We start from the raw sequence: 57,671 nt of genomic DNA, 5'->3' as shown, positions 1-57,671 counted from the left end.
GTATTTCACGGTCGGCTCGCTCGTGGACCTGTGCATCCGGCACGCCGCCATCCGCGTGGACGCCAACGAGGGGATGCGTACATGAGCCCGCGCCTTTCGCTGGCCACCGCGCATGCAAGACGTGGCCGGCTTGCGGCCGCGGCAGTTGCGCTCGGCAGCACGCTCGGCCGCTTGCCGCTGGCCGCAGAAGCGCTGCCGATCGCCGGCGCGTTCGTCTGCTCGCTGGTGCTGTACGGACGGATCGCCGACGTCGCCGTTGAACCGGGCTGGCGCGTGCTGGCCGGCCTCGTGTCCTTTCTCCTGCTGTTCGTCCAGCTTCGCTTGATCGACGATCTCGACGATCTCGAACGCGACCATCCCACCGGGCACGCGCTGTTGGCGCGCCGCGAGGCACGACGCACACGTCTTGTCGCCAGCCTCGCGACATGCGCGCTGCTGCTCGTTGCACTAAACACCGGCATGCGGCACGCGAGCACGGCCGCCGCTGCCGCCACCGCCCTCGCCTTCGCCGCGCCGTTCGTATTCAAGCGGCTGCTCCCGAGCTGCCCGTTGCTGTGCTTTCCCGCATTCGAGGGGGCGCCCTTCGCGGTCTTCATATACGGCTATTTCTGGTGGCGCGACATGGCTGGCCGCGAACTGAGCTTCTATGCCGTGACGTGCGTAGCGGGCTCGATGTGGACCGGCTACGAATTCTGGAAGTTCTCGCGCAAAGTCGGCACCACCGCACTGCAGCCCTATCACCTGTCGGCGCGCGAAATCCGCGTCACGCTGAATCTTCTGCTGATGCTGGCGCTCGGCATCAACGTGTCGCTGTCGCGCCTCGCAGGCCTGTCGCAAACCTATTCGATCTATGCGGCGACGCTGCCACTCGTATGGCTCGTCTGGCTCAACGCGAGTTGGCCGGGCCCCGCGAGCAGGCCGGGCCGGCCACGCTGGGCGGGCACGCGCTTCATCGTCGCCGTCGAGCTCGGACTGCTGGCCGAGGTTCTCCTCAAATGACACGCAACCCTGGATGGTCACCCACGATGGATAAGCACGTTCTCGTCACCGGTGCGCGAGGTCTGTTGGGCGCCGAAGTGATCGCCCGGCTCACGGCAATGGGCTACCCGGTCGTCGCATTCCTGCGCTCCGAAGGACCGGTTGTCCGCAACGACGGCACGCCGCTCGCGGCAACCACGTACGACGGCCACACGCCTGCAGCCGGAACCTTCGCATGTGTGCGGGGCGACGTCGCCGAACCCCAGCTTGGGCTCGACCCGCACACCTACGAGGCGCTGCGCGCGACGACGGGCGCGATCGTCCACTGTGCCGCGCTCACCAGTTTCGGACGCAAGCCCGAAGTCTACGACGCGATCAACTTTCGCGGCACCGAGCGCATCGTCGAGTTCGCGCAGCCTCGCGACGACGCGCCGATACCGCTGCTCTACGTGAGCACCGCCTATGTCTGCGGCGAGCGCCCCGGCGTGTTCAGCGAGGACGATCTGGACCTCGGCCAGCGGCTGGGCAACCCGTATGAGCAGAGCAAGTACCGCGCGGAACAATCGGTGCGAGCGGCGATGCGCAGCGGTCTGCCGGCCGCGGTGCTGCGCCCGTCGATCATCGTCGGCGACTCCGCGAGCGGCGTGATCCGCAAATTCGACACGCTCTACACCGTCGTGCGCCTGACGGCCGCGGGACTCGTGCGCACGATGCCAGGCGACTACGGCGCGACGCTGAACATCGTGCCGATCGACTGGGTCGCCGACTGCGTCGTCGAGGCGCTGGTGAAGTTCCCGCTGGTGCGCGGACGCACGCTGCATCTGACCTCGGGCGCGCCGACCACGCTGCGCGAAATCAACGACGTCTGCGCGGAGTTCCCGTCGTTTCACGTGCCTCGCTATGTGCCGCGGCATGTGTTCGACGCCGCCGCGATGAAGCCGCTCGAGCGGCGCTACTACGACGAGGTCGTGAAGCTGTACGAGTCGTACCTGACGCGCCAGGTGCGCTTCGCCCGCGACGCGACCACCGCGATCATGCCGCCCATGCCTCGCGCGACGGGCAAAACGCTGCTGCGCAGGATCTTCCGTTATGGAATCGCGGCGGGCTACTTCGTGCCGCGCACGGCTTGACGCTCAGGGAGCCTAACCATGTTGATGACCGATCCGATGCTCGCCGAGCTCTGGCAAAAAGCGCGCACCGCGTTGAGCGCCCAGTTCGAACAGCGGGCACCGAGCGCCGTCTTTCTCGAAGGCTCGATCGCCGAAGGTTTCGGCAACGAGCGCTCCGATGTCGACTTCGTCGCGATCGTCGATAGCGGGCTGGAGCCGGCCACGATGCCGTACATCCTGTTTATCGACGGCCGCCGCATCGAAGTCAGGTTGCTGAGTCCGGCGCGCCTGCGCCGCGAGCTCGCGCAGGTTCGCGCAGCGCTCGGCAAAGGGCGTCGCGCGGTCGCGCGGCTGTCGTGGAATCTGCTCGAACGGTGCCAGCGCTTCATCGGTGCGCTGCCGATCGACAACCCGGCATTGATCGAAACGCTGCAAGCGGAGCTTGGCCGCGACGCGCTCTGCGAGGCGGTGGCGCTGTGGTTCGAGGATTTCGCGCGCCAGACCGGCCGCTATGCGGTCGCGATGTTCGCGCTCGGCGAGCCCGACTACGCCCGCGCCTGGATCAGAACCGCCGCGTTTCATGCGGCGAAGAGTCATGTGGCGCGGCTCGGCGAGTGCTACATGAGCCCGAAATGGCTGTCGCTGCAACTCGAACGCGCGGCTATCGACGCGGGTCTCGCCGGCCGTCTGTGGAACCTGCTGCACGCGCCGCGCGAACATGGCGCCGAAAGCTCGTTCCTCGCGGCGGGGGTCGCGCTGCTCCGCGAGTTTGGCGTCGGCGGTGTGAGCCTCGCGGCGGAGAACGTGCTGATCGGCCCAGGCAAGGACGCGACGACCTGGCAGATCGGCGAACGGGTCCATGTGCTGCGAGGCAGCGACGTTTTTGCGCTCGACGACGAAGCCGCCCAGGCCTGGCGTGCGATCACCTTCGACACCCCATGCACGGCCATCGCCAGCCGTGGCGACGCGCAGGCGGCGAGCCGGCAGCGCGCGCTGATCGCGGACTTCAGCCGGCTGGGTCTCGTCAGCCTGCGCTGGAAGGGCAGCGGAGAAATCCACGCACGACAGCAGGCGACTTCGACGCCGGTGTCCCGTGCGCCGTTGATCTCGATCGATGGCGCACGCCTCGCGGCCGGCCGCGCGAGCGGTGCCCAGTTGCTGCCGATGCCCGCCGGGCGCTTCGCCGAAGCGGGCCTCGAGATGGTCTGGGCCAACATCGGCCTCGAAAATGCGCGCGAGGACGCCCAGGGCGCACTGCGGCGCGGCCAATGGAAGGTGCTCGAGTACGCGCTGCAACGGATGATGCAAACCGCCTGCATGGTCACCCTCGGCGCGCACGGCGTGACGCCGCAGTCGACGATGGAAGAAGCGACGCTCGACGCGATCCGGCTGCTGCCTCTCGATGCGGCGCTGATCGACGGCATCCGCGAACTCGAACAGTGCTCGATCGGATCGGCACCGGATGCCGAGCGTTACGTCGCGCTCGCCGATGAGCTCGCGCAGCGTCTGCGCAACCTCGGCGGCGACCCGCAGTTTCCGGCGAGCTTCGATACGGCATGGGGCTGGCGCGGCACGATCCACGCCGCCTACGACTGGATCAACCTCGGTGCGCATCTGCACGCGCGCTTTCCGCAGACCGCTCACGGCGGGCGCGGTACCGCCGAGGAAGCAAGAGACCTGCTCGCTTCGTCGAGCACCTGAGCAACGGGGACCTCAATGAATTTCGACACCATTGCGCGCGCATGCGGCGAATGCGAAGCGGGCAAGAGCTACGCACAGCACGAGAGCTTCGACGCAAGCAGCAGCGCCGGCCCAACAGCATCGCCACGTTTGATTCTCACCGCGGCAAGTCCCGCCGAAGCCATCGAGCGGCTCGCCGGCAACAAGGGACGATCGCTCCATCGGCTGGCGAACCTCGGTGTAGCGGTGCCGCACTGGGCGATCCTCGGCACCGACTGCTTTGCGGAGTTCCGCCGCGACGGCGGCCTCGATCAAACCATCGCCACGCTGCTCAGCGACTTCACGCCCGCCAACGCCGCCGCGATCGCGAGCAGGATCTGCGAGGCCGTGCTGACGTGCGACATCAGCGCCGCGTTGCGCGCCGACATTGCACGCGCGCACGATGCGATCGGAGACGGACCGCTCGCGGTGCGTTCGTCAGGTGTCGAAGAAGACAGCGCGAGCTTCTCGTTCGCAGGCCAGTTCGACACGTTCCTCGATGTACGCGGGCTCGACTCGACACTCGAACACGTGCGCCGGTGCTGGGCCTCCGCGTATTCCGAGCGCTCGCTGCGCTACCGGCATCAGCACGGACTCGACATGGCCGGCGCCGACATGGCTGTGATCCTGCAGCGCCTCGTTCAGGCGGACACGAGCGGCGTCGTGTTCACGATCAACCCCGCCAACGGCAAGCGCGACGAGCTGGTGCTGAGCGCCGTCTACGGGCTCGGCGAAGGACTCGTGTCGGGCGCCGTCGACGCTGACACGGTCACCGTGGACCGCCACACCGGGCACCACAAGCAGGTAGTGATCGGTGAAAAACGCGAGCGTCATGACGGCCGCCACATCCGCGAGGTTCCAGCCGCGCTGCGCGATGCTGCGGCCCTTTCCAACGACGAGATCGAGCGCGTCGTGGCGGCGGCCCGCACGCTCGAAAACAAGTTCGGCGAGCCGCTCGATATCGAATGGTGTATCGCGGAGCACCAGTTGTGGATTCTGCAGGCGCGCCCGGTGACCACGCCGGTCGCACCGGCCCCATCGCGGAGCGGCGAATTCCAGCTGTGGGACAACTCCAACATCGTCGAGAACTATCCCGGCGTGACCACGCAGCTGACCTTCACCTTCGCGCAGCACGTCTACGCACAGGTGTTCCGCGAGTTCTGCCGGCTGCTCGCGATTCCGCACAAGCAGCGGCGCGAGATGGACGGCTTCCTCGGCTCGACGCTCGCGTTCCTGAACGGGCGCGTGTACTACAACCTGCTGCACTGGTACAAGCTGTCCGGGCTCGCGCCGTTCCAGGACCTCGGACGCAAGATGATGGAAGTCCAGATGGGCGTCGACGAGCCGCTCGATCTGGCGAGCTTCGCCGAGCTGATCGCGCCGTACAAGGCCGGCTCGCGCGCTGGGCTCGCCTGCATCCGCGCCGTGAGCGGCACGAAGTTCGCGTGGCACTTCGCGCGGCTGGAGCGCAACGTCGAGCGCTTCCGCGCGTTCTTCTATCCGGTCTACGACGAGTTCAACGCGCTCGACTATCGCTCGCATCCCGCCGATGCCGTCTATGCGCACTACTGCCGCTTCGAGCAGGCGCTGCTGGCACGCTGGGGCATGATGATCGTGCTCGAATCGGCGATCGGTCTCAGTTACGGCGTGCTCAGGCGCGTGATCAAGCGGTGGATTGCCGATGCGCCCGACTGGCTCGAAGTGGCGGTGATCGGCGGCATGGACGACATCGAGTCGATCGAGCCGGTCCGCAGGCTGGCCGCGCTGGCGGAAGCCGTGCGGTCGAAGCCGCGGGTCGAAGCGCTGATCCGCAACACGCCGTCAGCCGATGCGTATGCGGCGCTGCGCGAATGCGGCGCGCCCGAGATCGTCGCCGACGTCGAGCGCTACCTTGCCGACTTCGCGTACCGCAGCAACAACGAGCTGAAGCTCGAAGAACCCGATCTGCGCGAAGACCCGGGCGTGCTGTTCGATATGTTGAAGGCCTCGCTCGCGCATGGCGCCGCGACGATCGATCGCAGCGCCACCGAAGCGCGCATCGACGCGGTGTTGCGTGAGCGGCTGGGTCCGCTGCAGCGCTGGATTTTTGCCCGCGCACGCGGCCGTGTGCGCGCCGCGATCCGGGCGCGCGAGACCGTGCGCTTTTGCCGTTCGCGCGCGTTCGGGGTCGCGCGCCGGATGTTCCGCGCGATCGGCGAGGGTCTCGCCGCCGACGGCGTGCTGGCCACAGGCCGCGACATCTTCCATCTGCGTCTCGACGAGATTCGCGGCTGCTTCGAAGGCACCGTGTCCCACCGCGAACTGCGCCCGCTCATCGAGCAGCGCAAGCGCGACGACGCGAGCTATCGCGCGATGGATGACCTGCCGCCACGCTTCGTCACGCATGGCCCCGTAGCGGCCTGGCTCAGCAAGCCGGCGAACCTCGCCGCGCTGCACGCGGCGCCCGCCCATGCGGCCGGCGCGACGCTGCGCGGCACGCCCTGCTCGCCGGGCTTCGCCGAAGGGCGCGCGAAGGTCGTGCGCGAAGCGAACGAATTCGACGGCGGCATCCTCGTCACCTATCGGACCGACCCCGGCTGGGTCCCGGTATTCGCGTCGGCGACCGGCCTGCTGATCGAGCGCGGCAGTCCGCTGACCCATGCCGCGATCGTCGCACGCGAAATCGGCATCCCGACCGTCGTGCAGATTCCGGGCCTCACCACGCGCGTGCAGTCGGGCATGCAACTCAAGGTCGATGGCCATAGCGGCGTGATCGAACTGCCCGAGCCGACCTGAAACGAATCCCCACCCCCTTGACTGACCACTGCAACCGCCCCTGAAGGAAACTGCCATGTACCGCCTGCTCAACGATCGTCGCGACCTGCCGCATCTGTGGCTCTACATCGAGTGCGCGCTGATATTCATCCCCGCCGCGGCCGTGCTGTATTGGCTCGGCCACTTTCCCTGGTGGGCGGGCGTGGCCTATGTGCTGGTCTGGAATATGTTCGGCGACCGCTTCACGATGAGCTACCACTGCACGCTGCATCGGCGGCTCTTCAGGAAGAAGTACCGCGCGCTCGAAATCCTGCTCGACTGGGTGCTGTGCCCGTTCTTCGGCCAGACGCCGGGCACGTTCTATGTCCATCACATGGGCATGCATCACATCGACGACAACCTGCCACGCGACCTGAGCTCGACGATGCGGTTTCAGCGCGATAGCGTCATCGGCTTTCTGCATTACTACTTGCGCTTCGCCGCGCTGGTGCCGGTCGAGCTCAGCGTCTATCTGTGGCGCTCGCGCAATACGAAGCTGATGCGGCAACTGCTCGTCGGTGAGATCGCGTTCTACGCGGCGATCGGCGCGGCCGCGTACTGGAACCTGCGGGCGACGCTGGTCGTGTTCGTGTTTCCGTTCGTGTTCGTGCGGCTGATGATGATGATCGGCAACTGGGTCCAGCACGCGTTCATCGACCCCGATCATCCGGACAACCCGTACACGAGCAGCACCAATACGATCGACTCGCGTTTCAATGCGCGCGTCTTCAACGCCGGTTATCACATCTATCACCACGTCCGCAAAGGCACGCACTTCAGCGAGCTCACGAAGGAGTTCGCCGCGAACCTCGAGAAGTACGGTCACGAGGATGCGGTCGTGTTCGATGGAATCGACATCGCGCAGATCTGGCTGCTGCTGGTCACGCGCCAGCACCGCAAGCTCGCCAGGCATTTCGTGCGCTTGCCGGGCGCGCCGGTGCGCAGCGACGACGAGGTGATCGCGCTCTTGCGTCGCCGTCTGCAGCCGATCCGCGACTGGTCGCCCGCTGCTTCGCTCGATCACGGAATCTCGACCAGGTAAGCGGGGAGCCGTCACCATGAACCTGACGCTAGTCGATGCCGTTTCAGCGCTGCCGCGCGGCGACGCTCGAGGCCTTCGCTTTGTCTCCTCGCACGGCGACGAGCACTACTATCCGTACGACGCGCTCGAGCGCGAGGCACGCCAGCGTGCGCAAAAGCTCGTGGCACTGGGCCTGAACAAGGGCGACCGTATCGCGCTCGTGATCCTGGACCCGGAAGCGTTCATCCTGAGCTTCCTCGGCGCGTCGTTCGCCGGTCTGGTGCCGGTTCCGATCTTTCCGCGCGGAAGCCTGAACTTCAGAACCCGCGAACGCTACGCCGAAACCGTCAGTCACATCGTGCGCTCGGCAGGCGCGCGGATGCTGCTGACGTCGAACTCGACACGCGAGACCATCGAGGACGTGCTGGCCGCCGACACCGGCCTCGAACGCATCGTGACCGTCGAAGCGCTGCTCGACGGCGAGCCGCCCGCCTGCGATTTGCCCACGCTGCATCCCGATGACCTGTGCTTTCTGCAATACACGTCGGGCAGCACGTCGCTGCCGAAAGGCGTGATGGTCACGCATCGCAATCTGATCGCGAATGCAACAGCGTTCCTCGGACCGCGCGGCATCGATCTGCACGAGCAGGATGTCTATGTGAGCTGGCTGCCGCTGCACCACGACATGGGACTCATCAGCGTGCTGGGCGCGCTGATCTGCGACTTGCCGAGCGTGCTGCTAGCAACCGAAGCATTCGTGCGCCGGCCTGGCCTGTGGATGGAGGCGATCACGAAGTACCGCGGCACGATCAGCTTCGCGCCGAACTTCGCGTACGCGCTCGCCGCGCGCCGTACCCGCGACCAGGACCTCGAAGGCCTCGACCTGAGTCGGCTGCGCGTGGCCGGCTGCGGCGCCGAGCCGATCAACGCGCAAGCGCTGCGCCAGTTCTCCGCGCGCTTCGAGCCCGCCGGCTTTCGCGCCGAAGCATTGCTGCCGTGCTACGGGATGGCCGAGGCAACGCTCGCGATCACGTTTCACGACCACGGCCAGCCGATCGTCACCGACGTCGTCTATGCGGCACCGCTGGGGCTCGGTCGAGCGATACCGGCCGCGCGTGATACCAGCTTGCGCACGATCGAACTGGTCGGCTGCGGCCATTGCTTTCCCGGACACGAGCTGCGGATCGTCGACGAATCCGGGCGGGCGTTGCCCGAACGCTGCGTCGGCGAGATCGTCACGCGCGGGCCCAGCATCACCGTGGGCTACTACGGCCTCACCGAAGCGAGCGCCGACGCGTACCGCGACGGCTGGCTGCAGACCGGCGATCTCGGCTACGTCGCGGGCGACCAGCTCTATATCTGCGGCCGCAGCAAGGACCTGATCGTGATTCACGGCTCGAACCTCTATCCGCAGGACATCGAATGGGCGGTGGCCGAGTTGCCGAGCGTGCAAAGCCGCGGCGTGATCGCGTTCAGCGTGATGCGCGACGGCGACGAGACGCTGGTCGTCTGCGCCGAGGGCAAGCCCGCGGAGGCCACGGCGCTGCGCCGTGCGATCGCGCAGAAGGTCGCCGAATGCGCGGGCTTGCAGGTCGGTCACGTCGCGATCGTGCAGGCGGGCAGCTTGCCGCGAACTTCGAGCGGCAAGGTGCAGCGCCGCCGGACCAAGGCGCAGTTCGAAGCCGGCGAGCTGGAGGAACACTCGTGAGCATGCGCTGGCGCGAGATCATGCTGACGGTGTCGGGCGCGCTCGCGCTCGCCGCCTGTCACCCGAAAGAAGCCGAGGTGACGCTGCCGCGCCCGGTCATCGCGGTGGTCGTGCATCGGGACAGCAAGCCCGTGCTCGCGACGCTGCCGGGCGAAGTCAACGCACGCTATGCGACGCCGCTGTCGTTTCGCGTCGCCGGCAAGCTGGTCGAGCGGAAGGTGCGGCTCGGCGATACGGTCACGGCCGGCCAGGTGCTCGCGCGGCTCGATGCCGACGACGCGCAGCGCAGCCTCGCGAGCGCGCAGGCCCAATTGATGGCGGCGCAGCATCGGCTCACCTTCGCCGAGCAGCAACTCGATCGCGACCGGGCTCAGGCGCAGGAACAGCTGATCTCGACGGCGCAGCTGGAGCAGACCCAGGATGCGTATGTGGCGGCCGCCGCGCAGCGCGATCAGGCGGTACAGCAGTTCGCGCTGCTGAAGAATCAGACCCAATACACGGTACTCACCGCGGACCATGCCGGCGTCGTCACCGCCGAAGACGCCGATACCGGGCAGAACGTCGCGGCGGGACAGCCGGTCTACCACCTCGCGTGGTCTGGCGAGGTCGATATCCTCTGCGACGTGCCCGAGAGCCTGCTGAACGCGCTGGCGGTCGGCAGCGCGGCCAGCGTGTCGCTGCCGGCCGTCACGGACCGACGCTTCACCGCGCACGTCCGGGAGCTGTCGCCGGCAGCAGACCCCGGCAGCCGCACCTATCGCGCGAAACTGACGCTCGATGCGCCAGGCCCCGAAGTCCGCCTCGGCATGACGGCCACCATCACCTTCGCCGACGCGTCCGGCGAGGCGCAAGCGGACGACCCGATCACGCTGCCCGCCAGCGCGCTCTTTCACGACGGCAACGCGCCGGCCGTCTGGGTCGTGCGGCCCGGCGACGAGGCGCTGGAACTGCGCCGGGTCCAGGTGGGCCGCTATGACGACCGCACGATCTCCGTCGCGCGAGGCCTCACGGACGGCGAGCGCGTCGTGCTGCAAGGCGTGCACACAGTCAGCGCCGGCGAAACCGTGCGCGCGGTCGCGCCGTTGCATCCCGAGGACTTCGCGTCATGAGAGCGCTGTTTGGCCAGGGGCCCGACGGAGCGGGCGGCCCCGGTGAACCGGGTGGACCGCGGCGGCCAGCAGCGGACGACACCGGCCGCTTCAATCTGTCCGCGTGGGCGATCCGCAACCAGGCGCTTGTCTTTTTCGCCGTCGTGCTCGCGACGCTGTTCGGCGTGCTCGCCTATTCCCGGCTCGGACAATCCGAGGACCCGCCGTTCACGTTCCGCGCGATGGTGATCCGCACCTTCTGGCCCGGCGCGACCGCGCGCCAGGTCGAGGAGCAGGTGACCGACAGGATCGGCCGCAAGCTGCAGGAAACGCCGCATCTCGACTATCTGCGCAGCTACTCCCGTCCCGGCGAATCGCTGATCGTCTTCACGATGAAAGACTCCGCGCCGGTGAGCGAGGTGCGCGACACGTGGTACGAGGTGCGCAAGAAAATCGGCGACATCGCGGATACGCTGCCGCCCGGCGTGCGCGGGCCGTACTTCGACGACGAATTCGGCGACGTCTACACGAACATCTATGCGCTAGCCGGCGACGGCTTCTCGCCGGCCCAACTGCACGACTATGCGGACGAACTGCGCGGCGTGCTGCTGCGTGTGCCCGGCGTCGCGAAAGTCGACTATTTCGGCGACCCCGACGAGCACATCACGATCGAGATTCCCAACGCGCAATTGACGCGGCTCAGCATCACGCCGCAACAGCTCGCGCGGGCGATCAACGCGCAAAACGCGGTCACGCCGAGCGGCACGCTCACCACCGCTTTCGATCGCGTGTTCGTGCGTCCGAGCGGCCAGTTCACCGACCTGACGGCGATGAGCGACACGCTGATCGACATCAATCACCGCCTCGTTCGTCTTGGCGACATTGCGACGATCAAGCGCGGCTACGACGATCCGCCGGTCTCGCAGGTTCGCACCAACGGCCGCCCGGTGCTCGCCATCGGCATCACGATGCAGACTGGCGGCGATGTGATTCAGCTCGGCAAGCTGCTCGACGCGAAGACGGCCGAATTGCGCGCGCGTCTGCCCGCGGGGCTCGAACTCGTCCAGGTGTCGAGCATGCCGCACGCGGTCTCGCACTCGGTCAACGGCTTTCTGCGCGCCGCCGCCGAAGCGATCGTGATCGTGCTGGCCGTGAGCCTTATCTCATTGGGCTGGCGCGCCGGCGTGGTGGTGGCGATTTCGATCCCGGTCGTGCTCGCGGTCACCGCGCTATGCATGAATGGGTTCGATATCGGCCTGCACAAGATCTCGCTCGGCACGCTGGTCCTCGCACTGGGGCTGCTCGTCGACGATGCGATCATCGCGGTCGAGATGATGGCAGTGAAGCTCGAACAGGGATGGGGCCGCGCGAGGGCCGCGGCGTTCGCCTACAGCAGCACCGCGTTTCCGATGCTGACGGGAACCCTGGTCACGGTGGCGGGATTCCTGCCGATCGCGCTGGCGAAATCGGCCACTGGCGAATACACGCGCTCGATCTTTCAGGTGTCCGCGATTGCGCTGGTTGCTTCGTGGTTCGCGGCGGTCGTGCTGATTCCGTTGCTCGGCTATCACCTGCTGCCCGAACGCAAGGACATCGCGCGCGAGACGCCGCCTCGGCGCGCGCTTCGCAAGCTGCGCCGGCGCGACGACGCGCAGACGCGCCGCGCCCCGCTGGCGGCGCCGCGCGCGCCCCGCTTTCATGACCGCCTGCGCGACTGCATCGCGTGGTGCGTGAAGCGCCGCCTCGTCGTGATTGGCGTCACGGCTGCGCTGTTCGTGGTTGCGTTGGCCGGCTTCGCGCTCGTGCCGCAACAGTTCTTCCCGAGCTCCGAGCGTCCCGAGCTGCTCGTCGACCTGCGGCTGCCCGAAAGTGCGTCGTTCGAAGCGACGCTGCGCGAAGCCGCGCGCCTCGAAAAGACGCTAGCCGGCCGGCCCGAGATCGATCATCTGGTCGATTTCGTCGGCACGGGCGCGCCGCGCTTCTATCTGCCGCTCGACGTCCAGATGCCCCAGCCGAACTTCGCGCAGCTCGTGATCACCGCCAGGTCCGTCGACGACCGCGAAAAGCTCGAACGCTGGCTCGCGAGCACGCTGCAAAACAGCTTTCCCGCCGTGCGTGCGCGTGTTTCGCCGCTGCAGACGGGACCCTCGGTCGGCTATCCGGTGCAGTTTCGCGTCAGCGGAAACGACCTCGCCACCGTGCGGGAAATCGCGGAAAAAGTCGCGGCGACGATGAAGGCCGATGCCCGCACGACGGGCGTGCATTTCGACTGGGACGAACCCGGCGAACGCTCGGTGCGCTTCGAGATCGACCAGCAGAAGGCGCGTGAGCTCGGTGTCACGTCGGAAGACGTGGCGAGCTTCCTCGCGATGACGCTATCGGGCTATACGTTCACGCAGTACCGGGTGCGCGACCGGTTGATCAGCGTCGACCTGCGCGCGCCCCAGCGTGAGCGGGTCGATCCCGCCGAGATCGTGAACCTCGCGATGCCGACGCCGAACGGCCCGGTTCCGCTCGGTACGCTCGCACACCTGCACAACGAGCTCGAATACGGGGTGATCTGGGACCGCGATCGTCAACCGACGATCACGGTCCAGGCCGACGTGCGCGGCAACGCGCTGGAGCTCGACGTGACCCAGGCGATCGATCGGACGCTTGCGCCGCTGCGCGCGTCGCTGCCGATCGGCTATCGGATCGAGACCGGCGGCGCGGGCGAGATCAGCGGCAAGGCGCAGGCGTCGGTGATCGCGCAGCTGCCGCTGATGCTCGTGGTGGTGCTGACGCTGCTGATGATTCAACTGCGCAGCTTCGCGCGCGTGCTGATGGTCGTGCTCACCGCGCCGCTGGGGCTGATCGGCGTGGTCGCCGCACTGCTGCTGTTCGGCAAGCCGTTCGGCTTCGTCGCGATGCTCGGCGTCATTGCGATGTCCGGAATCATCATGCGCAACTCGGTGATTCTCGTCGATCAGATCGAACGCAATATCGCCGCGGGCCAGGGGCGCTTCGATGCGATCGTAAGCGCCACGGTCCGGCGCTTCCGCCCGATCATGCTGACCGCCGCGGCCGCCGTGCTCGCGCTGATCCCGCTGCTGCAATCGGCCTTCTTCGGACCGATGGCGACCGCACTGATGGGCGGCATCACGGGCGCGACCGTGCTGACGCTGTTCTTCGTTCCCGCGCTCTATGCGACCGCGTTCAAGGTGCGGCACTTCGAACGCGGTGTGCGAACCGCGTCCTCGACAATCGAATACACGTGGAGCTGATCGTGGGCACAGACTGCAACTCCGTCGACGGGCCGGCGAGCGCGCCGCATTTCACTTTCGCGCCGCGTCGAGCGCGAGCGGTGGCGACCCATCGCTGGCGCGCGGCGTTCGGCGCGGCCGCAGCGATCGCGCTTGGCGCATGCTCGTTCGGTCCGAGCGGCGAGCCGCCGGCGATGCCCTCGCCCGCCCATTACGGCACCGAGCCGCAGCCCGCGCAAACCGTCGAGGCGCTCGGTGTCGCGCAACGCTTCACTACCGGCGCGCAGCCGGTGCCGCAATGGTGGCGGCTGTTCGGCTCGACGGCGTTGAATGATCTCGTCGAAGAAGGCCTGCGCAACAGCCCGACGCTCGCCGCCGCGGACAAGCACCTGGCCGCCGCGCACGAACAACTGCGCGCGCAGATCGGCGCCACGCTGCTGCCGTCGGTCGATCTGGTCGCGCAGGCCTCGCGCGGACGCGATCTCGGCATTCCGGTTCCCGGCGCGCCGAATACGCTGCTTTACAACGAGTTCATCGGCGTGGTCCAGGCGCAATACACGTTCGATCTGTTCGGCGCGGTGCGCAAGGCCAACGCGGCGCGCTCCGCGCGGGTCGACATCGATGCGTATCAACGCGAAGCCGCGCGCCGCGCGCTGGCCACCAACATCGTCACGGCGACGATCGAGGCGGCGATGCTGCGCGCCGAGATCGATGCGACCGAGCGCCTGATCGTGCTGGCGGGCGATCAGGCTCACGATACCGAACGGCATTACCAGCTCGGGTCGCTGACGCGCGGCGACGTGTCGAATGCGCGGCAAAGCATCGCCGCGCTCCAGGTCAGCGTGGCCGATCTGCGGCAACGGCTGACCGTGACCCGCCACGCGCTTGCGGTGCTGCTCGGCCGCACGCCCGACGCGGCGCCGCCCGAGCCCGATCTGGCGAGCCTGCATTTGCCGCAGGACGTGCCCGTCGTGCTGCCATCGGACCTGTTGCGCTCACGGCCCGATATCGCGGCCGCCGAGGCGGCGCTGAAAGCCGCCGCGAACGATGTCGGCGTCGCCACCGCACAACTCTTTCCGAGCCTGACGCTGAACGCCTCGATGGGACAAGGCGGGTTCAGCTGGCCGCTCGCGCTGTCGGGCGCCGGCGCGATCTGGAGTATCGCCACGACGATGTCGCAAGCGCTGTTTCATGGCGGCGCGCTCATCGCGCAGCGGCGCGCGGCCATCGACACCTATGAGGCCGCCGTGTTCGAGTACAAGCAGACCGTGCTGGCCGCGTTCGAAAACGTCGCCGACACGCTTGCGTCGCTCGAACACGACGCGCAGGCGCTCGAAGCCGCGAGCGGCGCTGCCCGCGACGCACGCGAGACGTTCGACGATGCCACGTCGCGTCACCGGCTCGGCGCGCTGCCCGCTGCCTCCGCTCGCGGCGGCGAGCAGCAGTACGAAGCAGCGAGGCTGGAAGAAATCCGCCTGGTCGGCCGGCGCCTGGCCGATACGGCGACGCTGTTTCAGGCGATGGGCGAGTTGCCGCCGGGCAACACCCAGACACCCGAGCATCTGGCCGGCAAGTGATCCGCGCGCCGCGCCCGACGGCGCGCGCTTGCGTTCAAGCCTGCGGGTTGCCGCGGAACGCCGACAAGATAAGTCAGACCGAGCGGCGAGCCCTGCACCGGCAGCGTGCCGATGTCCCAATCGAAGCTCTGCTGATCCGGAATACTCGCGACCATCTCACGCAATTCGTCGGGGTTGTAGATGCGCAGCATCGACACGATGCCGTCGAACAGACACAGCAGCGGGATCGCCGGCAGCACATAGGTGAGCGCTAGCCGCGACCAGCGAAACGGTCGGATCAGCGGAGTCAGCGCGAGCATCATCAGCGGCATCACCAGGATGAACACGATACCGAGCAGCCGGTGATCCGCACCCTCGACGACGACGATCGCGCGGCGTTTCGTCACAGCGTCGGCGAGGATCGCGCGCGCATCGTCCGGGCGGAAATGGTGGAACGAGTTGAACATCGTGCGCACGCCGTCGAATCTCGATGGCACGTTCATCGCGTCCACCGGTTCGCTCACATACGTGACACAGTCGGTCGACCCGGCTGAGATCCGCTCGTACGCAGCGCGATTGGGATAGAAGTCCGTCAACTGCACCATCACGCGGCCGGACAGCGCGAGCAACGGTGCAAGCGTCTGCCATGGCCCGCCGCCGCCCGAGCACAGATCGACGATCCGGTCGCTGCCAACCCGGCGCATGGCCTCGCGCAGCTTGCCCGCGATCACGTTGAAGCCCTTGTGGGAATTGGCCAGAAAGTGCAGCCAGTCCGTCCCGCCGTCACGGAGGGCGCGTGGGCACCACGGCTGGTCTTCGATTTCGAGCAGATGCAGGCGTCGCATGATTACGCGGGCAACCGAGGTAACTGAAAACCACGCCGCTCGGTCAGCCTTCGCGAGCGGCAACTTACTACCGAAGTTAAACGAGCCAACGCGCGGGCTTCTTTAACGGCATCAATCGACTATACGCCGAGCCGCCCCGCGCCGGCGACGCTCGCCGTTCACATCCCGCATAATGACGACGGATTAGGACTTACCCGCATCAGCCGCCGGACGGCGGCCGGGAGATGAACGATGCAAAACGACAGACCGCCGCCGCGGCGGGTGACATATGAGAAAGGGATCCGGATCGGTGGCTCAGGCTGGTTCGGACGGTTGCTGACCGTCGCCCTGAGCGCGATCCTGTTCGTGGTGGCCGCGACGCTGTCGATCGTGCTGTTCGCCGTGCTGTTCGCGGTCGGCACGGTCGTGGTCGGCTATCTGTGGTGGAAGATGCGCAAGTTGCGCCGGCAGGCGGCCGCGTATGGCGACGACGGCCGCACCGTCGACATGGAGGTCGTTCACAGGGACACGCCCGACGACGACGGCCGCACCATCGACATGGAGGTGGTCCACAAGGACCCGCCCCGCGACGATTCCGCGCCGCGCTGACGATCTGCTCCGCGCCTGTTTCAAGCCGCAAGGGCCGTTTCGACCGCGCTCACGTAGTTGCGAAAGCCGGCCTGCTGTAGCGCCTCGAGCAGCCGCAGCAGTTCATGTCGTGTGGCGTCCGTGAGCGGCGCCCGAAGCGCGAGCGCAAGCGCACGGCCACGCGCCGCGAAAAGCTCGGACCACGGCAACGGTTCGCGCTGCGTATAGGCCTCGAGTGCTTCCACGTAGTGCAGCATGCCGGCCGGATCGCCCGCCCCCAGCATCGCTTCGATGGCGTCGCGGTAAAACCACAGGTGATTGTGGCCGACCGCGCCAAGGCGCAACAGCGCCTCGCCTTCAGCCAGTAGCCGCGTCCGCTCGTCTTTGTCGTCAACCGCGCGGCTCAGCGCGCTCAAGGTCTTTGGTCCGGAAAACTGACTGCCCACCTCGCGTGAGATGGCGAGTGCTTCGCGCAGCGCCGACACCGCTTCGCTGCTGCATCCCTGGTCCAGTAACAGGCGTCCCTGCATCTCCAGGTTCTGCGCCTGGAAGCGGCGCGCACCCAGTTGCCGGATCACGCGCAGTTCCTGCGCCAGATGCTTGCTGGCCGCCTGCACGTCGCCCAATTCCTGGCACGCGAACACCCCCAGCGTCTCCCCCAGCAATTGCGCGCGAGGTTGCCCGATCAACTCGGCGGTGCGGGCGGCGGCGATGGCGTCCTCGCGAGCCGGACCCGCGTCGTTCAGATAGATGCGGCTGAAGCCCTGCATCGACAGATTGGCGACCTCGATGCGGCCGAAGCCGTGCTCCCGGCTCATCGCCACGCATTCGCTGAAATGATGGAACGCGGTGCGCATGCGTCCCTGCGCATACGCCGCATCCGCCAGGCCGCCGAGCGCGCGAGCCTCCGCCTCGGGCAGATGGAGGCGGCGCGCATAGGCGAGACCGCGCTCGTGTTCGGCGCAGCAGGCGTCGATCTTGCCGAGCGGAAACAGGATGTTGCCGCGCAAATAATGGAGGCTTGCCAGCTCGGCCAGCCGGTTGTCCCGCTCCGCGATTCGTTGCGCTTGCGCCAGCAGACCGAGTGCTTCGTCGAGACCCTCGCTGACCCGCAGACCTTCCGCGAGCCCGAGCTGGCAGTCGCATCGGGCGGTGTCGTCGGTGGCGGCGGCGAGTGCGGTGCGGTACGTCGCGATCGATCCCGCAATGTCGCCCAGGTCGCGCTGAAGCTCGCCCTTGCAGCAGCTCAGTGCATGGCGGTCCGCGTCCGACCGCGCGATCTCGATGCCCCGCTCGGCCAGCCGCAGCGCGGCTTCGAAACGATGGGCGGCGCGCTCAGCCACCGCCGCGCCCAGGTAGGCGTGCGGCGCATGCGGGTCTTCGGCGCGATCGAGATGCTGGGCGTGCAACGTGGCATCGCTCTGTGCGAACCATTCGGCCGCGCGCAAATGAAGTTCACGGCGGCGCGCGCGCAACAACGTCGAATAGGCGCTCTCCTGGATCAACGCGTGCGCGAACAGGAAGTCCTCGCCTTCCGGCAGCACCAGTGCGTTGACGAGCAGTCCGGCGCAGACATAGCCAGGATCGTCGACCAGTTCTCGCAGCAGTGCCAGGTCGAAGCGCTGGCCGATCACGGCGGCCGCCTGGAACGCCAGGCGGTCGCGAGGCGCGAGCCGGTCCATCCGCGCGAGCACCAGACTGCGGATCGACGCGGGCACGTTGCTGCCGCTGCCTTCTTCGGCGTTGCGCAGCAGTTGTTCGAGAAACAGCGGATTGCCGCCCGCGCGCTCGATGCAGGCGAGCGCGACACGCTGCGTCGCATCGATGAAATTGCCCGCCAGGCTCAGCGCCTCGTCCTTGCGCAGCGGTCCGAGATCGATCGTGGCGAACGGCGTGTCGCGGCAACGTGCGCGCCAGCCTGCATCGATCGGATCGCCTTCCACGCGCGAAGTCGTCACCAGCAGGCCCGTACCGTTGGCAATGCCCGACGCGAACGCCGACAGGTAGCCGATGACTTCGGCATCGGCCCAATGCAGGTCCTCGACGACGATGAGCGTCGCCGCGTGCGCGCACACGTCCTCGGTCAGCCTCGCGGCGAGCGCCTGCTTGCCGCGCTTGCGCGCGCCGTGGTCCATGGCCTCGTAAATGGTTTGCCATTCGGCGCTCTGCGGGAGGTCGAGGAAGTCGTGCAGAAATACGATCTGCTCGGCCTTGACGATGCCTTCGGCCGCGACCTGCGCGGCGGCGGCCTGCCGTGCCTCACTCGATGCACCGGCCGGCAAGCCGAGCAGGCTGCCGATGATGGTTCGCACCGGGTCCTGGCCCTTGCCGACGCCGAAATCGAGCACGAGGCTTCGATGCAGCGTGAAGCCCTGGGCCTGCGCATGGCGCCGCATCTCGTCGACGAGCCGGGTCTTGCCGATGCCGGCTTCGCCTCGCACATGCACGACGTGCCCCGCGCGCTTTGCCATGCACGCATGCAGGATGCCGTGAAACTGTTCGAGCTCGGCTTCGCGTCCGACGAAATGGCTGTGGCTCGTCCTGACCGGCTCGCTGCCGAGCGCGACGAGGCGCCATGGCCGCACCGGCGTGTCGATGCCCTTGAAGCGCCGCTCGCCGATTGCCTCGCAACTGGCGACGTCGCCCAGCGTGCGCGCCGCGTCGTCGGATAGCCAGGTTTCGCCCGCTGGCGCGGCAGCCACGAGCCGAGCGGCGAGGTTCACCGGATCGCCATGCACGGTGTAGTCCTGCGCGTCGGCGCGGCCCAGCGCGCCCGCGATGACCTCGCCGCTCGCAATGCCGATGTGCGCCTGCAACGCCCGTCCGGTCTGGGTGGCCAGTCGCGCCACGCCGTCGTGAATGTCGAGTGCGGCACGCGCGGCGCGCAGCGTGTCCGTCTCGTGCGAGCGGGGTGCGCCGAACAGCGCCATCACCGCGTCGCCGATGTGCTTGTCGATCGTGCCGCCATAGGCGAGCACGATCCCGTCGACCAGCGCCGTATAGCGTCCGATCAGCGCGCGCAGGTCTTCGGGATCGAGCGAGCGCGACAGCATCGTGTACCCGCACAGATCGGCGAACAGAATCGTGACCTGCCTGCGCTCGTCCGCGGGCACTTCGTGGTCGTCGGCCGTGGCGGGCGACAGCGGCGCCGCTGTCGGTAGCGATGCCGTCGCCGCGGCCAGAATGCGCTTACGGTGGCCGAGCGACTGTACGCCAAGCTCTTTCAGGTCCGCGTCGGTCAGCTGCCCGAGCAGCGACGTGTCGATGTCGTTTGCCGCGAACGCGTGGGCGTACTGCTCGAGCCCGAGGCTCCGCAGCCATTTCTCGATGTCCATGTTCGTCGCCCTGCCTCCGATGCGTGGTCCCGCGGGCAAAAACTCAGACGAATAACGCGCGTGACGGCCGCCGGCGCGAACGGCCCTGAGGTGCGGTGCATTCGCGTGGAGCCGCCAGCTACGAGGCCGATGAATAACCAGTGTAGGTGTCCGATCAGCACGCTGCATCGCGTTTGACAGCCGTTCGAGCCGCGCAGGATACTGGCTGGCGCGCCTCGCGGCGCCCTCGCATTCGACCGGGAATCCACGTGAAGCCGGGCAAGACCGTTTCCGTCTCCGACGTCGCGCTGCGCTCGCGTTTGGCGGGCCTGCCAGGCGACGTGGCGGCGGGCGCCGTTTCGACGCTCGTCATGCTGTGCTATGCGATGAGCCTCGGCACGATGATCTTTAGCGCCGATCTTGCGCGCTACGCGATGCTGGGCGTGCCCACCGCGCTCGTGAGCTGTGTCGTCACGGCGCTGGTGATCGCCTTGACGAGTTCGATGCGCATCAACATCGGCGGCCCCGACAGCAACGCGGCGGCCTTTCTCGCGGGCGTGGCGGCGGGTGTGGCCAGCAGCGTGCGCGCGGACGGCGGCTCACCGCAGACACAGATCCTCACGGTGCTGATCGCCATCGCGCTTTGTTCGGTGATGACGGGCATCGCGCTCTATGCGATCGGCTCGTCCAGGCGCAGCCGCTCGTTGCAGTTCCTGCCCTATCCGGTGCTCGGCGGGTTTCTCGCCGGCACGGGCTACCTGCTGCTCGCCGGGGCGTTCCGCGTGCTGACGGGCCAGCCGCTGGAGTGGCACACGCTCGCGTTGCTCGCGCACCTTCACTGGATCACATGGCTTCCGGCGCTCGTCGTCGGCGTGCTCGCCACGGTGCTGATGCGTACGTGGCAGCACATTGCCGCGTTGCCGCTCACGCTGGCCTTCGGTGTCGTGCTTTTCTACGTTCTGCTACAGGTTGCCGGAATTTCGATCGACGACGCGCGCGGCATGGGTCTGCTGCTGCCGCGCGTCAAGCTGCACCTTGCCGGGCTGCCGGAGCTGCACCTGGCCGCGAGGCTCGGACAGGGCGCCATCGACTGGTCGGCGGTCGGCGCGCATCTTCCCGAGAGTCTGGTGGTGACGTCGGTGTCGGCCGTGACCATCCTGATGAATTCGACGGCGATCGGCACGGCCACCGGAGAGGACATCGACCTCAATCGAGAGATGCGCGCCGCCGGCCTCGCCAATCTCGCGAGCGGGTTGCTGGGCGGCATGGTCGGCTACCAGTCGTTCAATCGCTCGATGCTCAATGCGCGGGTGGGCGCGACGAGCCGGGTGGCGGGCGTGTTCGCGTCGCTTGCGTGCGTGGTCGTGCTCGCCACCTCGCCCGACATCGTGGCGCTGTTTCCGGTCCCGGTGCTGGTCGGCCTCCAACTGTTCATGGGGCTGCGTCTGCTCGTGCATTGGCTCGCGGGCGCCTGGACCAGGCTCAACTGGTATGAGTATCTGCTGGTGCCCGTGATTCTCGGCACGATCGCGGCTTATGGCGTGATCGTCGGCGTGGTCGTGGGCGTCGTTGCGGCATGTGTGATGTTCACGCTGCTCTACGGCCGGGTCGGCTGCATACGCATGGAGTTCGACCTGCGCGCGCGTTCCTCGAATGTGGAGCGCAGCATCGAAGACACCCAGGCGCTGCGTGCCATCGGCTCCCAGGTATGCGGAATGTGCCTGCAAGGCTTCCTCTTTTTCGGCACGGCCAATTCGATTCTGCAGCGCCTGCGGGAACGCTTCAATGCAAACAGTCCCCTGCAAGTCCGTTTCGTCGTGCTGGACTTTGCGGCGACACATGGCATGGATGCTTCGGTATCCATCAGCTTCGTCAAGATCAGGCAACTCTGCGCGGCAAAGAACGCGGACCTCGTGTTGACCGCGCTGCCGCCGCGCTCGCGCGATCTGCTCGAGAAGACCGGCACGCTCAGTCTGAAGATCCATCAATTCGATACGCTCGATGCGGGTCTCGAGTGGATCGAAGACAAACTGCTAGCGTCGAACTCGCTCGCGCTCGCGCATGGCGGCGATCTGCGTGCGATGCTCGAGCCGCATTTCACGGCCAGTGCGTTGAACGGCTTGGTCGCGTGTCTGGAGATGCGTGATCTGCTTTCAGGCCAGGCACTGTTTCGTCATCGCGAGCCGGGCGATGCGCTGTATTTCGTCGAGCAAGGACGTGTCGCGATCTCGCTGCCGCTCGCCGATGGCCGCTCGGCGCGTCTGCGCTCGTTCGGCCCGGGCACGGTAGTGGGGGAAATGGCGGTGTACACGCAGCAGCAGCGCAGCGCGGACGTGATTGCCGAGGCACCGACGCGCGTGTACCGCCTGTCGATCTCCCGGCTGCTCGAACTCGAACAGCAGGACCCGGCAACCGCGCAACAGTTGCATCGGTTTCTCGTGAAGACGATTGCGTTGCGCCTTGCCGTTGCCGATGAGGCGCTACGCGCGGCTTTGTAACTTATGTATGCAGGACCGGCGCATCGCGCGCGATCGTCAGTTGTAGCCCAGGATCGCTGCGGTCGCGACATCCGTGCGGTCGATCGGGTTGCCAGCAAGCAGTACGGTCGGCTCTTTCAACAACAAACGGTATGACGGCACGTAGGTTTCGCTCATCCCAGCCGCATCGCGCGGCTGGCCTTCCTGCGGCTTGCTGTTTTCGGGGTAATTCATCGTTGTCTCCTTCTGGATGGCCGGTGGTCCCGTCACGGATGCGTTCAAAGCAGAAATGACGCATGCGTCCGTTGCGGCGAACCCGCCGGCTTGATATGCATAATTGAGCAAGTTCAATGCCATCGCGGCATCCGTCTGCAACGAAAGCAAGCAAGGGCGGCACCGCGCGCTCGACGAAGTGAATGTCATCCGGCACGCACGTCAAACACATCACAGCGTGAGATATATTTTTCCATAAATACACCGTTATTGCACGGGTATGTCTCCGACTGTCTGGCTCGCCTTTACCGCATGAACATTCGCATGGTACAAACATCGTGTTTGGCAGTTCGGGCTAGCTAATGTAAGCAGGCACACCATGCGGGCAGCGCTGGATCATCCTCGGCGCCATGTCCGCAGAGGAAACCGATGCAAGGACGCTGATGAACGATCCTGCTCACTTCCTTCCTTCATTCGTTTGGCGTGCCGATCGCGACGGCGTCGTCCGCTACGCCAACCCGTGGACATCACGGTATCTCGGCATTCCCGCCCTTGAACTGGTCGGGATGCATTGGAAGACCTTCGTTCATCCCGACGACATCGATCATGTGCTCGACGCAGTGCGGCAGATGCGGGACGGCACGCTGCTCGGCAATGTCGAAGTGCGTCTGCTGCGCGCGGATGGCGAGTATCGCTGGCACGTGTTGCATCTTCAAGCCGAGCGCGACGCGAGTGGCCGCATCGGCGACACGGTGGGCGTCGCGACCGATATCCACGAAGCCCGTCACGCGTGGGCCATGTACGAAGCGAGCGAGCGACGCTTGAAGGCTGCCTTCCACGGCGCTCGCATGGGTGCGTGGGAATGGGACATGAAGCGCCGCGTCGTGCGAATGACCTCGCAACTCGCGGATCTGTACGGGTTTCCACCCGGCACCGATGCGCTTGCGCTATCCGATCTGGAGAACCGGGTCGAACCCGAGTATCGGGCGCTATTCCAGCGGAAGGTCGATGACGCTTTGCAACACGGCGGTCCCTTCGAATTCGACTTCGTGCTGAACGGTGGATCGACTTCACCACGCTGGCTGCGCATGCGCGGCCACGCGGAATACGAGAACGGTACGCTCGCGCATGTGTACGGCGTGACCTTCGACATCAGCAAGCAGCGGGCAGCCGAAGAGCAACTCAGTCTCAGCGAACGGCGTTATCGCGTGCTCGTGGAATCGACGGGCGCACTCGTATGGTCGGCCGAGCCGAACGGCGACATCCGGGCCGCAGGCGAGAACTGGAGCCGCTTCACGGGCGACGGCGTGGTCCGTCTGGAGGACTGGGGATGGCTCAACTACGTTCACCCGGACGACCGCGAGGCGGCAAGGCAAGTGTGGGTCGATGTGCTGCAGCGACGCGCGCCCGCATCGACCATGTTCCGCATGCGGCGTCACGACGGCCAGTACAGGATGATGCACGCCCAGGCGGCGCCCCTGTTCGACAGCCACGGCAAACTCCAGGAGTGGTTCGGCACCTCGACCGATGTGACGCCTCAGTATGAAGCGCAATTGGCGATCGAAGCGCGCAACCTGCGTCTGTCCGTCGCGATGCAGGCGGCGCGGCTGAACATCGTCTGCTTCGACCTGAGCTCGCGCACGCTATCGTTCGAAGAGGGCCACGCACCGCGGATAGACCATGTGCTCAGCTACGACGAGGCGCTGCGCAACGTGCATCCCGACGATCGCGCCATGCTCGAACAATATGTCTGCCGACTGGCCGAAGGCCACGACCCGGTCGCGAACTTCGAATTCCGCTTGCAGAACGCGCACGGAGAACAATGGATGCACGGCAGCGCGCTGCTTCAGCGAGGCGCGGACGGCAAGCCGTTGCGCATCATCGCCAGCGTGATCGACATCACCCAGCGCAAGCAGCTCGAACTGATGCTGCGCGAAACCGATCGCCGCAAGGACGAGTTTCTCGCGATGCTCGCGCACGAACTGCGCAATCCGCTCGCGCCACTACGCACTGCCATCGCATTGCTCGACAAGCAGCCCGGCGCGGTCTCACGCCCCCACGAGCTGATCAACCTGATGCGCCGGCAGGTCGAGCACATGACGCGAATCGTCGACGATCTGCTCGAAGTGTCGCGCATCACCCAAGGCCGCATCGTGCTGCAACTCGAGCCCGTTCTGGTCGGCACGGCCGTCTATCACGCTGTCGAGGCGATCGCGGCGATGGCCGAAGCTCGTCATCAGCAGTTGCACGTCAGTGTTTGCGATCCGACCACGTGGGTATGCGGCGACATCACGCGGATTTCGCAGATCTTCGTCAATATCCTCAACAACGCGAGCAAGTACACGCCGGAGAACGGGCATATCACGGTGAACGTGACGGCCGACGGCGAATGGGTTTCCATCGTCACGCAAGATACCGGCACGGGCATTTCGGCCGAGCTTCTGCCGAAGGTGTTCGAGCTCTTTTCGCAAGGCGAACGCACGCTCGATCGCTCGGATGGCGGCCTCGGCATCGGACTGTCGCTCGTCAAGAAGCTCGTCGAAATGCACAACGGCACGATCGCCGTGCACAGCGACGGCCCCAATCTCGGCACGACGGTGACGGTCCGACTGCCGCGTCTGCACCACCATGAGCGCCATTCGGCGGTCGCGCTGTCGGAGCCCGCGCCGGGGCACGCGCGAACCGCGTTGCACGTGCTAGTCGTCGATGACAATCGCGACGCCGCCGATTCACTCGCGATGCTGTGCGAATCAGAAGGGCATGTGGCCCGCGTCGCGTATTCGTCAGCCGAGGCGCTGGACGCGGCACCGTCTTTTGCGCCGGACGTGGCGTTGCTCGATATCGGCTTGCCCGATATCGACGGATACGCACTGGCGAGGCAGCTTCGCCGCAAAGGCGATGCGAAGCCCTTGCTGATCGCGATCACCGGATACGGTCAGACGGACGACAGGCTGCGCGCACAATCGGCGGGCTTCGACTATCACTTCGTCAAACCCGTCAATATCGACAGCCTGCTGAAGCTGCTTTCGTCGCTGATGGAGGGGCGCTAGAGCGGCTATCCGTCGCTTGCGATGCCGCGCCGCCCCCAACCCATCACCACGTTCCGCTGAATGCCTGCTGCACCTTGACCGGATCGGTCACGCCGTTGGCCACCAGCAACTGCGTCAGCAAGCGCGCCTTCTGCGGATTCAGATCGAGCGATGCGACGAAGCCGCGCTTGTCGTCGTCAACCTCGACGTTCCGGTTCACGAATCCCGACACGAGGCGCGTCGAACGAACCACCACGATGCCTTTTGCCGCCGCGCGATCGAGCGCCGCGAGGGCTTCCTTCGACATGTCACCATCGCCTTCGCCAGCTACGACGATGCCCTTCGCGCCATCGGCGATCGCATGCTCGATCTGGCGGCCATCCATGTTGCTATGCGCATACACGATATCGACGCGCGGTAATTGCCCGTTCGCGGGCAGACTCAGCGCGGTGCGCGTCGCTTGCACCGCCGGCATCACGAAGCGCACACTGGCCGGATCGACATAACCGATCGCGCCCGCGTTCGGCGACGCGAACGCCTGTACCGCCGTGGTATTGGTCTTGGTGATCCAGCGCGGCGCGTGAATCTGATCGTTCATCACGACCATCACGCCCCGGCCACGCGACTGCGGGCTCGCCGCCACTTCGACGGCTTCGTACAGATTGTTGGGGCCGTCGGCGCTGGTGGAACCGCCCGGGCGCATCGAGCCGACCAGTACCACCGGCTTGTCGGAGTGCAGCACGTTGTTCAGGAAGAACGCGGTTTCCTCGATCGTATCGGTGCCGTGCGTAATCACGACGGCGTCGGCCTCGTTGCGCTCGAAAGCCTCGTCGATTCGCCGCGCAAGCTGCAACCAGATCTTGTCGTTCATGTCCTGCGAGCCGACGTTCGAGATCTGCTCCGCGTTGATGCTCGCGAGCTTCTCGATGCCCGGCACGCCGCGCACCAGTTCCTGCCCCTTCACGTTGCCCGAGTTGTAGCCGATTGCCGAGCGCGGATCGGCGGTGCCCGAGATCGTGCCGCCAGTGGCCAGCAGCAGAACGCGCGGCATTGCGGTGACGGCGCTTGCCTGTTGCGATGACGCGTCGGCCGCCTGCGCGCCGGTACCCCCGGCAAGTGCCACAATCAGCAGTGCCGCCGAACCGCAAAGCCGCATTGCTTTTCGATTGATCGTGTTGATGCTCATGTTTCGTCTCCACCATCGTTTAAAAGAGTCGCGTGCGTAAACACGCGACCTGTCACTGGGAAAACCTTCGTCGCTCATTCCGCCGGGGTCATTTTTCTCGGTTGCGTCAGCATGGCCGGTTGAAGGATCTGGTCGAGCTGCGCCTGGCTCAGCAGCCCTTTGTCGATCACGATCTGCGCCACGCTCTTGCCCGACGCGAGCGCTTCCTTCGCGACTTCGGTCGAGTGCGTATAGCCGATGTACGGGTTCAGCGCGGTCACGATGCCGATCGAGTTCTCGACGATCGCGCGCAGCCGTTCGCGATTCGCGGTGATGCCGTCGACGCATTTCGACGCGAGCGTGAGGCACCCCGCGCGCAGATGCGCGACGCTCTTGAACAGGCTGTGCGCGATGATCGGTTCGAACGCGTTGAGCTGCAGCTGACCCGCTTCGGCGGCGAAGCTCACCGTCACATCGTTGCCGATGACTTCGAACGCGATCTGGTTGACGACCTCGGGAATCACCGGATTCACCTTGCCCGGCATGATGCTCGAACCCGCCTGCACCGGCGGCAGGTTGATTTCGCCGAGGCCCGCGCGCGGACCGCTCGAAAGCAGGCGAAGATCGTTGCAGGTCTTCGACAGTTTGACGGCGACGCGCTTCAGTACGCCGGAAAGCTGCACGAACGAGCCGACATCCTGCGTCGCCTCGACCAGGTTCGGTGACGTGGTCAACGCAATACCGGTTATTTCGCTCAGGTGCCTGCAGGCAAGCTGTGCGTATTCCGGATGCGTGTTGATGCCGGTGCCGATCGCGGTCGCGCCGAGGTTGATCTCGCAGATCAGTTGGGCGGCCTCCTTCAGCCGCTCTTCATCTTCGCCGAGCATCACCGCGAAGGTGCTGAACTCCTGGCCGAGCGTCATCGGCACCGCGTCCTGAAGCTGCGTGCGGCCCATCTTCAGGTCGTTGCCGAATTCCACCGCCTTGCGTTCGAACGATGCGCGCAACACGCCCATCGCATCGACGAGTTGCATGATTCCCGCGTACGTGGCGATCTTCAGCGCGGTCGGATAAACGTCGTTGGTGCTCTGGCCGAGATTCACATCCTCGTTCGGATGAAGAACCGCGTATTCGCCGCGCTGTCGCCCGAGATGTTCGAGCGCGAGATTGGCGATCACCTCGTTCGCGTTCATGTTGGTCGACGTGCCCGCGCCGCCCTGAATCACATCAACGACGAAATGCTCGTGCGCGGTGCCTGAGCGCACTTGCCTGCATGCATGCACGATGGCCTGCATCTTCGCCGCGCTCAACAGGCCGAGATCGTGATTCGCAAGCGCGGCGGCTTCTTTCACGCTCGCCAGTGCATTGACGAGGTTCGGATACACGGAGATCGGAAGGCCGGTGATCGGAAAGTTCTGCAGCGCGCGCAGCGTGTGAACGCCGTAATACGCGGTCGCGGGCACGGCGAGATCGCCGAGAAGGTCGTGTTCGATACGTTCGGTCGGTGCAAGCATGAGTTCCTCTCAGGTTCTGAAAACGACACGCGAGCGGGGTCATCCGGCACAGGTCGTGTGCAGGTCCGTCGCGTTACATGGTTGATGCGGTTGGGTTATCGAGGCGGCGCGGTCGCGCAGGCGACGCACTGCTTCGCGAGCACATCGGTCGGATCGACGACGCTCACGCGCGCGCCGTTCGCGCCGATCACATAGGGCTCGCGCAGCAGCAGCGGCAGTTCCGTGCAGCCGAGAACGATCACTTCGACGGCCTCGGCGATCAGTCCGTCGATCGCCGCGGCGAGGTCTTGCTGGCACTGCCCCGAGGTGAATCCGGCCTTCACGCCTTCCTTGCCGTAAATCGCGTCCATCACGCGTGCCTGCAGCGCGAGTGCCGGCACGACCTGCCGCAAGCCCTGCGATTCGAGCGCCTTCTGGTAGACGCCGCTCGCGAGCGTGCCGGAGGTCGCGAGCACGCCGACCGAGCGCAGCGCGGGAAACGACTCGCGCAGATAACGCACGGTCACCGTCAGCATATTGACGATCGGCACGCCGAGATAAGGCTGGATCCGCTCGACGAAGGCATGCGCGGTATTGCACGGGATCGCGATCAGATCCGCGCCGCCCGTTTCGAGTTTCTTGCAGGTCGCGTACAGCGAGATGGTCGGATCGGGTCCATCGCCGATCAGATTCTCCGTGCGATCCGGGATCTGCGGGTTCTGCTCGACGAGCAGCTTGATGTGGTCCTGATCGCGCTGCGCGGGCGTCGCACGCACGATCTTGTGAATGAAATCGACGGTGGCCGCCGGACCCACGCCGCCCACCACGCCGACCTTGAAGATCGTCTCGGGCGTGTGGTACTGACCGGACACGACGTATTGCGCGTAAGCCAGGTTCGAATCGACGAGCGGCACGCGCAACGCACCCAGTTCATCCGCGACCAGCGCGATTTCGGTGAGGCCCGGCACGATGACGTCGGCGCCCTGCACGATCAAATCCTCGCAAGCCGCGCGCAGCAATTCGACCGGACGGCCACGCAGATTGCCGCTCTTCACGCCATCCTCGCCATAGACGGCTTCGGTGACGAAATCAGTGCCGTCGCTGATGCGCGGGTGGATCACTTCGAATTCGGGCGCCGCAAAGTACTTCTCGAACAGACGCTTGCGCCGCGTATAGGCCGATGCGAGCACGCCCACGCGGCGCACCGCGGGAAATCTTCTGCGCACGTGGCTGCGCACCGCATCGACCATATCGACGATCTGCAGCGGCGAATTGGCTTTCAGTTCGTCGATGAACGTATGGCTCAGGAAGCACGGCAGCACGACCGTCGTCACGCCGCGCTTCTCGAAGCTGCTGATCAGATCGAAGATGTACAGCTTGCGCTGCGTCAACGTCTCGCTGTCGGCATCGGCGCTGCGAAACGGCTGCTGCTCGAAGATCGCATCGAAGTGCTCGGCGTCGCGCGTGGCCGGCGTCGATTTGATCAGTTTGAAGAACACGTCGGCACTCGCGAGCGGGCCGAGCCCGCCCACCACGCCGAACTTGCGCGCGCTCGTGGCAGCGGTTGCATCGATGCCGCTCATTTCGTCTCGCCTTCGAACTGGCCGAACGAAGCCGTGGCGATCGCCGCGCGGCGCTGCTGGCGCGCCACGCGCTTGCCTTCCCACTTCGCGATGGCTGCCGTCGCGATGCTGTTGCCGATTACGTTGGTCGCGGTGCGCCCCATGTCGAGGATCTGGTCGATCGCGAGCACCAGCACGACGCCCGATGGCGGCAGATGGAACATCGGCGCCACCGCCGCGACGACCACCACCGAGCCCCGCGCGACGCCCGCCATGCCCTTGCTGCTGACCATCAGCACCAGCAGCATCACGATCTGCGTGCCGATCGGCATGTCGATGCCAAACGCCTGCGCGATGAAGATCGCAGCGAACGCCTGATACATCATCGAGCCGTCGAGATTGAACGCATAGCCGAGCGGCAACGTGAAACCGACCACTTTCTTGTCGACGCCGAATTCCTCCAGCTTCTCCGTCAGGCGCGGATACGCCGCCTCGCTGCTCGCGGTGGAGAACGCCAGCATCGCAGGTTCACGGATCGCCTTGAGCAAGGCCCAGATCGGCTTGCCGAGAAAAGCGTAGCCGGCAAGGATCAACGCCGCCCACAGCAGCGCGAGCCCTGTATAGAAGCTCGCGACGAGCTTGCCGTAGGTGGTCAGCACATCGAGGCCATGCACCGTGATCGCCGAGGCCAGCGCGCCGAACACGCCGAGAGGCGCGAGACGCATCACGTAATCGGTCAGCTTCAGCATGGTGGGCACGAGCCCTTCGACGCCCGCGATCAGCGGCGCGACGCGTGGGTCCGACTTGATCACGCTGAGCACGATGCCGAACAGCACGGAGAAGACGAGGATCTGCAGGATATCGTTGCGCGCCATCGCATCGATGATGCTGGTTGGGAACGCGTGGGTGACGAAGTCCTTGAAGTTGAGGCTGGACGTATTGAGGCCGGTGGCCACGTCAGCGCTCGTCTGAGCCATGTGCAAGCCCGCGCCCGGTTGCAGCAGATTCGCGAGCACGAGGCCGAGCGCGAGCGAGAACAGCGACGCGCACAGGAACCACGCGATCGAGCGCAGCCCGATGCGGCGCACGTCGCTGGTGCCTTCCATGCCGGCCAGACCCGACACGAGCGTGGCGAACACGAGCGGCGCGATGATCATTTTCACGAGCCGCAGGAAGATATCGGTGATGATCGAAAAGTAGCCGGCGATCTCCTTCGCGTGCGCGGCATCGGCCGCGGTGCGATGGCAGACATAACCGACGGCCACGCCGAGCAGCATGCCGGCGAGGATGTAGAGGGTAAGCCGATTCTTCATGTGTCTCCGTCCAGGGATGGCGCACGAACGATCGGCATCGACCGGCGCGCGCTCGGGAATGGCCGGCACATCGCATGCCGATGTACCGCTTTTTGTGTCTGGACGGAATTCTAGAGACGGCAGAACCGCCTTGAATGCTAGTGTTGCATACGGCTATGCAAGTTTCGCATAACGCGGGATAACCCTATCAGCGCTGCTCGGCGGGCCCCGACGAAGCCTGAAGATGCCGCCACAGCGTATCGAGAAGTTCGCTGCGATTCGTCAGGTCACGGTACACGCGCAGCTCCAGTTGCAGTTGCCATTCGGAGCGGCCGGCGGCGACGAGTTCGCCGCTGTCGAGTTCGGCGGCGATCGAGCTCTTCGGCAACCATGCGACGCCCTCGCCTTCCAGCACCAGCTTCTTCACGACCTCGGCCATGTCGGACTCATAGTGAAGATGCAATGCCGGCGACGCTTTGCTCTGCTCCATCAGCAACGCGAAGCAGCGCCCGAAGTAGCTGGTCTCCGTGTAGGCGATGAACGGCATCGGATGCTCGATCACGCCGGGCAGACGGTACACGTGCGCAAGCCGCTGGTTGGGCCTGCATACCGGCATGAAAGTGTCGACGCCCACGGTCACGCATTCGTACCTGGTCGGATCGAGATGCAACGGCAGTTGTGGATGGTGATAAGCGAACATCAGGTCGCAGTTGCCGTTGACCAGCATCAGTATCGAATCGTGCACGTTCGCCGGAATCACGCGCGCGCGCACTTCGCCGACATGCTTCGACAGCGTGCGCAACCACGCGGGCAGGAAGTTGAGCGCGATCGTGTGGCCCGCCGCGATCTGTAGGCTCGTGCCGGCAATGCGCTGTTCGGTGCGAATGATCGCGCGCGTGTCGAACAGCTTGTCGAGGATGTCCTCGACAGCGTCACGAAACAGTTGGCCTGCCGGAGTCAAGGTCGGCGGAAAGCCGCTGCGATCGACGAGATCGGCGCCGACCCATTGCTCGAGCTGCTGAATCCGTCTGCTGAATCCCGACTGCGTGACGTTGCGAAACTCCGCCGCGCGGGAAAAGCTCTGATAGCGGGCGAGCGCGACGAAGTCTTCGATCCACTTGATTTCCATCAGCCATCGGTCTCCGGTCGGGCGACGAATCGGCTCGCCGCTGCGCCCGCAATTCTACGCTTGGCCGTGCCGCGCGCTGACTATCGGATCGAGGTCAAACCGCCATGCACAGGTACTTGATCACGAGGTAATCGTCGATTCCGTAGTGCGAGCCTTCCCTGCCGAGACCCGACTGCTTCACGCCGCCGAACGGCGCCACCTCGTTGGAGATCAGGCCGGTATTGATGCCCACCATCCCGTATTCGAGCTGTTCGGCCACGCGCCAGATGCGGCCGATATCGCGGCTGTAGAAGTAGGCGGCCAGTCCGAACTCGGTGTCGTTGGCGAGCCTCACCACTTCTTCGTCGCTAGAGAAACGGAACAACGGCGCGAGCGGGCCGAAGGTCTCGTCTTTCGCCACGGCCATCTGCGCTGTAACGTTGGTCAGCACCGTGGGCTCGAAAAAGCCGTGGCCGAGCGCGTGGCGCTTGCCGCCGGTGGCAAGCGTCGCCCCTTTGCCGAGCGCGTCGGCGATGTGCGCTTCGACCTTGCTGAGCGCCGCGTCGTTAATGAGGGGACCCAGTGTGACGCCGCCCTCCATGCCATGCCCAACCTTCAGGGCTTCGACTGCCGTAGCCAGCTTCGACGCGAACGCGTCGTACACCCGCTCGTGCACGTAGAAGCGATTCGTGCACACGCAGGTCTGCCCGTTGTTGCGGTACTTCGATGCAATCGCGCCTTCCACCGCGGCGTCGAGATCGGCATCGTCGAACACGATGAATGGCGCATTGCCGCCTAGTTCGAGCGTGACCTTTTTCACCGTGGACGCGCTTTGCGCCATCAGCAATCTGCCCACCCCCGTCGATCCGGTGAACGACAGCTTGCGAACCACTGGGCTGCTCGTCATCGCGCCGCCAATCGCCTTCGGATCGCCGGTCACGATGTTGAGCACGCCCTTGGGCACGCCGGCCCGCTCGGCCAGAACCGCGAGCGCGAGGGCGGAGAACGGCGTGGCTTCGGCGGGCTTCACGACGATCGGGCATCCCGCCGCGAGCGCCGGGCCCACCTTGCGGGTAATCATCGCGTTCGGAAAATTCCAAGGCGTGATGGCGGCGCACACGCCGATCGGCTCCTTGAGCACGACGAGCCGCTTGTCCGATGCCGGCGTCGCGAGCGTGTCGCCGGCCACGCGTTTTCCTTCCTCGGCGAACCACTCGATGAACGATGCGCCGTAAGCGATTTCGCCCTTCGCCTCGGCGAGCGGCTTGCCCTGTTCCGCGGTCAGGATCAGCGCGAGGTCGTCGGCGTTCTCGATCATCAGCTCGTACCAGCGGCGCATCACGGCCGCGCGCTGTTTGGCCGTGCGGGCTCGCCATGCTGGCCACGCGGCGTTGGCCGCATCGATTGCGCGCGTGGTTTCGGCCTCGCCCATCAAAGGAACGCTGCCGAGCGTTGCGCCCGTTGCCGGGTCCGATACCTCGAAGCTCGCGCCCGAGTCGGCCGGGCACCATTGCCCGTCGATATAAGCCTCATGGCGCAGAAGCGCCGCGTCCTTCAACAGGGTCTTCAATTCCACGTTGCTTTCCTTCGTTACACAAAAATGCGGTTGATGCTAGCCCGCCTGACGCCACCCCGCCTGCTCATGCCCTTCGGCCAGCAGCTTGCGGGCGATTTCGGCCACTCGGTGCACATGCGCGATCGCGGCCTCGCGCGCGGCGGCGCTATCGCCAGCCGAGATGGCCGAAAGAATGCGATGCATCTCGTCGACGGCCTGGCGGCCGCGGTCGTCGGAAGCGATCGTCAGCGCTCGCAGACGGTTGATGCGCGCGGTCAACGACTGCACGATTTCCCAGGCCACATGCTTTTTCCCGCTGATGAACATGCGCTCGTAGAACGCCGAAGTGAGCGCCCTGACGGCCGGATGATCCTGCGCTTCGAACGCCGTCTGGATTTGTTCGATGAAACCAGCGAGATCGGCAACCGTCTGCTCGTCCGCATGCTGCGCACAGGCCATCGCCGCCTCGCCTTCGAGCAGCGCGCGTATTTCGTAGATCTCCGCCGCCGTATCGAAGTCGAGCACGGCGACGATCGGCCCCTGGTTCGGTATCGAATCGACGAGCCCTTCCGTTTCCAGGTGCCGCAACACCTCGCGAACCACGGTGCGGCTCACGCCGAGAATCTCGCACAGCGAGCGCTCGACGAGCCGCTCGCCAGGATGGAAATGGGCCTCCAGGATCGCCGTGCGCATCTTCTCGAGCGCGAGTTCGCGCAAGGTGGTCGTCGGGCGTTGAACCTTCAGCGATGGCAGTGCGCCGCTCATGGCAGTCGCCGTCATGCTTGCGCGAACAGGCGCACATCGCGTGCGTCCCAGTCGACGAGCGCCTGGGTGCCGATCGCGATGCCGCTGTCGTGGCGATGCGCGGCCGGCATCCGGATCGAGATTTCCTGCTGCCACGGCGTCGCCACCGCGTAATGCATCGCGTCGCCGAGATACGTGATATCACGCACCGTCACGGGCAGGCCGCTCGTGCCGCTGGCACTTTGCAGCGCGCTGATGCGCATCTGCTCGGGGCGGATCATCAAGGTGCCGTCGTCACCCGCGCTGAGCACGGGACTGAAGGCGTCCGACGCGATCTCGTGACCGTTCGGAAACACGCCGTTCATGCGGCCTTCGCTACTCTTCGTGACTTTCACCGGCAAGAAATTCGAATTGCCGATGAAGCTCGCGACGAAGCGCGACGCCGGGTTCGCGTACAGCTCCTCACCGGTGCCCACCTGCTCGATGCGGCCTTTGTTGAACACCGCGATGCGGTCGGACAGCCGCAGCGCTTCTTCCTGGTCGTGCGTGACGTAGAGGATCGTCACGCCCGTCTCCTGGTGGATGCGGCGCAGTTCGAGCTGGATTTCCTCGCGCAGCTTCTTGTCGAGCGCCGACAGCGGCTCGTCCATCAGCAGCACGGGCGGATCGTAGGCCAGCGCGCGCGCGATCGCCACGCGTTGCTGCTGCCCGCCCGACAGCTGCGCGGGCATCCGGTCGCGGCACTCGGACAGATGCACGAGCTTGAGCATCTTGTCGACCTTTGCGTTGATCTCGGCTTCCGGGCGCCGGCGCACGCGCAGCGGAAACGCCACGTTCTCGCCTACGGTCAGATGCGGGAACAGCGTATAGCGCTGAAACACCATGCCGATGTTGCGCTTGTTCGGTGCGACCGCCAGCAGCGGCTTGCCGTCGAGCAGCACGCGGCCATCGGTGGGCTCCTGGAAGCCCGCGACGATATACAGCGTCGTGCTCTTGCCCGAACCGGACGGTCCGAGAAACGTCATGAATTCGCCCTTGCGCACATCGAGAGAAACCTGGTCGATGGCGACGACGTCGTCGTAGGTCTTGCGCAGACGCTGGATTTGCAGGAATGCAGTCATGGCTTGTTTACCTCGCTGATTACGTCGATTAGCGCGCGCGGCGCAGCACGGCGCCCGCCAGCATCAATACGGTCGTCAATGCGACCAGCAGTGAAGACGCCGCCGCAACGACGGGCGTCAGGTCCTGCCGCAGCGTCGACCAGATACGCACGGGCAGCGTTTGCAATGTCGGGCTCGACATGAAGATCGACACCACGACTTCATCCCACGACGCGAGAAACGCGAAGATCGCGGCGGCGAACAGGCCGAGCCGGATCGCAGGGAGGGTCACGCGCAGCTTCACGGTGAGCGGCGACGCGCCGCAGATCAGCGCGGCATCTTCGAGCGCCGTATCGAAGCTCACCAGCGAGTTGCTGATGGAGATGATCGAGAACGGCAGCGCGATGATCAGATGGCCGAGCACGAAGCCGGTCATCGTGCCGTTCAGGCCGATGCGCAGAAAGAACGCGTACAGCGCGACGGCCAGAACGACGACAGGCAGCACCATCGGTGTCAGGAAGAAGCCTTTCACCGCTTCGCGGCCGCGGAACTTGCCGCGCACCAGCGCAAGCGACGCAAGAAAACCGAGCAGCACCGAAAGCGCCATCACGATCACGGCCAGCTTCGCGCTCGTCAGCAGCGAGTCGATCCAGCCCGCGTCCGTGAAAAGCTGCCGATACCACTCCAGCGTCCAGCCCGGCGGCGGGAAAATCAGCCACTGCGAATCGCCGAACGACAGCGCGACGATGAACAGGATCGGCAGCAGCAGAAACAGTGCGACGGCCGCGCCTATGGCCACCAGCGCCCAGCGAAGCCCGCCGAGACGATCGAAATCGAGCAACATGTCAGCGTCCTCCCTGAATGGCGCGCGCACTGCCGGTGAAGCGCAATTGCAACGCATAGAGCACGAGCGTCACGCTCAGCAGTACGAAAGCGGCAGCACCGGCGAGGCCCCAGTTCAGCAGTTCCTGCACGAGCTGCGCGATGAGTTCGGCGAGCATCATGTAAGACGGACCGCCGAGCAGCGCGGGCGTGACGAAGTAGCCGAGCGCCATCACGAACACCATCAGCGCGCCGGAGGCCACGCCCGGCATCGCGAGCGGCACGAGGATGCGCCAGAACGCCTGCCAGCGGCTCGCGCCGCAGACCGCGGCGGCACGCAGCGTCGACGGATCGATGCCGCGCAGTGTCGCGTGCAGCGGCATCACGAGGAACGGCAGCATGATGTACGTCATGCCGATCGTCACGCCGGTGAGGTTGTTCACGAGCGCGAGCGGCTCGTGAATCAGGCCGATCGCCATCAGCGCGCGGTTGATCGGACCCGTGCCCTGCAACAGCACCATCCACGCGAAAGTCCGTGCGAGCAGGTTGGTCCACATCGACAGCAGCAGGATCGCAAATAGCATGGAGCTGAGCTTGCGCGGCGCGATCGCGAGCAGCCATGCCATCGGAAAGCCCACCAGCACCGTGACGACGGTCACGACCGTCGCGACGAGAAAGGTATTGCCGAAGACGCGCAGATATGTGGTCGAACCGACCAGTTGCCGATAGTTCTCCAGTCCCGGTGTCGGCTCGAGCACGCTGCGCAATAGCAGCGACAGCACCGGCAGCAGGAAGAAGATCAGCAGCAGCAGCATGGCCGGCGTCAGCAGCCAGATGCTGCGCCAGTCGCGCCGCTTGCGCGCGGCCGTCGCGGGCGGATGCGCGACGGTACTCATTACGTTGGGCATGATGTCTCCTGCTCGGTGTCTCTGTGCGCGCCGGTTCATTGCGCGGCGCTCGGCTCTAACGTCGGTCCGTGCCGCTTATTTCGATTGCCACGCGTACCAGCGCTTCGCAATCGCGTCGCGGTTGTCGGCCCAGTACTTCATGTCGAGATTGATCTGCGAGTCCTTGTACTGGTCGGGCAGCGTCTTCGCCATCGCGGCCGGCATCAGCGCGGCCGACTTCACGTTGATCGGCGCGTAACCCGTCTCGGCGGCGAATTTCGCCTGCGCCTGCGGGCTCGTCGCGGCCGCCAGATACTTCATCGCTTCCGCGCGATGCTTCGCGCCCTTCGGAATCACCAGCATGTCGGCGGCGGTCAGGTTCTGGTTCCACGAAATGGCCACCGGCACACCGGTCTGCGCGAGCGCGTGCAAGCGCCCATTCCAGAACATGCCGATCGGCGCTTCGCCCGACGCGAGCAGTTGCTGCGACTGCGCGCCGCCGCTCCACCAGACGATGTCGCTCTTGATCGTGTCGAGCTTCTTGAACGCACGGTCGAGGTCGAGCGGATAGAGCTTGTTCGGCGGTACGCCATCGGCGAGCAGCGCGATTTCCAGCACGCCCGGCGCCGACCACTTGTAGAACGTGCGCTTGCCGGGGAATTTCTTCGTGTCGAACAGATCTGCCCACGTCTGCGGCTGCGCGCCCGTGTACTTCGACTTGTTGTAGCCGAGCACGAACGAGTAATAGAAGCTGCCCACCGCGTCCGGCGCCGCAAAGCGCGGGTCCAGCTCGTCCTTCTTCACGACCGAGTAGTCGATCGGCTCGATCAGGCCGGCCTTTTGCGCGGCGTACGCGAAGTCGCCTTCCACATCGACGACGTCCCAGCTTACGTTGCCGCTATCGACCATCGCCTTCAGCTTGCCGTAGTCGGTCGGGCCATCCATCAATACGGTGATGCCGCTCGCCTGCGTGAACGGCTGCGCCCAATTCTTCTGTTGCGACGACTGCGTGGTGCCGCCCCAGCTGGTGAAGACGATCGGGTCTGCGGCGAGTGCGGGCGCTGCCGCGAGCGCCGTCGCGCATGCAACGAACAACGGCGCGATTAACGGAATGCTTCTGCTGCTCATGTCTGTCTCCGGGATACGGTTGGGTGTTGCTTCGTCGGTCCGGCGGCGAGAAAACGCGCCGGCTTCATCGTTGTGAGTTGTGAGTTGTGGGTTGCAGCGGTGCCGCGCTGTCAATGCGCGAGGCCGAGCGGCTGCACGGTGCCGGCTTCGCTATCGCCGACATAAATGCCGAACGCGTCCTGTCTGCGTTCGCGCTCATAGCGTTCGAGCATCGAGCGCACGGCGGCGTCGCTCACGTCGTCCCACGGAATCTGGGTCAGCGGCACGATGCGCACGCTGCTGTCGAGCCACGGCGAGCCGTTGGGAATCACGCGGCCGCGATAGTAGATATGCACGCCGGGCTCCTTGCCGCTGCCGTCCTCGAACACTGCGAACAGGAAGTCGAGATGCACATGCAGGCCGAGCTTGGCGAGCACGCCGTGCAGGCTCGCGGGGTCGCTGGCCGGGTCGAGCTTGATGCCGGTTGGCAGCCCCAAGCCTTTGCCGGTGTCGACGAGCACCAGCCCGTCGCGGTGCTCGAGGATCGCGCCGACTTTCGCGCGCCCACCAGCCGCGGTCAGCGCGTCCTGCGACAGGCTGAAGTTCACGTATGCGCCGCGGCAGTAGCCAAGCGGCGACGAACTCGTTTGCACGAAGTCCACCACGCGACCGATCAGGATGATGTGATCGCCCGCATCGACCACTTGATGCGTCGTGCAGTCGAAGCTCGCGGCCGAGCCATCCATCACCGGCGCGCCCGTTTTGCGCGTGCTCCACGGCACTTGCGCGAACTTGTCCGCGGCCTTCGAAGCGAACACGCCGGACACATGCTTCTGGTCTTCGGCGAGCACGCTCACCGCGAAGCGGTGCGTGTCCGAGAACACCGCGTAACTCGCCGCCGTCTTCGCGATGCACACGAGAATCAGCGGCGGATCGAGCGACACCGACGTGAACGAGTTCGCCGTGAAGCCGCGCGGCGAGCCGTCTGCCTGGACGGTCGTGACGACGGTCACGCCCGTCACGAATGCGCCGAGCGCGCGTCGAAAATCGACGATATCGAAAGCGGGTTGCGCGCGCGGGGCGGTGATCGACTCAGCCATGGCGTTCTCCGGTTGGTACTGCGGTAGTTGCTGCGGTGTTTGCTGCGGTCGTCGCGGGGTTCTTCCTTCGCAACGCCGATGCTTCGACGAGGAACGCGAGCAGGCTTGCGTTCACGCGCTCCGGGTCGGTGACGTTCATCATGTGGCGCGCGTTCGCGATCACTTCGGCGCGGCCCTGTGGTGCCGCCGCGGCCATCGCCCGGGACATCTGCGCGCTCGAATTCGGATCGCCCTCGCCCGTCAGAAATAGCGCGGGTATCGCGAGACTCGCGAGACGCCCGACATGCGCGTCGTCCGAGCAGGCGAACAGACGGTAGGTGCGCGCGTAGCCCACCGGATCGACGGCAAGCAGCAGCGCTCGCACCGCCCGCGCGGCCTGGGTCAGGTGTCCCGGAATGGGATCGCCGAACCAGCGCGACAGGGTTCCGTCCACCCCGGTGTCGGCACGCGCATCGCCGAGCGTGGCCGCGCGCGTCATCACCGCCTCGCGCTGTGCCGGCGTGCGGTCGTACACCGCGTTCAACGCGGCGACGCTGAGCGTGCGCTCGGGGTGGGTCAGCGCGAATTCCAGCGCGACCAGCGCGCCCATCGAATGCCCCACCACGTGCGCGCGCTCGATCCGCAGCGCGTCGAGCAGCGACGCGAGCTGCGCCGCATATTCGTCGAGAGAGGGCTCCGCGCTCGGCAGCACGCTGTCGCCGTGCCCCAGCATGTCGTAGACAACGACGCGAAACGATTCGGATAACGCATCGATCTGCGGCGCCCACACGCTCTGATTCATGCCTACGCCGTGGATCAGCACGACGGTTTCGGCGGCGGCGTCCGATTGCCGCGCGTACACGCTGTAGCAGGTGCCCGCGGTGCGGCCACGCTGACCATGCGAGATCACGCGCGTCGGTGACATATCGGGCTTCATCGGACACGCTCCACTTCGCACGTCATGGGGTTTCTCCTTTCAGGCTTCGAGCCAAAGATCAATATCGATGAGATTATGGTATGCCATCTTATGGCCTACAACAATGCATAGCGTATTATGGAATACCATGATATTGCGCTGAATTACGCTGGCACGGTTTAGGCTAAGCGCGTGTTTGCTTAATCAAACAGACATAAGAAAAGGCCGCCGGCAGATGCCGGCGGCCTTGATAGGGGCGACTACGGATGGGCTTAGACGTCGCCGGTTGCTTCGTTCTGCTCCGCAAGAACCGTCAAAGCCAGTTCCGACGCCCGCTTGATATGCGCGAACGACGCTGCGGACGCCGCGTCACCGTCGCGCCGCTCGATCGCGTCGAGCAGCAGGTTCATTTCACGGTTCGAGTCGCCGCCTCGGCCCGGCGTCGCGATGGTCAACGCGCGCAGGCGGTTGATGCGCGCGTTCAGCGACGTGACGACCGCCAGCGACACCTGTTTGTTGGCGGCTTCGAACAGCGTTTCGTAGAAGCGCTCGGTGTATTCGAGCACGCGCGGCAGATCGTGTTTCTCGAACGCGTCTTCGATGATTGCGCGGATCTCGCGCAGTTGCCGGATGACTTCAGGCGTGGCGCGCTCGGCGCAGGCCCGCGCGGCGTTCGCTTCGAGCAGCCCGCGCAACTCGTAGATCTCGCCGACCTGCGCGGGGTCGAGCCGCGCGACGATCGGACCTTGCCGCGCGACGATCTCGACCAAGCCTTCGGTCTCCAGATGCCGCAGCACCTCGCGCACGACGGTGCGGCTCACGCCAAGCTCGTCGCAAAGCGTGCGTTCGACGAGGCGGGTGCCCGGCCGGAAATACCCCTGGACTATCGCGGCGCGCAGTTTGTCGAGCGTGAGTTCACGCAAGGTTTTGACATTGCGGTCGATTTTGAGGTCGTGCATAGGCGGCAGTGGGACGATGGACGAAGGCCCGCACCGAGGGCGCGGGCGTGGAATGCCATATTATGACTTATCTGACTTTCTGGCTTGCACACGAGGGCACAATCAGCCGCCCAGGCCCTCGACGATCGTGATCAGCGCCCGGCAATGTCCGTCGCGCTTCTGTTTGGCGGCCTGATACTCGGGCGAGTGATAGCAGTCGAGCGCCGTTTGCATGTCCCTGAAGCGAATCACGACGTGCCGCTCGAACGATTCACCTTCCAGCACCTCCGACGCGCCGCCGCGCGCGAGAAACACCGCGCCGTACTTGTTGAACGCCTGCGGTGCGAGGTCCGTGTAGCCCTTGTATTTCGCCGCATCGAGCACGGTTACGTGCGCGATCCAATATGCAGCCATATCTCCTCCTTCTTAAATCCAGAATGGTTTGCGCCATAGCTGCCGCTTCGTTGATGGTCCGACGAACCGCGCACTACGTGTTTTCGACGTCGCTGCTCGCCAGCAAATCCCTCGCAAAAAACGCCCTTTCCCCACCAGACGCGGCTTCCACGGCGCCCCGGGTTAACACTCATGGCATGCCGTAACATGGTATACCAAAATGCCTCATACATCCAACCCACGCAGGAAGCTGCCATGAGCCTGATTCGCAAATCCATCCTCCATGTCGAGACCGTCTTCGTCGACGGCGACAAGGTCGCCGCCAAGCCGCTGAAAATGATCGGCGCGGCCGCCGTGATCAAGAACCCGTGGGCGGGCCGCGGTTATGTGGAAGACCTGTCGCCGGAGATTCGTGCGCTCGCGCCGCAACTGAGCGAGCACCTGACCAGGCTGATCATCGACGAAGCCGGTTCGGGCGAAGCGGTCGAAGCGTTCGGCAAGAGCGCGATCGTCGGCCTTGCGGGCGAGATCGAGCATGCGTCCGCGCTGATCCACACGCTGCACTTCGGCAACACGTATCGCTCGGCCGTCGGTGCGAAGTCGTATCTGGCGTTCAACAACACGCGCGGCCCCGCCAACGCCCCGCTGCTGATTCCGATGATGGACAAGAACGACGAAGGCCGCCGTTCGCACTATCTGACGCTGCAGTTTGCGATTGCGGACGCGCCGGCCGCGGACGAACTCGTGATCGCGATTGGCGCCGCGACCGGTGGCCGTCCGCATCACCGCATTGGCGATCGCTACAAAGACCTCGCAGAGCTCGGAAATGACGTCAAGAACCCTGCAGCTGTCAAATAAGCGCGTCCCGCACTATCTGGAGCAGGGCAGCGGCGAACCGCTGGTCCTGATCCACGGCGTCGGCATGCAGGCGCTCGCGTGGTATCCGCAGATCGAAGGGCTGTCGTCCGAGTTTCGGGTGATCTCGCTCGATATGCCGGGCCACGGTCGAAGCGACCGGCTCGAGCCAGGCGCCGGCTTGCAACAGTTCGTCGAGTGGGCAGCGGCGAGAAGTACCAGCCCGACGCATCGGCAAGCTTCATCTATTCGGCCTACAACGACACCGAAACCCAATACCAGTACATCTCGTTCCTGTGCAGCGCGCCGGATGAACTCGCCGCTTCGGCTGACGCTTCGGGCAAATTCATCGGCCTCGACGACATCGACACGCAAGCGTTGCAGGACAGCGCCGTGGCCAGCATGCTGCACCGCTACCGCAAGGAAAGCCAGTTGAAGAGCTACGGGTTGTACTTCGGCGACCATAGCAACGGCACAGTCCGCCCGCTTCATTCCTGAAAGGTCACATCATGCGATTTTCCCTCTTCGTTCACATGGAGCGCGTCTCCGGGCAGACCAGTCAGAAGCAGCTGTATGACGAAATGGTCGAGCTTTGCCAGATTGCCGATCGCGGCGGCATGCACGCCGTCTGGACCGGCGAGCACCACGGCATGGACTTCACGATCGCGCCGAATCCGTTCATCAATCTCGCGGACCTCGCCAACAAGACGAAGCATGTGAGGCTCGGCACCGGCACGGTGGTGGCGCCGTTCTGGCACCCGATCAAGCTCGCCGGCGAAGCCGCGATGACCGACATCATTTCGAACGGCCGCCTGGAGCTGGGCATCGCGCGCGGCGCGTATTCGTTCGAATACGAACGCCTGCATCCGGGGCTCGACGCGTGGGGCGCGGGTCAACGCATGCGCGAACTGATCCCGGCTGTGAAAAAGCTCTGGGAAGGCGATTACGCGCACGAAGGCGAATTCTGGAAATTCCCTTCCACGACGTCTTCGCCGCTGCCGCTGCAGCGCCCGCACCCGCCGATCTGGGTGGCCGCGCGCGATCCGAACAGCCACGAGTTCGCGGTGTCCAACGGTTGCAACGTGCAGGTGACGCCGCTGCATCTGGGCGACGAAGAGGTCGAGAAGCTGGTTGGCCACTTCAACGCCGCGTGCGAGAAGTTCAGCAGCCTGCCGCGCCCGCAGATCATGCTGCTGCGTCACACGTATGTCGCGAGCAGCGAAAACGACGCGCAGATCGCGGCCGACGAAGTGAACACCTTCTACAACTACTTCGGTGCATGGTTCAAGAACGAGCGGCCGGTGAGCCGCGGCATGATCAAGACGCTGAGCCCGGAAGAGATCGCTGCTCATCCGTTCTACACGCCCGCGGCGATGCGCAGGAACAACGTGATCGGCACGCCCGAGGAAGTGATTGCGCGCCTGAGGGCATACGAGGCGCTCGGCTTCGACGAGTACTCGTTCTGGATCGATACGGGCATGAGCTTCGAGCGCAAGAAGGCATCGCTCGAACGCATGATCAACGACGTGATGCCTGCATTCCGGTAAGGGGCCGACGCCATGGATTCGCATTTTCAGCTGTATATCGACGGACAGTTCGAACCCGGCGCCGCCACGTTCGCGAGCGTCAACCCGGCCACCGGCAAAGCGTGGGCGCAGATGCCCGAAGCGCGCACGGAGCAGGTCAACCGCGCGGTCGAGGCGGCCAGCCGCGCGCTCACCGATTCCGCGTGGGCCGGCCTCACCGCGTCGGCGCGCGGCAAGATGCTCTACAAGCTGGCCGGGCTCGTCGAACAGGCTGCGCCGCGACTCGCTGAAATTGAAACGAACGACACCGGCAAGATCATTCGCGAGACGTCCAGCCAGATCGCTTACGTCGCCGAGTACTACCGCTACTACGCCGGCATCGCCGACAAGCTCGAAGGGAGCAGCATTCCCGTCGACAAGCCGGACATGCAGGTTTGGCTCGAACGGCAGCCGGTCGGCGTGGTCGCCGCGATCGTGCCGTGGAATAGCCAGTTGTTCCTATCCGCCGTCAAGCTCGGGCCGGCGCTCGCCGCCGGTTGCACGGTCGTGCTGAAGGCGTCCGAGGAAGCCCCAGGACCGCTGCTCGAATTCGCGAAGCTCGTGCACGAGGCCGGCTTCCCGCCAGGCGTCGTCAACGTGATTACCGGCTTCGGGCCGGAATGCGGTGCGGTGCTCAGCAGCCATCCGAAGGTCGACAAGGTTGCCTTCACGGGCGGCCCGGAAACTGCGCGGCACATCGTGTCGAACACCTCGAACAACCTCGCGAAGGTGTCGCTGGAACTGGGCGGCAAGTCGCCCTTCATCGTGTTCGCCGATACCGATATCCAGAGCGCCGTGAACGCGCAGGTCGCGGCCATCTTCGCGGCGAGCGGCCAAAGCTGCGTGGCGGGCTCGCGGCTGCTGATCGAAGCCTCCGTGAAAGAGCGGTTTCTCGCCCTGCTGGTGGAGCGCGTGTCGCGCATACGCGTGGGTTCGCCCAACGAGATGACGACCGAATACGGCCCGCTTTGCACCGAGAGGCAACTGCGCAACATCGAGAAGGTCGTCGCGAACTCGGTGCGCCAGGGCGCCAGGGTGCTCGCCGGCGGCAAGACGCTGGAGCGCGACGGCTACTACTATGCGCCGACGATTCTCGACTGCACCGGCGTGAGCGACGCCGACAGCATTACGACGGAGCTGTTCGGGCCGGTGCTTTCGGTGGATACGTTCACCACCGAGCAGGAAGCGATCGACAAGGCGAACAGCACCGCCTACGGTCTCGCGGCGGGCATTTTCACCACCAGCCTGACTCGTGCGCATCGCGTGTCGAAGCGCGTGCGCTCAGGGATCGTCTGGATCAACACCTATCGCGCGGTGTCGCCGCTGGTGCCATTCGGCGGCTTCGGCCTGTCCGGTCACGGCCGCGAAGGCGGCATGGCCGCGGCGCTCGAATACACGACGACGAAGTCGGTATGGCTGCGCACCTCGGACGAGCCGATCAGCGATCCGTTCGTGATGCGCTGAGTCCAGCGCGCGGTCCATTCCCCGCTGCACCGTTTCAAAGCCGTAGAGGGCAATGCCATGTCACGTCCATCGAACGTGGCATGGCGCACGCCTGTGCGACAAAGATGGAAACACTATGAAGAACCCGTCGAACGCCAACAGCGTTCTGACCATTGTCACGCAGGCGAGCTTTCGGTGTTCAGCTTCGACACCGCACCCGTCTGCTCGTCGTAGCGGTAGCCTTGTTTCTCGAGGTGAGCGGTGATCGTTTCGACGATCACTTGCTGCTGGATCTCCTTGCGCAGCAATTCATGCTCCGGCTCGACCTGACCGAGTTCAGCCGAAAGCCGGCGGCTCAAGGTCGCTTCGCCCGCGCCGCGGGCAAGGACGACCACCATTTTTTCATTCGCCTGAGTCAACTGCTGCTTCAGTGCGTTCGAGTAGTCGGACCATTTCCTGACGGTCTCCCGCGCCTCGGCAATCGCTGCGGCATGCGCTTGCGCGTCGCGCGACATCTGCGCCTTCAATGCCTCGAGTTCCTGCGAGTCGACACCCGCCGGCGACGCCGATTCCGCGTCCTCGGCCTTCTCGCTCGCAGCCGCCGCGCTTTCGGCCAGTTCGGCCACGCGCTGCTGCTCCGCGTCGGCACGCTCCTGCGCTTCGGACAAGCTGGCCGACAACCTCGCGATTTCGGAAGCGTCCGCATCGCGCTCGTCGCTCAGGCTGGCGATTTGCGTCTGGGCATTCTGCAATTCGAGCGCGGCGGCATCCCGTTCAGCCTGCGCGCCCTCGACCTCTTCGCGTCGGGCCGCATGCGCTTCCTGCTCGGCCTGCAGTTCCGCGCGAATCGCTTCGAGCTCGCTCTGAAGACGAGCGACCGCTTCGGCATGCTCCGCTTCCAGCGCCGCGCGCTCTGCTTCGCCGGCCGGCGTTTCGACTACCGACTCAGCCGACTCGCTCGCCGCCTCGCCCGCGCCCGCGGCATCGCTCTCGTCGCCCGCAATCGCTCCACGCTGCGCGGCCTGTTCCGCGCGCTCCAGTTCCGCTTCGAGGTGTGAAACGCGCTCGGCAAGCTCCTGCGCGCGCTTCTCGGCCGCGTCGGTGCGTTGCACCGCGAGCGCGATGTCCTCTTCCAGTCCGGCCACGGCATCGACCTTCTCGTCGTAGGCGCTGGTCATCTTGTCCAGCTGGACCTGCAGCGCATCGAGTTCCTGGACGGTGGTTTGCAGTTCGGCGAGCGCTTCGTCGCGCTCGTTGCTGGCGTCATCGACACGCTGGCGCATCGCGGCGAGGCGTCGCGCCACTGAGCGTTCCGCTTCGTCCTGCGCCGACGTCCACAGCCGGTCGAGCGCTTCGCGCATGGTGTCCGTCACGGTTTCCGGCAAAGCAGGACGTTCGACGACCTGCGGCACCCGCGCGGCGCGCGTTTCGCGCCACTTGCGCAATGCCGCGGACACCGCGACCACCGAACCGCTATGGACTTCGGACCAGATGGCGACGGGAGACACCTTCTGGCCCTCGTCGGCCATCCGGTTTGCGATTTCAGCTACGAGTTCGTCCGTGATCGTAATGTTGCTTGACATGTCTGCCTCGACAAAGTGCACGTGGTGACGAATACCGTTTCGTCGTCCGGGAGGCAGCCGCGCGCTGGGACTCGCCTCGTATAGCCACCAATTGTCGGCTACCTGGCTGGCGGCCAATCGGTCGAAAAGCCGAGGTTACGGGGAGGTATTCACGGGATTGGGGCGTGGCCCTGCGGCGTCCGATCCGCGTGATACGACGAGCGCACGAGCGGCCCCGCCACTACTTCGACGAACCCCATCTTCAAACCTTCATCGCGCAGCATGTCGAAAGTCGCGGGCGGCACATATCGCCGCACCGGCATGTGATACCGCGACGGCGCGAGATACTGACCGATCGTCAGCACGTCGACGTCGTGCGCGCGCAGATCGCGCATCGTGGCGAGCAGTTCGCTGTCGGTCTCGCCGAGGCCGACCATCAGGCCGGATTTGGTCAACGCCGCCGCGTTCTGGCGTTTCGCTCGCGACAGCAGTTCGAGCGAGCCGCGATAGTCCGCGCCTGCCCGCGCCGCCCGATACAGCGACGGCACCGTCTCGATGTTGTGGTTGAAGACGTCCGGCCACGCGCCGGACAGCGCATCGAGCGCGCGCCCGATGCGCCCGCGAAAATCCGGCGTCAGGATTTCGACGCGAATGCCCGGTACGCGCTCGCGCACCAGCGCGATACAGCGGGCGAAGTGCGCGGCGCCGCCGTCGCGCAGATCGTCGCGGTCCACCGATGTAATCACCATGTAGCGCAGCCCCAGCGCCGCGACGGCGTCGGCGAGCCGCGCGGGCTCGTCCTCGTCGAGCGCTTGCGGCCGGCCATGCGCGACGTCGCAGAACGCGCAGCGCCGCGTGCAGATCCCTCCCATGATCATGAATGTCGCGGTGCGCTGCGCGAAGCACTCGCCGATGTTCGGACACATCGCCTCCTCGCAGACCGAATGCAACTTGTGCTCGCGCAAAACCGCCGCCATGCCCGCGACGGTTTCGCTCATCATCGGCCGAGCATGCAGCCAGGGCGGCTTCGGCAAGACGGCCGCATGGTCCGCCGGCACGATCTTCACCGGAATGCGGGCGAGCTTGTCGCGATTGCGCTTGCCATGCTGGCCAAGCGCCGTGACGCTGTCGGTATGAGAAGCGGCGTCCATCGCGGTTATCCGAAGAACTCGTTGAGCAGGCGGTTCACGTCCGATGCAGCCTCCATCTGCACCATGTGCCCCTTGCCGTCGATTACGTGCACGCGCACCTGAGCGGGCAGGCCCTGTGCGTGCGCGGCCGGAATGATCTGGTCCTGCGCCCCCCAGATCACCAGCGTGCGCGGCGCGAGCGTGTCGAGCCGGTCGCGATAGACGCGGCTTTGCACCCCGCCTTCGAACGCGGACGCGGCAATCTTGCGCAACGCGTCGTTCACGCCTTCGAGCCGCTTGTACTTGACGATGTCTTCGACCAGTTGCCGCGTGACCAGCGACCCGTCGGCGAACAGCTTCACCAGATGCGGCTTCAGCGTGTTGCGGCTGCTGCCCGCGACGAAGCCTTCGATGTACTCGCGGTTGATCTCGTCGCCGAGCCCCGCGCCCGCGATCAAGGCCAGCGACGCGACGCGTTCGGGCGCCTTCGCGGCGACCGTCATCGACACGGCGCTGCCCATCGAATGGCCGACCAGATGCGCGCGCTCAATGCCCCGGTCATCGAGAAACGCGATCACGCTGTCGGCCAGTTCGTCGAGGCTGCCCGTGTCGACCGCCTTGCCCGACTCGCCGTGCCCTGGCAAATCGAGCGCCCACACGGCGCGGTGCGCGGCGAGATCCGCATGGTTGAAGAGCCAGTTGTTCAGATCGCCGCCGAAGCCGTGGATCAGCACAGCGGGCGTGCCGCCGTCGCCGATCTTCAGGTAACGCACGGTGCGCCCGCCGATCTGCGCTTTTTCCGGCTGCGGCCCCGCGTCCGCGGCATCCGCGGTGACCGGCACGAAGTCGCGCTGGAACGCCTCGACGGCTGCATCGATGTCGGCATCGGACGTCTCGGCGTGCGCGACGACGCCGAGCAGCGCGCCGATCGGCAGCGTGTCGCCCTGCTGCGCGATCTGCCGGCGCAATGTGCCGTCGAAAGCGCACTCGACGCCCGACGAAATCTTGTCGGTCTCGACGTCGAGTATTTCGTCGCCTTTCGCGACTTTTTCGCCGACCTCCTTCAGCCAGCCGTTGACCTGCCCCTGCTCCATCGACAGCCCCCACTTGGGCATCGTGATCATGTGAATCGGCATTGCTCAGCTCCTTACTTTCCGCACGGCCGCGGCGATGTTCTCCGCCGACGGGATATACATGTCTTCGAGCACGCCTGCGAAAGGCGCGGGCGTATGCGGCGCGGTCACGAGTTCGATCGGCGCCTTCAGCGAATGGAACGCGCGCTGCGCGACCAGCGCGGCGATATCGGTCGCAATCGAGCAGCGCGGATTCGACTCGTCGACCACGACGACGCGTCCGGTGCGCTCAGCGCTTTCCAATATCGTTTCCTCGTCGAGCGGCGAGGTCGTGCGCAAATCGATCACCTCGGCCTGGATGCCCTCTTTCGCGAGCGTTTCGGCGGCATCGGTCGCGTGATGAACCATCCGGCCATACGTGACGATCGTCGCGTCGTCGCCTTCGCGCACCACGTTCGCTTCGCCGAACGGAATCGCATACGACTCTTCCGGCACGTCGCCCTCGCGGCCATACAGCAGCTTGTGCTCGCAGAAGATGACCGGATCGTTGTCGCGGATCGCCTGGATCAGCAAACCCTTCGCGTCGTACGGCGTCGACGGGCACACCACCTTCAGGCCGGGTATGTGGGTGAACAACGACGTCAGCATCTGCGAGTGCTGCGCGGCCGCGCGCAGGCCAGCGCCCTGCATCGTGCGAATCACGACCGGCGTCACTGCCTTGCCGCCGAACATATAGCGAAACTTGGCGGCCTGATTGAAGATCTGGTCGAAGCACACGCCCATGAAATCGATGAACATCAGCTCGGCCACCGGACGCAGGCCGCATGCGGCCGCGCCGACCGCCGCGCCGATGAAGCCGCCTTCCGATAGCGGCGTGTCGAGCACCCGCCCCGGATACTTGTGAAAAAGCCCTTTCGTCACACCGAGCACACCGCCCCATGCATCCTGCTCGCCTGGGGACCCGGCGCCGCCCGCGTTGTCCTCGCCCATCACGATGACGGTTTCATCGCGTGCCATCTCCTGGCTCAGCGCTTCGTTGATCGCCTGAGAAAACGTGATCTTCCGTGCCATGACTGTCTCCTGATTGATTGATTCGCGCTGTGGATTACGGATAGGACACGTAGACGTCGGTCAGCAGGTCGGCGGCCGTCGGCAGAGGCGCGGCCTTCGCTTCCGTCACCGCGCCGTCGATCAACCGCTTCACCTCGGCATCGACGCCGCGCAGTTCGTCGGCGTTGAGCATTTCGGCCCGCACCACGCGCTCCTCGAAGCGCTTCAGGCAGTCTTTTTCGTCGCGCAGCTTCTGCACTTCGCCGGGCGCGCGATACGTTTGCGCATCGCCTTCGAAGTGCCCGAAATAGCGCGACAACTTCATTTCGACGAGCGTCGGGCCACCGCCGCCGCGCGCCCGCTCGATCGCGGCGCCCAGCGCCTCGTGCACCGCGAAGAAATCGAAGCCGTCGACGATCACGCCGGGCATGCCAAAGCCGCTCGCGCGGTCGGCGATGTTGTCGGCCGCGACCGACCATGTCGACGAGGTCGCCTCCGCATAGCCGTTGTTCTCCGCAACGAAAATCGCCGGCAGGCGCCAGACGGAAGCGAGATTCATCGATTCGAAGATCACGCCCTGGTTCGACGCCCCGTCGCCGAAGAAGCACACGCCGACGCCGCCGCTTTTCTTTAGCTTCGCGGCGAGCGCGGCGCCGCACACGAGCGGCCCGCCCGCGCCGACGATCCCATTGGCGCCGAGCATCCCTTTCGACAGATCGGCGATATGCATCGAGCCGCCTTTGCCACGGCACACGCCGGTACTGCGGCCGTAGATTTCGGCCATCATGCCGCGCACGTCCACACCCTTCGCGATGCAGTGGCCATGACCACGGTGCGTGGTCGCGACATAGTCCGCATCGTTCAGATGCATCATCGTGCCGACCGCCGAGGCCTCCTCGCCGGCATACAGATGCACGAAGCCGGGTATCTCGCCGGTCGCGAATTCGACGTGCAGACGCTCCTCGAACTCGCGGATCGTGCGCATCATCCGGTACGCCTCCAGCAGCTTTTCCTTGCTCAACTGCGTCGAAACAGACATGGTGTGTCTCCTGGGAATGATCTCGATGGTCACTGCTACTTCAGCCGGCTTTGTTTCCAGCGTTGGCTTCCTCCTGAATTGATTGCCTCCGACGCGTCGCCGCTTCGCGCATCAACTGCCGCGACGCGCAAAAGCGCAGCGTGCGGCCGACATCGACCGTGAGCGGTCCCGCCCAGTCGAGCGCGATCTCGTAGCGGTCGTCGCGTTCGAGCTCGATCTCGCGCTCGCCGTCGAAGGCGAGCGTCCCTTGTCCGGTATGCAGCGGCGTCCAGCAACCCGCTTCGAAACGCTCGCAGGTGCGCATCGTCACCTGATCGACACGGCCCGGCGCGAGCGGTGCGAAGATCGGCACGCCGGATTCGCCCGCACGCGCGAACGTCAGATGCAGCCCGTAGGGCGCGCCGCGCTCGACCGGCGCCCACGCGCCGCCGATCGACGACAGGCCGATGCCATCCGGCGCCGCGAACGTCAGAAACAGCGCTTCGAGATCCGCCGGCTCGCAGACCGCCCGCGCGCCGACGAACCGCTGCCGGCTCACGCACACATCGACCAGCGCGATTTCCTCGCGCCCCTTGTTCGGGCCCGCGACGCAGCGGACCACCAGACGCTTGTTGCGCGTCAGCGCGACCTCGGGCGGCACGAGTCCGGAAGCGGCGAGCGCGCCCGCGAGGCCCGCCACCGTCGCTTCGCGCAGTTCTGGAAACGCGTTGTTGGTGCCCGTCGACAGCGTCAGCAGCGGCACGTCGCCGCAATGCGCGGCCACCGCGCGATGCGTGCCGTCGCCGCCGAGCACCGCGATCAAGTCGACCCCCAAGCCGACCATTCGCGCGACACCCGCGTGAGTGTCCGCCGCGCTGTCCGTGATCGGCAGTTCGAGGAATTCGACCTTCGGCCAGGGCTGCGGCTCGGCCACGGCCGCATGGGTTTCGAGCGCACGCAGCACCAAGGCGGCGACCCCGGTGCGGTCGCGCAAGGTCAGCACGCGAGCGACGCCGAACATGCCGAGGCCCGCGAGAAGGCGCACGACCATGTTCGCTTTCTCGGCGGTCGGAAACACCGAAGCGTGTGTAGTGAGGCGTCGAATATCACGGCCCGATGCCGGGTTCGCGATCACGCCGACGGTGATGGGCGATAACACTGGCTTGTCTCCGGTGCGCGAGTTGCGAAGCGGACTTGCTGGGGTGAAGCGCGCTTGCTGTCGCGTTTGCTTTCGTCTGCCAGCAATACTGCAAAGGTTGGGCCAGTTGCTTGCGCGCCGTGCGCACGGGCTGGAAGCGTTGTATTCAAAGGGCAGACGCGGGGGCCCGCGTTCACGGCCGCTTTCATCGGACCTGCGCCGCGCAGTTCACTGTGTCTCACGAGCGCGCTTCACGACGAGCCGCGAGGCTCGACACGCGCCGCGGCGCTTGCGCGGCACCGCGCCAGACAAGGGTTTGCGCGATGCGACCAGCGTCTCGCCAGCCTCTGAGACGTTCGTCTCACGCGCCTCGAGTGCTGCGCCGCAATGTGATTGCTCGTTGCGGATGTGCTACAAGACAGGGACTCGCCTTACTCGGTGTCGCTCGCCTGGAGCCGGCCATGCCCTATGTTTCTCAAACGCAGCACGTCGATCGCGTACGCGGGGCCATCGAAGGACGCTTGCCCGCGCCAGCGAATTCGCCGCGCCTCGTGTCGTCGTGGCAGCGCTCGTACGAGCAGTACCGGCTCGACCCCAGCTCCGTGATCGGCCCGCGCGTGCTGTCGTCCGCCGAGCTGCGTGAAGTCCAGGGCAAGGAGGAAGCCTTTCTGCGCGCATCGGGCCAGTGCCTGACACGGCTGCACGAAATGATCCGCGTCGCCGACTATTGCGTGATGCTGTCCGATGCGCACGGCGTCACGATCGACTATCGGATCGACCGCGACCGGCGCAACGATTTCAAGCATGCGGGGCTGCATATCGGCTCGTGCTGGTCCGAGCGCGAAGAAGGCACATGCGGCATCGCGAACGTGCTCACCGATCTCGCGCCGATCACCGTGCACAAGACCGATCACTTCCGGGCCGCGTTCACGACGCTCACGTGCAGCGCTTCGCCGATCTTCGCGCCGACCGGCGAATTGATCGGCGTGCTCGATGCCTCGGCGATCCGATCGCCGGACAACCGCGACAGCCAGGGGCTGGTGTTTCAGCTGGTGCGGCAAAGCGCGAGTTTGATCGAGGACGGCTACTTCCTGAACCAGACCGCGCAGCACTGGGTGCTGTTCGGCCATCAAAGCCGCCATTTCGTCGAAGCGCAACCCGAAGCGCTGATCGCCTTCGACGAATGCGGCAACATCGCCGCCGCGAACCGCAAGGCGCATGAGAGCATCGCGGGTCTCGACGGTCCGCGCCACATCGACGAGATATTCGATACATCCGAGGTCCGTCTGCACGACGTCGCGCGCACCGACATGATCGTGGCGCTGCGGCTGCGCGCGACCGGCGCGATGCTGTACGCGCGCATTCGCGCGCCGATGAGACGCGCGGCCCGCCCACTCGTCACGACACGGCCGGGCGATGTGCACGCCGATGGCAGCATCGGCGCAATGAGCCGCTTTCTGCACAGCTCGGACGAACGGATCGCGCGCAACGCCGAAGTCGCCTTGCGGATTGCCGGCAAGCGGCTGCCGGTTCTGCTCCTCGGCGAAACCGGTGTCGGCAAGGAGGTGTTCGCGCACGCGGTGCACGACTCGGGCTCCCGGCGCACGCGGCCGTTCGTCGCGGTGAATTGCGGCGCGATTCCGGAGCCGCTGATCGAGAGCGAGCTGTTCGGTTATGCGCCTGGCGCGTTCACCGGCGCGCGCAGTCGCGGCGCGCGCGGCAAGATCGCGCTCGCGCATGGCGGCACGCTGTTTCTCGATGAAATCGGCGACATGCCGCTCGGCCTGCAAACCCGCCTGCTGCGCGTGCTCGCCGAGGGCGAAGTGGTGCCACTCGGCGGCGATACGCCAGTGCGCGTCGATATCGACGTGATCTGCGCCACGCACCGGGATCTGATGCAGATGGTCGATGCCGGATCGTTCCGTGAGGATCTTTACTATCGACTGAGCGGCGCGACGCTGCGGATACCGCCGCTGCGCGAGCGCACCGACATCCGCGACGTGATCGATACGGTGTTCAACGAGGAAGCACAGGCGGCCAGCCATGTGCTGATGCTCGATCCGCAATTCGCCGAGCGCCTTGCCGCCTTCTCGTGGCCGGGCAATATCCGGCAGTTGCGCAACGTGCTCCGCTATGCGTGCGCGGTCTGCGATTCCGCCCGCGTCGAGTTGCGGCATGTGTCGCCAGACTTTGCCGCGCAACTCGCGCCCGCCGCGACGCCGGCTCTCGCGGTCGCCTCCACGTCGCCGGCCAGCGCCGACGACGAGCGGGCGCGGATCGTCGCGGCGCTCACGCATTGCCAGTGGCGGCCTAACGCCGCCGCGCAGGCATTGGGCATATCGCGCGCGACGCTGTACCGGCGCATCGCGCGGCTGGGCATCGTCGGGCCGCATCGCGCATAGGCGGCCGCGAAAGGCGGCGGGGGTCCGATCCCGCCGCTGCCCACACCTCGTCCGATTCCCACGCCCGCATCGAGCGAGTGAAATCTTTCCGCAGTTCGTCCATCGCGAGCGAAAAGATTTTATTTCCGCCCCACCCTGCTCCCACGCGCAATTTGTGCCGACAGACAGGCATGACTTGCCGGACTCAGTGATCGGTCGCAACGAAAGACCATCCACTACCGCACATCGCATGTCCTGAACGGCTCACGCGACGCACTCGCGACCCGCAGGACCCCCCTTCTCTCTCTCCAGATTTTCTCGTGGGCCGCCTCGCGGCAGCCCGCGCTATTGTCATGATTGGACGACGTCAATTTCTTGGCTGTCTTACTGCGCTCGGCGGAACTGTCGTATTGAGCGCGTGCGGCGGCGGCGGCGGCGGTGGTAGTGGTGGTACGCCGGATGCCGGCGGTTCTTCCACGGGCAATTCCGCGAGTCCGTCGAGCACCGCGGCATCACCCTCTACCGGCACGGCAAGCTCCGGCATCTCGGCCTCGACGGGCACGACGGGCACGACCACCGCGAGTATTGCGCCCTCGACGGGTAGCGCGACCACGGTGGCGAACGGCTCGTCGCCGGCGCCATCGAATGGAACGGGACCCATCGATACGTCCGGCTCGGGCGACAGCTCCAGCTCTGCATCAGACCCGAACTCGGGGTCGCCCGGCAACGCTTCGAACGCTTCGCCACAGAACACGACGATCCCGCCGGCGACGGTGATCATCGACGGTCAGAACGCGTCGTGGACCCTGGTCGGCGGGTCTGTCTACAGGAACGGCGTCGCCGCGGGCGACACCTACAACGTCTCGTTGATCCTCTGGTACGGGAGCACGATCTATCACCAGGGAACCGGCGGTCAATTCTACGGATGGAATGGGACGACATGGTTCGCGTGCAACGACCCGCGTTTGGGCGGCACCTCGGTCGACGGCGCCATGATCCCGCCCGCGACGTATCTGATCGACAAGGCCGGCTCGATATGGACCGTCGTGAACGGCGTCGTGTATCGCAATCGCAATGCCGTCGGCACGATGTCGAATGCGGCGCTGCTGATGTGGTACGGCGGCAAGTTCTGGGCACAATCGTCCGGCGGTCAGTTCTATGTATGCGGCGATGCGGATCAATGGTTGCCGTGCAGCGATCCGCGCACCGCGACCGCGGCGCCGGCCGGCTCGTTTCACGGTATCAACGGGCATTACGACTACCTGTATTCGACGTCACAGATCGTATCGATCATGCAGGCCCTCGGCTGCTCGACGTACCGCCTCAGTTGTACGGACTACGCACCGCAACTCGCCAAGGTCCTGGCGTTGGCGCAAGCATTCCAGCCGGTGGGCTTGACTCTTTTCGTGCTGATCGACGTCGGCATCTACGACGGCAACGGCAACCTGTTCACGAGTGAAGCGGCGGCCTATACGCGGGGCTTCAATTGCGCGGTGACTGTGGCGTCGGCATTGCAACCCCACGGCGTGACCATGTATGAATGCGGTAACGAACTGACGCGCGCGAACGGGATCATTCTCGACTCCACCAGCGCGGGAACGAGCGTAGTCGACTTCAACAATGCGAACTGGCCGCTGATGCGCGGTGCGATGCGCGGCATGATCGACGGAGTGAAGTCTGTGCAGGCGGACGCTAAATGCGGCGTCAACTTTTGTGTTGCTGATATCGGCGCGTCCGACGCTCTGTGGGATGGCAAGCAGCCCGATGGCACGAGCGGCCATCCGACCGTGAGGTGGGACCTGACTACGTGGCACAACTACGAGGTGTACGGCGACATCTTCGACATCGGCACCGACGGGTCCAGCCCGGGCTTCGATTTGCCCACCTATTGCAAGGCCCGCTATGGCGTCCCCTTTGTGATCTCGGAATGGAACACTGGGCCGGAGAAGAGCGAGGCGTACCGGGCCAACTACATCAGCTCGCGTCTGCTCACTTACTATCAGGCGAGAAAGACGAAGAACATCCAATCGGCGATGTATTACGAGCTCGATAGCGGAGACTCCACCTACGGCCTGATGATCAACGGCACGGCGCTTGCGCTTCCGTATAACGCGTTCGCGAGCTTTATCGCGAGCCATGCCGATAGCTGAGCGTACGTTGCGACGCGCACTTTCCGATCGGCTTAAACAAGGAGAATGGCCACCAACTGACCGGCAGTTGCAATAACGACAGCCAGCTCGACCGGATTGGCCAGAAGAAGGCCGAGAAAATCTGAATCGATAGCGCGCGCGCGCCAGGTCCCGACAAAACCGACCGACAGAATCAGCCCGAATAAAAGGTCGAATCCAAATCCTGCGGCGATCCATTTGTTATGCCTGACGACATGCTCAGCGAATGCGAACATTGCCAGAAAGGCGATTTGGGATATGAGAACAACCAGTACCGCAATATGCTGCTGATTATCCTTTTTCATTGGCTGGCGGAAATCCGGTTGCTCGAAGCCGCTACGACCTCCTCGCTCGTCTGGCCGAACTTCGGCAATCCGGGCGCCTACGGGGCAGACACCCAGGGCAGACACCCGCATGCCCTCAAGTACGAAGTGGGCTCCGGCTTCGGTCGTGGGGTGACGGGGGGGG

General features: G+C 65.5%; 46 protein-coding genes and 1 pseudogene (1 of these 47 running past the window's edge). 21 read left to right on the top strand and 26 right to left on the bottom strand.

The genetic code is table 11. The features are described from left to right. The 10 genes in view from AB4Y34_RS33570 to AB4Y34_RS33525 are tightly spaced (at most 55 nt apart) and all read left to right on the top strand, a layout consistent with a single transcriptional unit that may run on beyond the window. Window positions 1-85, top strand: the final stretch of a protein-coding gene (locus AB4Y34_RS33570) for an acyl carrier protein (RefSeq protein ID WP_176383359.1). Its footprint begins 245 nt before the window's first position; the window shows 85 of its 330 coding nt (coding positions 246-330); its start codon lies off the left edge, out of view; the stop codon is at window positions 83-85. Beyond that, complete coding sequence (locus tag AB4Y34_RS33565; RefSeq protein WP_368718486.1) at window positions 82-999, top strand: hypothetical protein; 918 nt, start codon at window positions 82-84, stop codon at window positions 997-999. Before AB4Y34_RS33570 ends, AB4Y34_RS33565 begins: the two co-directional genes overlap by 4 nt. 26 nt (window positions 1,000-1,025) lie before the next feature. Further along, the gene (locus AB4Y34_RS33560) at window positions 1,026-2,108 is read left to right on the top strand and encodes an SDR family oxidoreductase (RefSeq protein WP_368718485.1); all 1,083 of its coding nucleotides are present in this window, start codon (window positions 1,026-1,028) and stop codon (window positions 2,106-2,108) included. Window positions 2,109-2,126: 18 nt separating this feature from the next. Further along, window positions 2,127-3,788: a nucleotidyltransferase domain-containing protein gene (locus tag AB4Y34_RS33555; protein WP_368718484.1), complete on the top strand. Its 1,662-nt coding sequence runs from the start codon at window positions 2,127-2,129 to the stop codon at window positions 3,786-3,788. A 15-nt stretch (window positions 3,789-3,803) separates the two neighbouring features. Further along, entirely contained in the window at window positions 3,804-6,581 is a 2,778-nt protein-coding gene (locus AB4Y34_RS33550; protein ID WP_368718483.1) for a phosphoenolpyruvate synthase, read from the top strand. 55 nt (window positions 6,582-6,636) lie between these two features. After that, window positions 6,637-7,641 carry a fatty acid desaturase gene (locus AB4Y34_RS33545; protein WP_176383353.1) on the top strand — a complete coding sequence of 335 codons (1,005 nt, stop codon included), beginning with the start codon at window positions 6,637-6,639 and terminating at the stop codon, window positions 7,639-7,641. 16 nt (window positions 7,642-7,657) lie between these two features. Next, window positions 7,658-9,328, top strand: a complete 1,671-nt coding sequence (locus AB4Y34_RS33540; protein WP_368718482.1) for a fatty acyl-AMP ligase — start codon at window positions 7,658-7,660, stop codon at window positions 9,326-9,328. Window positions 9,329-9,330: 2 nt separating this feature from the next. Then, on the top strand, window positions 9,331-10,437 hold the full coding sequence (locus tag AB4Y34_RS33535) for an efflux RND transporter periplasmic adaptor subunit (protein WP_368718500.1): 1,107 nt from the start codon (window positions 9,331-9,333) through the stop codon (window positions 10,435-10,437). Next, window positions 10,434-13,679, top strand: a complete 3,246-nt coding sequence (locus AB4Y34_RS33530) for an efflux RND transporter permease subunit (RefSeq protein ID WP_368718481.1) — start codon at window positions 10,434-10,436, stop codon at window positions 13,677-13,679. Before AB4Y34_RS33535 ends, AB4Y34_RS33530 begins: the two co-directional genes overlap by 4 nt. Window positions 13,680-13,681: 2 nt before the next feature. Next, complete coding sequence (locus AB4Y34_RS33525) at window positions 13,682-15,235, top strand: efflux transporter outer membrane subunit (RefSeq protein WP_368718480.1); 1,554 nt, start codon at window positions 13,682-13,684, stop codon at window positions 15,233-15,235. Here the strand turns inward: AB4Y34_RS33525 and AB4Y34_RS33520 are convergent. Further along, on the bottom strand, window positions 15,172-16,059 hold the full coding sequence (locus AB4Y34_RS33520) for a class I SAM-dependent methyltransferase (RefSeq protein ID WP_368718479.1): 888 nt from the start codon (window positions 16,057-16,059) through the stop codon (window positions 15,172-15,174). The two genes, AB4Y34_RS33525 and AB4Y34_RS33520, sit on opposite strands and share 64 nt — an antisense overlap. A gap of 231 nt (window positions 16,060-16,290) precedes the next feature. Here AB4Y34_RS33520 and AB4Y34_RS33515 point away from each other — a divergent pair, with 231 nt between their 5' ends. Beyond that, window positions 16,291-16,647, top strand: coding sequence for a CPBP family intramembrane glutamic endopeptidase (locus AB4Y34_RS33515; RefSeq protein ID WP_176383344.1), 357 nt, complete (start codon window positions 16,291-16,293; stop codon window positions 16,645-16,647). Window positions 16,648-16,667: 20 nt separating this feature from the next. Here the strand turns inward: AB4Y34_RS33515 and AB4Y34_RS33510 are convergent, their stop codons facing one another. After that, a complete protein-coding gene (locus AB4Y34_RS33510; RefSeq protein WP_368718478.1) occupies window positions 16,668-19,961 on the bottom strand; it encodes an adenylate/guanylate cyclase domain-containing protein in 3,294 nt (1,097 codons plus the stop codon). A gap of 248 nt (window positions 19,962-20,209) precedes the next feature. Between AB4Y34_RS33510 and AB4Y34_RS33505 the strand changes: the two genes are divergently transcribed. Further along, the gene (locus AB4Y34_RS33505; RefSeq protein ID WP_368718477.1) at window positions 20,210-22,438 is read left to right on the top strand and encodes a SulP family inorganic anion transporter; all 2,229 of its coding nucleotides are present in this window, start codon (window positions 20,210-20,212) and stop codon (window positions 22,436-22,438) included. A 36-nt stretch (window positions 22,439-22,474) separates the two neighbouring features. Here the strand turns inward: AB4Y34_RS33505 and AB4Y34_RS33500 are convergent, their stop codons facing one another. Next, a complete protein-coding gene (locus AB4Y34_RS33500) occupies window positions 22,475-22,774 on the bottom strand; it encodes a hypothetical protein (RefSeq protein ID WP_368718502.1) in 300 nt (99 codons plus the stop codon). Between the two features lie 299 nt (window positions 22,775-23,073). Here AB4Y34_RS33500 and AB4Y34_RS33495 point away from each other — a divergent pair, with 299 nt between their 5' ends. After that, window positions 23,074-25,680: a PAS domain-containing protein gene (locus AB4Y34_RS33495; protein WP_368718476.1), complete on the top strand. Its 2,607-nt coding sequence runs from the start codon at window positions 23,074-23,076 to the stop codon at window positions 25,678-25,680. A gap of 43 nt (window positions 25,681-25,723) precedes the next feature. On the opposite strand, the gene AB4Y34_RS33490 is transcribed toward AB4Y34_RS33495, so the two are convergent. From AB4Y34_RS33490 to AB4Y34_RS33420, 15 genes are all read right to left on the bottom strand, one after another. Next, window positions 25,724-26,845 carry an asparaginase gene (locus tag AB4Y34_RS33490; protein ID WP_368718475.1) on the bottom strand — a complete coding sequence of 374 codons (1,122 nt, stop codon included), beginning with the start codon at window positions 26,843-26,845 and terminating at the stop codon, window positions 25,724-25,726. A gap of 74 nt (window positions 26,846-26,919) precedes the next feature. Continuing rightward, window positions 26,920-28,338, bottom strand: coding sequence for an aspartate ammonia-lyase (aspA, locus tag AB4Y34_RS33485; RefSeq protein ID WP_368718474.1), 1,419 nt, complete (start codon window positions 28,336-28,338; stop codon window positions 26,920-26,922). 95 nt (window positions 28,339-28,433) lie between these two features. Further along, the gene (locus AB4Y34_RS33480; protein ID WP_368718473.1) at window positions 28,434-29,900 is read right to left on the bottom strand and encodes an aspartate/glutamate racemase family protein; all 1,467 of its coding nucleotides are present in this window, start codon (window positions 29,898-29,900) and stop codon (window positions 28,434-28,436) included. Then, window positions 29,897-31,192 (bottom strand): dicarboxylate/amino acid:cation symporter, encoded by a 1,296-nt coding sequence (locus AB4Y34_RS33475; protein ID WP_368718472.1) that lies wholly within the window; start codon window positions 31,190-31,192, stop codon window positions 29,897-29,899. Before AB4Y34_RS33475 ends, AB4Y34_RS33480 begins: the two co-directional genes overlap by 4 nt. A gap of 187 nt (window positions 31,193-31,379) precedes the next feature. Beyond that, window positions 31,380-32,300, bottom strand: coding sequence for a LysR substrate-binding domain-containing protein (locus AB4Y34_RS33470; protein ID WP_368718471.1), 921 nt, complete (start codon window positions 32,298-32,300; stop codon window positions 31,380-31,382). 94 nt (window positions 32,301-32,394) lie between these two features. Then, a complete protein-coding gene (locus AB4Y34_RS33465; RefSeq protein ID WP_368718470.1) occupies window positions 32,395-33,855 on the bottom strand; it encodes an NAD-dependent succinate-semialdehyde dehydrogenase in 1,461 nt (486 codons plus the stop codon). 36 nt (window positions 33,856-33,891) lie between these two features. Next, complete coding sequence (locus tag AB4Y34_RS33460) at window positions 33,892-34,599, bottom strand: GntR family transcriptional regulator (protein WP_368718469.1); 708 nt, start codon at window positions 34,597-34,599, stop codon at window positions 33,892-33,894. Between the two features lie 11 nt (window positions 34,600-34,610). Beyond that, the gene (locus AB4Y34_RS33455) at window positions 34,611-35,699 is read right to left on the bottom strand and encodes an ABC transporter ATP-binding protein (protein ID WP_368718468.1); all 1,089 of its coding nucleotides are present in this window, start codon (window positions 35,697-35,699) and stop codon (window positions 34,611-34,613) included. Window positions 35,700-35,727: 28 nt separating this feature from the next. Beyond that, the gene (locus AB4Y34_RS33450; protein WP_176111870.1) at window positions 35,728-36,522 is read right to left on the bottom strand and encodes an ABC transporter permease; all 795 of its coding nucleotides are present in this window, start codon (window positions 36,520-36,522) and stop codon (window positions 35,728-35,730) included. Window position 36,523: 1 nt separating this feature from the next. Then, window positions 36,524-37,408, bottom strand: coding sequence for an ABC transporter permease (locus AB4Y34_RS33445; protein WP_368718467.1), 885 nt, complete (start codon window positions 37,406-37,408; stop codon window positions 36,524-36,526). Window positions 37,409-37,483: 75 nt separating this feature from the next. Beyond that, a complete protein-coding gene (locus AB4Y34_RS33440) occupies window positions 37,484-38,515 on the bottom strand; it encodes a polyamine ABC transporter substrate-binding protein (RefSeq protein ID WP_368718466.1) in 1,032 nt (343 codons plus the stop codon). Between the two features lie 110 nt (window positions 38,516-38,625). After that, entirely contained in the window at window positions 38,626-39,594 is a 969-nt protein-coding gene (locus AB4Y34_RS33435; protein WP_368718465.1) for a flavin reductase, read from the bottom strand. Further along, window positions 39,587-40,510, bottom strand: coding sequence for an alpha/beta fold hydrolase (locus tag AB4Y34_RS33430; RefSeq protein ID WP_368718464.1), 924 nt, complete (start codon window positions 40,508-40,510; stop codon window positions 39,587-39,589). Before AB4Y34_RS33430 ends, AB4Y34_RS33435 begins: the two co-directional genes overlap by 8 nt. Before the next feature lie 251 nt (window positions 40,511-40,761). Continuing rightward, window positions 40,762-41,448 (bottom strand): GntR family transcriptional regulator, encoded by a 687-nt coding sequence (locus AB4Y34_RS33425; RefSeq protein WP_368718463.1) that lies wholly within the window; start codon window positions 41,446-41,448, stop codon window positions 40,762-40,764. A 102-nt stretch (window positions 41,449-41,550) separates the two neighbouring features. Next, window positions 41,551-41,841 carry a DUF1330 domain-containing protein gene (locus tag AB4Y34_RS33420; protein WP_368718462.1) on the bottom strand — a complete coding sequence of 97 codons (291 nt, stop codon included), beginning with the start codon at window positions 41,839-41,841 and terminating at the stop codon, window positions 41,551-41,553. A gap of 234 nt (window positions 41,842-42,075) precedes the next feature. Between AB4Y34_RS33420 and AB4Y34_RS33415 the strand changes: the two genes are divergently transcribed. The 5 genes and pseudogenes from AB4Y34_RS33415 to AB4Y34_RS33395 all read left to right on the top strand — a co-directional run bounded on the left by AB4Y34_RS33415 (window position 42,076) and on the right by AB4Y34_RS33395 (window position 45,704). Next, window positions 42,076-42,678, top strand: a complete 603-nt coding sequence (locus AB4Y34_RS33415; RefSeq protein ID WP_176125497.1) for an amino acid synthesis family protein — start codon at window positions 42,076-42,078, stop codon at window positions 42,676-42,678. Then, window positions 42,647-42,841 (top strand): annotated as a pseudogene (locus tag AB4Y34_RS33410) (alpha/beta fold hydrolase); the annotation flags it as partial. The gene AB4Y34_RS33415 and the pseudogene AB4Y34_RS33410, both read left to right, overlap by 32 nt. A 32-nt stretch (window positions 42,842-42,873) precedes the next feature. Continuing rightward, on the top strand, window positions 42,874-43,173 hold the full coding sequence (locus tag AB4Y34_RS33405) for a hypothetical protein (protein WP_368718501.1): 300 nt from the start codon (window positions 42,874-42,876) through the stop codon (window positions 43,171-43,173). A gap of 11 nt (window positions 43,174-43,184) precedes the next feature. Next, entirely contained in the window at window positions 43,185-44,222 is a 1,038-nt protein-coding gene (locus AB4Y34_RS33400; RefSeq protein WP_176383302.1) for an LLM class flavin-dependent oxidoreductase, read from the top strand. Window positions 44,223-44,234: 12 nt separating this feature from the next. Further along, window positions 44,235-45,704 (top strand): aldehyde dehydrogenase, encoded by a 1,470-nt coding sequence (locus tag AB4Y34_RS33395; protein WP_368718461.1) that lies wholly within the window; start codon window positions 44,235-44,237, stop codon window positions 45,702-45,704. Between the two features lie 155 nt (window positions 45,705-45,859). Here the strand turns inward: AB4Y34_RS33395 and AB4Y34_RS33390 are convergent, their stop codons facing one another. From AB4Y34_RS33390 to AB4Y34_RS33365, 6 genes are all read right to left on the bottom strand, one after another. Then, on the bottom strand, window positions 45,860-47,266 hold the full coding sequence (locus AB4Y34_RS33390) for a DNA-binding protein (RefSeq protein WP_368718460.1): 1,407 nt from the start codon (window positions 47,264-47,266) through the stop codon (window positions 45,860-45,862). 149 nt (window positions 47,267-47,415) lie between these two features. Beyond that, on the bottom strand, window positions 47,416-48,396 hold the full coding sequence (gene lipA / locus AB4Y34_RS33385) for a lipoyl synthase (protein WP_368718459.1): 981 nt from the start codon (window positions 48,394-48,396) through the stop codon (window positions 47,416-47,418). 5 nt (window positions 48,397-48,401) lie between these two features. Next, window positions 48,402-49,511, bottom strand: coding sequence for an acetoin dehydrogenase dihydrolipoyllysine-residue acetyltransferase subunit (locus tag AB4Y34_RS33380; protein ID WP_368718458.1), 1,110 nt, complete (start codon window positions 49,509-49,511; stop codon window positions 48,402-48,404). A gap of 3 nt (window positions 49,512-49,514) precedes the next feature. Further along, the gene (locus AB4Y34_RS33375) at window positions 49,515-50,519 is read right to left on the bottom strand and encodes an alpha-ketoacid dehydrogenase subunit beta (protein WP_184227749.1); all 1,005 of its coding nucleotides are present in this window, start codon (window positions 50,517-50,519) and stop codon (window positions 49,515-49,517) included. Window positions 50,520-50,553: 34 nt separating this feature from the next. Then, window positions 50,554-51,537 (bottom strand): thiamine pyrophosphate-dependent dehydrogenase E1 component subunit alpha, encoded by a 984-nt coding sequence (locus tag AB4Y34_RS33370; protein WP_368718457.1) that lies wholly within the window; start codon window positions 51,535-51,537, stop codon window positions 50,554-50,556. A gap of 40 nt (window positions 51,538-51,577) precedes the next feature. Then, complete coding sequence (locus tag AB4Y34_RS33365) at window positions 51,578-52,675, bottom strand: NAD(+)/NADH kinase (RefSeq protein WP_176383292.1); 1,098 nt, start codon at window positions 52,673-52,675, stop codon at window positions 51,578-51,580. Window positions 52,676-53,115: 440 nt separating this feature from the next. Between AB4Y34_RS33365 and AB4Y34_RS33360 the strand changes: the two genes are divergently transcribed. Further along, window positions 53,116-55,056 (top strand): sigma-54-dependent Fis family transcriptional regulator, encoded by a 1,941-nt coding sequence (locus AB4Y34_RS33360; protein WP_368718456.1) that lies wholly within the window; start codon window positions 53,116-53,118, stop codon window positions 55,054-55,056. A gap of 346 nt (window positions 55,057-55,402) precedes the next feature. Here the strand turns inward: AB4Y34_RS33360 and AB4Y34_RS33355 are convergent, their stop codons facing one another. Then, window positions 55,403-55,813 carry a hypothetical protein gene (locus tag AB4Y34_RS33355; protein ID WP_368718499.1) on the bottom strand — a complete coding sequence of 137 codons (411 nt, stop codon included), beginning with the start codon at window positions 55,811-55,813 and terminating at the stop codon, window positions 55,403-55,405. Here AB4Y34_RS33355 and AB4Y34_RS33350 point away from each other — a divergent pair. Then, on the top strand, window positions 55,695-57,185 hold the full coding sequence (locus tag AB4Y34_RS33350) for a hypothetical protein (protein WP_368718498.1): 1,491 nt from the start codon (window positions 55,695-55,697) through the stop codon (window positions 57,183-57,185). The genes AB4Y34_RS33355 and AB4Y34_RS33350 overlap by 119 nt on opposite strands. A gap of 32 nt (window positions 57,186-57,217) precedes the next feature. Here the strand turns inward: AB4Y34_RS33350 and AB4Y34_RS33345 are convergent, their stop codons facing one another. Beyond that, entirely contained in the window at window positions 57,218-57,508 is a 291-nt protein-coding gene (locus tag AB4Y34_RS33345) for a hypothetical protein (protein WP_176111852.1), read from the bottom strand. Between AB4Y34_RS33345 and AB4Y34_RS33340 the strand changes: the two genes are divergently transcribed. Next, window positions 57,485-57,671 (top strand): hypothetical protein (locus tag AB4Y34_RS33340; protein ID WP_368718455.1); only part of this gene is annotated, 187 nt, incomplete at its 3' end. The genes AB4Y34_RS33345 and AB4Y34_RS33340 overlap by 24 nt on opposite strands.

This window comes from Paraburkholderia sp. BR10954, assembly GCF_040965775.1.
In the GTDB taxonomy this organism is placed as follows: Bacteria; Pseudomonadota; Gammaproteobacteria; order Burkholderiales; family Burkholderiaceae; genus Paraburkholderia; species Paraburkholderia youngii.
This window is presented reverse-complemented; position numbering and strand designations above follow the sequence as displayed.

What these genes read in the sequence shown, in the direction of transcription:
- AB4Y34_RS33455 (WP_368718468.1), bottom strand. Translation starts at nt 35,699, where the DNA reads ATGACTGCATTCCTGCAAATCCAGCGTCTGCGCAAGACCTACGACGAC.
- AB4Y34_RS33515 (WP_176383344.1), top strand. Translation starts at nt 16,291, where the DNA reads ATGCAAAACGACAGACCGCCGCCGCGGCGGGTGACATATGAGAAAGGG.
- AB4Y34_RS33400 (WP_176383302.1), top strand. Translation starts at nt 43,185, where the DNA reads ATGCGATTTTCCCTCTTCGTTCACATGGAGCGCGTCTCCGGGCAGACC.
- AB4Y34_RS33530 (WP_368718481.1), top strand. Translation starts at nt 10,434, where the DNA reads ATGAGAGCGCTGTTTGGCCAGGGGCCCGACGGAGCGGGCGGCCCCGGT.
- AB4Y34_RS33430 (WP_368718464.1), bottom strand. Translation starts at nt 40,510, where the DNA reads ATGAAGCCCGATATGTCACCGACGCGCGTGATCTCGCATGGTCAGCGT.
- AB4Y34_RS33555 (WP_368718484.1), top strand. Translation starts at nt 2,127, where the DNA reads ATGTTGATGACCGATCCGATGCTCGCCGAGCTCTGGCAAAAAGCGCGC.
- aspA (WP_368718474.1), bottom strand. Translation starts at nt 28,338, where the DNA reads ATGCTTGCACCGACCGAACGTATCGAACACGACCTTCTCGGCGATCTC.
- AB4Y34_RS33420 (WP_368718462.1), bottom strand. Translation starts at nt 41,841, where the DNA reads ATGGCTGCATATTGGATCGCGCACGTAACCGTGCTCGATGCGGCGAAA.
- AB4Y34_RS33540 (WP_368718482.1), top strand. Translation starts at nt 7,658, where the DNA reads ATGAACCTGACGCTAGTCGATGCCGTTTCAGCGCTGCCGCGCGGCGAC.
- AB4Y34_RS33520 (WP_368718479.1), bottom strand. Translation starts at nt 16,059, where the DNA reads ATGCGACGCCTGCATCTGCTCGAAATCGAAGACCAGCCGTGGTGCCCA.
- AB4Y34_RS33500 (WP_368718502.1), bottom strand. Translation starts at nt 22,774, where the DNA reads ATGGCATTGAACTTGCTCAATTATGCATATCAAGCCGGCGGGTTCGCC.
- AB4Y34_RS33490 (WP_368718475.1), bottom strand. Translation starts at nt 26,845, where the DNA reads ATGAGCATCAACACGATCAATCGAAAAGCAATGCGGCTTTGCGGTTCG.
- AB4Y34_RS33360 (WP_368718456.1), top strand. Translation starts at nt 53,116, where the DNA reads ATGCCCTATGTTTCTCAAACGCAGCACGTCGATCGCGTACGCGGGGCC.
- AB4Y34_RS33450 (WP_176111870.1), bottom strand. Translation starts at nt 36,522, where the DNA reads ATGTTGCTCGATTTCGATCGTCTCGGCGGGCTTCGCTGGGCGCTGGTG.
- AB4Y34_RS33415 (WP_176125497.1), top strand. Translation starts at nt 42,076, where the DNA reads ATGAGCCTGATTCGCAAATCCATCCTCCATGTCGAGACCGTCTTCGTC.
- AB4Y34_RS33370 (WP_368718457.1), bottom strand. Translation starts at nt 51,537, where the DNA reads ATGTCTGTTTCGACGCAGTTGAGCAAGGAAAAGCTGCTGGAGGCGTAC.
- AB4Y34_RS33440 (WP_368718466.1), bottom strand. Translation starts at nt 38,515, where the DNA reads ATGAGCAGCAGAAGCATTCCGTTAATCGCGCCGTTGTTCGTTGCATGC.
- AB4Y34_RS33535 (WP_368718500.1), top strand. Translation starts at nt 9,331, where the DNA reads ATGCGCTGGCGCGAGATCATGCTGACGGTGTCGGGCGCGCTCGCGCTC.
- lipA (WP_368718459.1), bottom strand. Translation starts at nt 48,396, where the DNA reads ATGGACGCCGCTTCTCATACCGACAGCGTCACGGCGCTTGGCCAGCAT.
- AB4Y34_RS33560 (WP_368718485.1), top strand. Translation starts at nt 1,026, where the DNA reads ATGGATAAGCACGTTCTCGTCACCGGTGCGCGAGGTCTGTTGGGCGCC.
- AB4Y34_RS33510 (WP_368718478.1), bottom strand. Translation starts at nt 19,961, where the DNA reads ATGGACATCGAGAAATGGCTGCGGAGCCTCGGGCTCGAGCAGTACGCC.
- AB4Y34_RS33395 (WP_368718461.1), top strand. Translation starts at nt 44,235, where the DNA reads ATGGATTCGCATTTTCAGCTGTATATCGACGGACAGTTCGAACCCGGC.
- AB4Y34_RS33375 (WP_184227749.1), bottom strand. Translation starts at nt 50,519, where the DNA reads ATGGCACGGAAGATCACGTTTTCTCAGGCGATCAACGAAGCGCTGAGC.
- AB4Y34_RS33545 (WP_176383353.1), top strand. Translation starts at nt 6,637, where the DNA reads ATGTACCGCCTGCTCAACGATCGTCGCGACCTGCCGCATCTGTGGCTC.
- AB4Y34_RS33495 (WP_368718476.1), top strand. Translation starts at nt 23,074, where the DNA reads ATGAACGATCCTGCTCACTTCCTTCCTTCATTCGTTTGGCGTGCCGAT.
- AB4Y34_RS33475 (WP_368718472.1), bottom strand. Translation starts at nt 31,192, where the DNA reads ATGAAGAATCGGCTTACCCTCTACATCCTCGCCGGCATGCTGCTCGGC.
- AB4Y34_RS33435 (WP_368718465.1), bottom strand. Translation starts at nt 39,594, where the DNA reads ATGGCTGAGTCGATCACCGCCCCGCGCGCGCAACCCGCTTTCGATATC.
- AB4Y34_RS33460 (WP_368718469.1), bottom strand. Translation starts at nt 34,599, where the DNA reads ATGAGCGGCGCACTGCCATCGCTGAAGGTTCAACGCCCGACGACCACC.
- AB4Y34_RS33380 (WP_368718458.1), bottom strand. Translation starts at nt 49,511, where the DNA reads ATGCCGATTCACATGATCACGATGCCCAAGTGGGGGCTGTCGATGGAG.
- AB4Y34_RS33480 (WP_368718473.1), bottom strand. Translation starts at nt 29,900, where the DNA reads ATGAGCGGCATCGATGCAACCGCTGCCACGAGCGCGCGCAAGTTCGGC.
- AB4Y34_RS33345 (WP_176111852.1), bottom strand. Translation starts at nt 57,508, where the DNA reads ATGAAAAAGGATAATCAGCAGCATATTGCGGTACTGGTTGTTCTCATA.
- AB4Y34_RS33445 (WP_368718467.1), bottom strand. Translation starts at nt 37,408, where the DNA reads ATGCCCAACGTAATGAGTACCGTCGCGCATCCGCCCGCGACGGCCGCG.
- AB4Y34_RS33565 (WP_368718486.1), top strand. Translation starts at nt 82, where the DNA reads ATGAGCCCGCGCCTTTCGCTGGCCACCGCGCATGCAAGACGTGGCCGG.
- AB4Y34_RS33550 (WP_368718483.1), top strand. Translation starts at nt 3,804, where the DNA reads ATGAATTTCGACACCATTGCGCGCGCATGCGGCGAATGCGAAGCGGGC.
- AB4Y34_RS33390 (WP_368718460.1), bottom strand. Translation starts at nt 47,266, where the DNA reads ATGTCAAGCAACATTACGATCACGGACGAACTCGTAGCTGAAATCGCA.
- AB4Y34_RS33425 (WP_368718463.1), bottom strand. Translation starts at nt 41,448, where the DNA reads ATGCACGACCTCAAAATCGACCGCAATGTCAAAACCTTGCGTGAACTC.
- AB4Y34_RS33470 (WP_368718471.1), bottom strand. Translation starts at nt 32,300, where the DNA reads ATGGAAATCAAGTGGATCGAAGACTTCGTCGCGCTCGCCCGCTATCAG.